This is a genomic window from Azospirillum brasilense (assembly GCF_008365405.1).
In the GTDB taxonomy this organism is placed as follows: Bacteria; Pseudomonadota; Alphaproteobacteria; order Azospirillales; family Azospirillaceae; genus Azospirillum; species Azospirillum brasilense_D.
On record NZ_QOKV01000019.1, the window covers coordinates 1 to 56,091 of the forward strand.

The following is a 56,091-nucleotide window of genomic DNA, read 5'->3' on the forward strand; positions in this document are numbered from 1 at the left end:
CGGCGATCTCGTCGAAGGGGTTCATGCTCATCTTCACGTTGGCGGTCTCAACGCCGGAACCGTCCGCCTTGACGCGGATCTTGACGTTGTAATCGACCACCCGCTTGACCGGGACGAGGACCTTCATATCCCACCCTTTTCTTGAATTATGCAGGCGCACCTTCGCCGCTGGCGCCGAATCGGGCAGCTTGTGACAGCGCTGCGACCATAGGAGTTGACGTTTTGGCTGTCAACGCCGCCTACGCCGCAGGCGCGAAGGAGGCGGAATTGCATCAACGGTTTGCGCCCGGAACCCAGAGCACGTCGGCCGCTCCGTTCGCGTTCAGTTTCCGGCTCAGCACGAACAGGTGGTCGGACAGGCGATTGGCGTATTTCACCGCCGCCGGGTTGACCGGTTCCACCTCCGCCAGTTCGGTCATCAGCCGCTCGGCGCGGCGCACCACGGTGCGGGCCAGATGCAGATGGGCCGCCGCCGGCGCGCCGCCGGGCAGGATGAAGGAGTTGAGCGGGGCGAGGTCGGCGTTCATCGCGTCGATCTCCGCCTCCAGCCGCTCCACCTGCGACTCCAGAATGCGCAGCGGCGGGTAGGCCGGGTCCTCCGCTTCCGGCGTGCAGAGGTCGGCGCCCAGGTCGAACAGGTCGTTCTGGATGCGCGACAGCATGGCGTCGGTTTCCGGCTGGTCCGCGGTGTGCAGGCGGACCAGCCCGATGACGGCGTTCGCCTCGTCCACCGTGCCGTAGGCGGTGACGCGCGGGTCGTGCTTGGGCACGCGGCGCCCATCGCCGAGCGAGGTCTGGCCGCGGTCCCCGCCGCGGGTGTAGATGCGGGTCAGCTTGACCATGATTCCTGTGGGTGTCCTCAATCAGCCGTGGGTCAGGATGGCGAGCAGGAACAGCACCAGCGCCACCCCCTGGAGCGCCACGCGCATCCGCATCGCCCGGTTCGATTTGCGCGAATCGCCCTGCCCGCCGCGCGCCATGAAAAACAGCCCGGAGAACAGCGACGCCACGACGAGGCCGAGCGCCACGATCAGCAGAAACATGACGAGTCCATTCATGGCGCCACAATACCTCACGGTCCAGGTTACGCCTACACCGGCCAAACCGGTTACACGGGCATTCCGATGCGAGGCGCCTGTTGCGCTGACGCCCGGTCTTCTTACATTGTCGCGGACGACCCGGACGGCGAGAGGAATTCGGTATGCGGCGGCGGAGTTTCCTGAAGGCGGCGGCGGCCACCGGGCTGGCGGCCTCGGCCGGGGCCTTTCTGACCACGCGCCGCGTCGCGGTGGCCCAGCCGTCGGAAGTGCTGGCCGCCTTCCCCGACCGGTTCGTCTGGGGCGCCTCGACCTCCTCCTACCAGATCGAGGGGGCGGTGACCGCGGGCGGGCGCGGCCCCAGCGTCTGGGACAGCTTCAGCCATTCCTTCGGCAAGGTGGCGAACGGCGACACCGGCGACGTCGCCTGCGATCATTACAACCGCTACGCCGAAGACGTGGACCTGATGGCGAAGGCGGGGATGAACGCCTATCGCTTCTCCGTCGCCTGGCCGCGCGTCCAGCCGACCGGCACCGGCCCGGCCAACGCCGAAGGGTTGGACTTCTACGACCGGCTGACCGACGCGCTGCTGGCCAAGGGCATCGCGCCCTGGCCCTGCCTGTACCATTGGGACCTGCCCCAAGCGCTTCAGGACCGCGGCGGCTGGACCAACCGGGACATCGCCGGCTGGTTCACCGACTACGCCCAACTCGTCGCCGCGCGGATCGGTGACCGCGCCAAGCACTGGACCATGCTGAACGAGCCGTCCGTCCACGCCATCTTCGGCCACGGGTTGGGCGGGCACGCGCCGGGATTGATCGGCAAGGGCAATTACTTCAAGGCGATCCACCACCAGAATCTCGCCCAGGGCATGGCGCTGAAGGCGCTGCGGGCGGCGGGCGGGACCAAGGGCTGGCAACTCGGCACCGTGTTGTCGCTCCAGCCGGTCTGGCCGGTCGGCGGGCTGGACGCCAATTACGCGGCCTCGCTGATGTGGGACGCGGTGTGGAACCGCGCCTGCCTCGACCCGCTGCTGCGCGGGGAGTATCCGGAACTGCTGCGCGACGGCTTCGCCCCGCTGGTCAAGGCCGGCGACCTGGAGGCGATCCGCCAGCCCATCGACTTCCTGGGCATCAACTACTACAGCCGGATGCACCAGCAGCCGGACCCGGCGGGCCTGTTCGGCACCGGCTACGGCTCCCCGCCGGAAGGCACGCCGACGACCGGGATGGGCTGGCCGGTAGAGCCCGACGGCATCGCCGAAATCCTGATCGAGCTGAAGCAGGAATACGGCAACCCGCCGGTCTATGTGATGGAGAATGGCGCCGCCTATCCCGAGCAGACCGGGCCGAAGGGCTTCGTCCAGGACAACGACCGCATCAGCTACCTGCGCCGCCACATGCTGGCCGGTCATCAGGCGCTGGAGGAGGGGGTCGACCTGCGCGGCTGGTTCGTGTGGAGCCTGCTGGACAATTTCGAGTGGGCCGAGGGCTACCAGCGCCGCTTCGGCCTGATCGAGGTGGACCGTCAGACCCTGGAGCGCCGTCCCAAGGCCAGTTACCATTGGTACGCCGATGTGATCCGGAGGAAGGGCGTTCCGACCTCGGTGTAAGAGGACGGGGCTGCGATCATGGCGCCTGTTGCCGCCGGCCAGCCGACGCGCTTCGCCATCCAGAAGGCGCGCGGCAAGGGCTGGAAGACGCTGGAGGTCGGGGAAGACCTCGACCACGCCCGCGCCCGCTTCAACCTGATGGTGCGGGTGAACCCGCGCGCCTATTTCCGCCTGATCCAGCTCGACCACAACGCCGGGGCCGGTGGCGACGGGATGGAGTTCAATTGGAAGCTCATCGAACTGCACGACCCGAACCAGGGGGGAGCGGCCGGGGCAGGCCGGCAAGCCGCTCCGGCGAGGACGGCGCCCCGTTCCGCCAAGGCCAGGACCGCGGCCAAGGGGCTGCGACGGCGGGAGAAGGTCCCGCTGCCCCTGAAATTCTACGCCGCGGTGGTGCTGGCCGGGGTGCTGATCGGCGGGGTGCTGTATCTGCGCCACGGCCTGCCAGGGCCGTGAAGACGGCTCAATCGTCCGCCGTGTAGCCCTTGCGCCGCATGCACAGGGCGAAGATTTCCTTGCGGTAGCGGAACTGCGGCGTCTCCGGCAACGGGCGGTAGGGATAGCCACGCAGGCGCATGGTGTTGTCCACCTGCTCGATGCACTCGTCGTAGGCGGCGGTCGCCGTGGTCTCCGTGGCCGTCCACTCCCGGTAGGCCGGGGTGCTGCCGCAGGCCGCCAGCAGCAGCGTTCCGCCCGCCAGGATCGCGTGTCTCAGAGTCGCCATGCCATGGCCTCCCGCAAAGCGCCCCATAAGGCGCCAGGATGGATCTATACCACGTTTTTGCGCGCGCATCGGTTAACGGATGGGGAATGAGCCGGTCCTTCCGGAGGCGCCAAGGGGGAGGGGGACCTGATGCCGCCGCAACGCAGGCGCACAAAAATCGCGCCCGGAAAACCGCCGCAATCTGGTAACACGATCGCGCATCCACGATAGTGGACGGGCGATGGTCGGTTGGTGTCTCGGACGGAGGATGGTCATGACGGGTGGTTCGCACCGCGCGCGCCGCGCGGTCGCGTTGGCTGTGGTGGTGCCGGTTCTGGCGGTGGGTCTGCTGACGGGCGCTCCGGTTCGGGCGCAATCGACGGCGGACATCCAATGGGCCCAGACCATCCTGAAGGACAAGGGCTACAACATCGGTGGGCGGGCCAACGGCCAGATGCACGCCGAGACGAAGGCTGCGCTCGGCAAGTATCAGGCCGCCCATGGACTGCCGGTGACCAACCAGCTCGACAAGGCGACCATCGCCAAGATGATGGGCGAGCGGGAGGGCAAGGCTCCCGCGACGGTCGGGAACCTCGCCCAGCAGAAGGTCGGCGGCGGCGGTCCCGGTCAGGCGCCGCGCGAGCCGCAGCGGGAGGTGGTGCCCCGCGCCGCCCCCACCCAGCGGATCGACAGCGGAACGGGCAGCGTCGGCGGCGGCGCGCAGTTCAGCGCCGGCCCGCCCGTGACCAGCAGCAGTTCCTCGTCGGGCGGAGCGTCCAGTGCCCCCGCGTCGTCGGCCCCCGCAACCTCCGCCACGGCGTCGTCACAGGGGCAGGGGCAGGGGCAGGGGCCGGTGCCGCAGGCGGCACCGCGGGCCAGCGTCACCGCGACCACCCCGTCCGGTCAGCCGGTGCCGGTGGTCGAGGCGGCGGCGGACAGCGGATCGATGCTGCCGGCCTGGGCCGCCAACGGTGCCCGCTACGGCGTGATGGGCTTGATCGGGGCGACGGTGCTCGGCATCGGCTTCGCGTGGTGGCGCAGCGGTCGGGCCAGCGCCACGCGGCCGGTGCCGCGCAACGACAGCCCGCGCGACCAGCGCCGCGAACCGAGCTTCGGCAGCGGTCGCCGAAGGGAGGAATTGACGACCGGCGCGCTGCCGCCGCTCAGCAGCGGCGGACGCGGCCGGCGGTAGGCTGCGGCCTTTTCAAGCCATCCCTGTTTCAGGCCATCCCTGTTTCAGGCCATCTGCGACATCGGGCACATGGCGTTGCCGCAGCCGGACGGGTTGCAGGCGGGCATCGGCGCCGGCGCCGGCGCCGGCTTGGACGCGCCGACGCGCGGCGCCATGATCGCCTTCGCCACCTCGGTCCCGCCGCAGGACGGGCAGGACAGCCCGTCGGCCTTGCGGGTGTCGTAATCGGCCATGTTCTTGAACCACTGCTCGAATTCGTGGCCGCAGGCGCAGCGCAGGGCGTACAGGATCATCGGCGGTCTTTCTTGGATCGTCCTTGGGCGGGGCTGTTGCCGGACAGAAGGACGGAATCCCGCGAAATGGCGCGATGATCTGCATCAAGGCCGGTGCCGCGCCAACTCATCGATGAGTCGTCACCCCCACCTGCCGGCACATGGACAGCATGGCGCAGGTGGAGCAGCGCGGGCGGTCGCCGGTGCAGATCCATTTGCCGAAGGGCACCAGCCGCTCGTTGATCTCCACCCAGTAATGGCGGGGCAACAGCTCCATCAGCGCGACCATGGTGCGCTCGGGCGTCGGGGCGGCGACGAACCCCCAGCGGTTGACGATCCGGTGCACATGCACGTCCACCGCCACGGCCGGAATGCCGAACCCGACCGCCAGGGTCAGCGCCGCGATCTTCGGGCCGACTCCATGGAAGGCCATCAGGGCGTCCGGCGTGTCGGGAACTTCGCCGCCATGCTCCGTGATGATGCGGCGGGACAGCGCCCGGATGTCGCGGGCCTTCGGCTCGGGAAAGGTCGCGCCGTCGAGCAGGCGGGTCAGCTCCTCCGGCGTCAGGGCGACCATCTGTTGCGGCGTGCGCGCCACCGCGAACAACCGCTCGCACACCACGATGGTCGTCTCGTCGCGCGTCCGCGCGGAGATCAGACTGCCGACCAATTGCTCGAAGGGACTGCCGTAGCCGCGGTCGCGCAGCGCGAACATGGCGGCCTTCGGGCGTCCGGCCACGGCCTGGCGCAGGCGCCGGAACGCCTCGTCGATGTCGAAGGGGTCCTTGTCGGCGAGTGGGGGCGCGGAGCGCAGAGGCATGATCGGTCGCTGGCGTGATGAAGGGAGCCACACCGAAACAGCGGGCAGGGCGGGGTTGCTCCCCATTCCCCTTTGCAACACAACGCTATTTCTGTACATTAGTAATATCTAAATTAGAAGGAGGCGCAAGCCATGGTGAAGGATTGGCCGCAGATGGCGAAGGACATGTCCGGCGCGGTGCGGGACCTGCGCGGCGGCGCCCCGGAGGTGATGAAGGGCTTCTCCGCCGTCGCCCGGGCGGCGCTGGAGGCCAAGGCGCTGGACACCAAGACGAAGGAGCTGATTGCGCTGGCCATCGGCGTGGCGACGCGCTGCGACGCTTGCGTCGCCTTCCACGCCCAGGCCGCCGTCCAGCAGGGCGCCAGCCGGGAGGAGGTGATGGAGACGCTGGGCATGGCGATCTACATGGGCGCCGGCCCGTCGGTGATGTACGCCGCCATGGCAATGGAGGCGTTCGACCAGTTCGCCACGGACAAAGCCGGCTGACCGGCTGCCGCTATCCGGCACTGGAGAACAGCGGGCGGCGCAGGCGGCCGGCGGCGATCTCGGCGCGCAGCGCGTTGGCGTCCATGGCCTGGATGCGCTCCAACTCCGCCTTGTTGGCGTCGATGAAGGGGTTCCGGTCGGTGGAGTTCTCGGGCCGCGCGTGCTCCAGATGATAGAGCGGCCCGGGCACCCGCTCGACCCGCAGGCCCAACCGGCGCAACCGCACCATGATCTCGTCGTCCTCATAGCCCCAGGAAACGAAGCGCTCGTTGTAGCCTCCGGCCGCCAGCAGTGCCGCCCGGTCGAAGAAGGCGCCACCGCCCGGCGAGTTCCGGTGCATCAGCGGGAAGCGCTGGCACACCGCGTTCAGCGGCGCCGCCGACAGCGTGTGGCCGAAGCGATGGACCTCCCGCCCGAGAATCCAGAAGAACAGCCCGTTGTAGGGAAAGGCCATGGCCGCCCCGCCGCGCACCGCGGCGCGGGCCAGAGCGTACTGGACGGGATCGACCACGACGTCGGTGTCGTGCAGGGCGACGATGGGAGTGTCCGCCGCCTCGACCATGCGGTTGAGCAGGTGGGCCTTGTGGGTGAAGGGCGTGTCGTTGCCGGTCAACTGAAGGTGCCGGCAGCGGGCGGCCAGTTCCGGCCCCAGCGCCTCGGCGATGTCGCTCGGCCCCGCCTTGTCCTCACCGATCAGGACCGTGGTGTCGGCGTGCTTGAGGAGGAAGGAGACGATCCAGCGCAGGTTGCGCTTGCGGTCCTCGCTGTCGGCGCGGAAGGGGACCAGGATGGTGACGTCGCGCAGGTCCAGCCGCCCGTCCGGTCCGGCCCCGTCGAGGATCGCCCGGCGGGCGCGGTAGGCCGCGGCCTGCGCCGCCAGCCGCTCCCGCGACCCTTCGTCACGCGGGTCGATGGCAAGGGCCATCTCGTAGAAGGACACGGCGGCGCCGGGGCGGCCAAGATCGGCCTCGATGTCGCCCTTCTGACGCCAGCCGGGGACGAAGTGCGGGTGACGGGCGAGCAGCGGGTCCAGAACCTCCAGCGCCTCCCCGATGCGGCCGATGGCCTGGAGGGCCTCGCTCAGGTGATACTCGGCGTCGGGAAAATCGGGGCGTAGCGTCAGAGCCCGGCGGTAGGCGGCGATCGCCTCCTCCGTCCGCAGGGAGACATGGAGCAGGGCGCCCAGGTTGAAGTGCGCGTCGGCGTCCCCGCCGTCCCGCTCCACCGAACGCGCGATCATCGCCAGCCCGCGCTCCCGGTCACCGCCCAGCGCGGCGAGCAGGCCCAGACGGTGCAGAGCCTCTGGATTGTCGGGATCGGCGTCCAGGATTCGCCCGTACAACTCCACCGCCTCGGCCCGCCGCCCGGCCTTCAGATGGTCGAGCGCGATGCCGAGCGCCTCCTCGATGGTCGCCATTCGGTGGGGTCCGTTTCGTCCGTGTGTCGCCTTCCGGTGGATTCCACTTTGACACAAAGGCAATTGCGGGGAAATCATCCGCTCCGGGACCATGCCTCAGGGAAACACCCGATAATGAACGATCACCGCATCAGCAAGAATGGGTCCATGGGAGGACTCACCCGCCGTCAGTTCGGCACCGCCGCGGCCTCGGTCGCCCTCTCGGCCGGTGCGCTGGCCGCCTTCGGCCGGGCGCCGGCCTTCGCGCAGGGCGCCGCGCTGAAGGTGGGCGTGCTGCTGCCCCGCTCCGGCCTGCTCGCCCAGGCGGGTCAGGCCTGCCAGCGCGGCGCCGAAATCGCGCCGGCCATCCTCGGCGACCTCGGCTACAAGGTCGAGATCCTGTCCGCCGACACCGAATCGAACGTCGACGTCGCCCGCTCGCGCGCCGAGAAGCTGATCAACGACGGCGCGAACGTCATCGTCGGCGCCTTCGACAGCGGCCAGACCGCCGCCGCCGCCCAGGTCTGCGAACAGCGCGGCATCCCGCTGGTGATGAACATCGCCGCCGCCGACCGTCTGACCGAGCAGGGCTACAAGACCGTCTTCCGCAACTTCCCGACCTCGACCATGCTGGTCACCAACGGTCTGGCGCTGATGAAGGATCTGTTCGCGGCCAGCGGCGTCACCCCGAAGACGGCGGTGTTCCTGCACGCCAACGACACCTTCGGCATGGCGAACAAGCAGGCGATGGACGCCCTGTTCCCGAAGCTGGACATGCCCTTCGGCATCGTCGACAGCATCTCCTACGACCCGAAGGCCCAGGACCTCGCGGTCGAGGTGGCCAAGGCCAAGGCGACGGGCGCCGAACTCGCCATCGTCACCACCCGCGCCAACGACGCCATCATGCTGGTGCGCGAGATGGTCAAGCAGCGCTGGGAGCCCAAGGGCATCGTCTCCCCCGGCTCGCCCGGCCTGTATGACGAGCAGTTCTACAAGGTGCTGGGCAAGTACGCCGACTACGCCATCACCAACCTGCCCTGGTACGACCCCAAGGCGGAGCTGACCAAGCGCGTCGAGGCGGCCTTCAAGAAGCAGTATCCGAACGACCGCTTCGAGGGCTACGCCTTCAACGTCGCCTTCACCCTGGAAGCGATCCTGGTCGCCGCCGACGCCTTCAAGCGCGCGGGCACCGCTGAGCCGGCCACCCTGCTGGAGGCGCTGCGCCAGACCAACCTGAAGGACAAGATGATGGTCGGCCCGGCCATCACCTTCGACGAGAAGGGGCAGAACACCCAGCTCGTCTCCGCCTGCCTGCAGAACCGCAATCTGCGCCCGACCGTGGTCCTACCCAAGGGCTCCGCGGAGATGGATCCGGTGTTCCCGATGCCGGGTTGGGGCAAGCGCACCTGAGCAAGCCCTTATACCAGCGGCTCTTGATCCTGACCTGTCAGGATCAAGAGCCTCGGCGGCCATCATCAATGACCGCTGGTATTGTGTTCCCCTCTTCCCCTGGGGAGAGGGTTGGGGCGATTGTCAGAACTCTGAACTTCTGATCACTTTGGCTGCGTTAGGCAATGCGCGGTCCGAGTAAGTTCTGTTCTTATAATTAACAAATTTACAACATCTTCAAGGGGACGCGATGAAATTCCTGGTAGCAGCCGTGCTGTCGGCGATTATCCTCAACAGTGCACCTGTGTATGCCGATGACTGGGATGACCTATACGGTGCTCTCAACTCTGCAATGTGGCAGAAGGACGACCGGAGCCTGATCGCTCTCCTTGAGCAAGGAGTCGATATCAACACCCAAAACAGTGACGGCTGGACTCTGCTGCACATCGCAGCCGAGCAAGGCAAGCCCGCCTTTGTGCGCCTGTTGCTTAACCGTGGGGCTGACCCTACGATCAAGACCAACTACGGCAAGACAGCATTCGACGTTACCAGTTCCGCTCAGATCAAGCGGATGCTGACCGAAACGATGGCTGTTGGCGGTGGCGGCGGATTGCCGGCATTCGATCCGGCGAAAGCCTGGACGGAAGCACGCTGGGCGATCGAGTACAACCAGCAGGATGAGTTGGCGCGGCTTCTTGACTCGGGGCTGGATATAAACGCCCGGAATAGCGATGGATGGACGCTGCTGATGGTTGCCGCTTGGAAAGGCAATCTGAAGAGCGTGCAATATCTGGCCGGGCGCGGCGCTGATCAACGAGCACGCAACAACAATGGAGAAACAGCCGCTCAGCTTACTTCCGACGCCAATGTGCGAGCGTTTCTAGGCGGTGCGAAGAAAGCTGGTCCCAAACCAGCACAAGATAACTATTGCACGCGGATGTATCACGAGGCGACGCGCCTGTGCGACACGGGTGGTGCTGGAAGTTACTGTCGCATCCGAGCGGCAAACGACGCCCAGGAGTGCGAGAAGACGGGACGCTGGCCCTAACCACCTTGGGGGTGAAGGGGAGTCCGCAAGGCGGGGGTGCCGGCGATGTGCCGACGCTCCCGCCTTTCTCCCCTTACGCCGTCTGGGCTTCCAGCCCGTAGGCCAGCAGCCGTTCCACCGACGCCCGGCGGTCTCCGGCCGCGGCGAAGCGGGCGCGGGCCTCGGCGGACTGCCGGTCGCGGAAGGCGGCGTCGCCGGCCAGGGCGGCGGCGCGCTCCAGATAGGCCGCGTCGTCGGCCACGGTGAAGGCCGGCCCGGCGACAGTCGCCACGTCGCCCGCCGCGAGCGTCACCACCGGGACACCGTCGGCCAGCGCGAAGGCCGCGCTGCCGCCGCCGCCCTGGCGGCGCGGGTTCAGGTAGGCGGTGGCGAGGCGGTGCAGCGTCCGCACATCGTCCACATCGCCCAGCGTGTGGACGCGGTCGGCGTTGCGCAGGGCGGCGATCCGCTGCGGCAGCGATTCCACGCCGCCGGCGACGGCGATGCGGGCCTCCGGCAGGCTGTCGAGCAGCGAGTCGACCAGCGCGAGGAAGTCCGGCCCTGCCTCCTGGTCCAGGCGATTGCCGACCACGAGGAAGAGCGGCCCGGCTTCGGGGATGCCGAAATCGGCCCGGCTGCGCTCCGGCCCGGCGGGCGGCAGGGTCCAGCCGAAGGAGAAGGGGCGGAAACGCTCCGCCATGTCCGCCGGCCAGCCCTGGGTGGTGTCGGCCTCGCCATAGCCCAGCACCAGCCGGGCCATCGACAGCGGCAGGCCGGAGGAGGTCGGCAGGCAGATCACCGGGCGCGCGCCGGAGAACAGGTCGGCCACCACGTTGGAGCCGCCGAAGGCGACGATGACGTCGGGGTCGAAGCCGTCCACGTAATCGACGATGGCGTTGACCTTCTCCTCGTCGAAGCGCTTCTGCGGGAAGGACATCATGCGGACCCGCGCGCCGAAGGCGGCGATGATCTGCTCCCCGTCGTACTCCTCGGTGATGTTGTAGGAATACTCGGGGACGAAGCCGTTCTCGCCGGTGATCGCCATGGCGTTGGGGTTGATGATGACCACCTCGCGCCCGAACTCGTCCTGCAGACGGCGGGCGAAGTCGAAGGCGTCCGCGGTGGGCTGGTGCCCGGCGCCGAGCATCTGGTTGGTGATCAGGGCGATCCGCTTGACCTCGTCGCGCGGCGTGGCGCGCTTCATGCGGCGGCGCAGGTGGTAGCGCAGCGCCGTCTCGTCCACCATCAGGCGGTAGTAATCGGTGAGGTTCCCGGTGTGGAAGGCGCCGGCATCGCCGCGCCGCGCCGCGCCCTGGAAGAGCTGCATCGCCATGCCCCAGAAGGCGTAATGGATCGACGGCACGGTGAAGCGCATCGGGTCTTCCAGGACGGCGTCCGTCAGAGCCTCGTAATGGGCGACGTCGCCGTCGAGCCAGAACAGCAGCGAATGGCGCCGCATCACGTCGCCCATGGCGTAGCCCGCATCGACCTCCTGGGCGGCGGCACGGCGGGTCTCGTCATCGTAGCGGCGGATCAGCCCGGCCAGCGCGCTCACGTTGCCCCAGCCTTCGCCCTCGTTGGTCAGTAGGGTCAGGGCGCGGGCGAAGCTCACCGCCGCGTCGCGGGGCTGGCCGGTGGCGTGCAGGGCGTGGCCGAGATTGGCGTGCAGCAGGGGTGAGGTCGGGTCGCCGGCCACCGCCTGTCCGATCAGGTCCACCGCTTCCGCCGGACGCCCGCCCTGCAGCCCGATGACGCCAAGCAGGTGCAGCGCATCCGGATGGCCAGGCGACGCCGCCAGCACCTCGCGGTACAGGCGTTCCGCTTCCGTGGTGCGGCCGGCGCGGTGGTGTTCGGTCGCAACGGCCAGCGTCTGTTCGATGGTGTCCATGGTCGGCGTTCCTGCTGCTTGGTCCCTGACGGCATGTTTACGCGCTTTTAGGGCGGATGCGCTGAACTTTTCCCATGCAGCGCACCGCGACATTCTTGTGGCATCTTGTCCCGACGGCAACCCTGGCGATTGCCCTCGCGCTTGTTTCGCCCGACACCCCACGCGCCCAGGACCGCGCCACCACCGCCGAAACCACCACCGAAATCCCTCTGGCACGGCGAATCGTCATCAGCCTGACGGAGCGCCGGCTCCATCTGCTGGAGGAGGGGCGTCCGCCGCGCTCCTTCCCCGTCGCCATCGGGCGGTCCGGCGTGGCGATTCCTCTGGGGGACAGCCGAGTCCTGCGCAAGCGGCGCAACCCGACTTGGCGCCCCACCGCCAACCAGCGCCGGGAAAACCCGGCACTGCCGGCGTCGGTGCCGCCGGGACCGTCCAACCCGCTGGGCAAATTCGCGCTCGACCTCGGCTGGACGGCCATCGCCATCCACGGCACCAACGAGCCGGATTCGGTGGGCCGCCGGGCCAGCGGCGGCTGCTTCCGCATGCTGCCCGCCGACATCGCCACCCTGTTCGAGATGGTGCCGGTCGGAACCCCCGTCCGAGTCGTCTCCGGGCCGGCCGTCGTCCCGGAACGGCAACCCGCCATTGCGGTCGCCGTTCCGGCGGCGCTTCCTGCTCCCGCCCCGCCCCCGACCCCGCCACCGTCCCCGCTTCCGAAGGTTGCGCCTCCGCCGCTCCCCATCGTGGCCGATCCGCGTTGCGCCACGGCCGGCGCACCGCTCCGCCGGATGATCTGCACGGTGCCGGACCTCGCCGCACTGGACGGGCGGGCGCGCGGGTTGCACCAGCGCCACCTCGCCACTCTGCCGGCGGAGCGCCGCGACGCCGCGGCCTACGCGCTGCTTCAGGAGGAGCGGCGCTTCGACGACCGCATCACCGCCCGCTGCTGGGTCCGCCGCGGCATGGAGGAGGATCCGGCGGTCGCCGCCGCCGCGCGGGCCTGCCTGAGCGATGCCCTGACCGTGCGACTGGAGGAGGCAAAGCGCCGCTGATCGCCGCCGGATCCGCACAGGAAACTTGTCACGACTACGAAGGACTGCTACGCCGCTCAGGCTTGGCCATCCGGGGCTCTCCCAAGGGCGAATCGTGCATGCCGTTTGACTATTACCTGAACATCGCCGCATCGGGCCTGCTGACCGGACTGGTCTACGGGCTCGCGGCGCTCGGCCTGTCGGTCATCTTCGGCGTCGTGCGCGTGGTCAACTTCGCGCATGGCGAGATGATGGTCGCCGGCATGTACGGCGCCGTGCTGCTGGCCAGCCTGCTCGGGCTCGATCCGATCCTGGCGGCGCCCGTCGTGGCGGCGGTTCTGTTCGCCTTCGGCTGGCTGCTCCAGCGCGGGCTGGTCAACCGCTTCGTGGAGCGGCCGGAGCACATGCAGTTCATCCTGCTGCTGGGCATCGCGACGATCATCCTGAACGCCATGCTGATGCTGTTCGGGCCGGATTCGCGCAACGTCATGGTGCCCTACAGCTTCGACACGGTGGAGATCGGACCGCTGCTGCTCGACGCGGTGCGGCTGCGCGCCGGGGCTGGGGCGATCGTGGTGACGGTGGCGCTGTTCGCCTTCTTCCGCTTCAGCCGCACCGGCAAGGCCATCCGCGCCTGCGCCGACAACCCGCTGGGCGCCCGCGTCGTCGGGCTGAACATCGACGGGCTCTATGCGCTGACCTTCGGCATCGGCGCCGGGGTGGTGGGCATCGCCGGGGCGTTGATGACGCTGCTGGTCGACTCCCGCCCGCAGTTGGCGCCGGAATACACGCTGCTGAGCTTCATCATCGTCATCGTCGGCGGGCTGGGCAGCCTGCCGGGCGCCCTGCTGGGCGGCATGCTGATCGGCTTTTCGGAGGCGATGGCCGGCTTCCTGCTGGATCCCTCGCTCAAATCCCTCTTCAGCTATGGTGTGCTGATCGTGGTGTTGCTGCTGCGCCCGCAGGGCCTGCTGGGGAAACGGTCGTGACGGGGCGCGGGATCGTCCTTCTGGCGCTGTGCGGCGCGCTGCTGCTGGCCGCGCCGATGATCGCCGACCGCTACGTCCTGTCGGTGCTGACCACGGTGCTGTGGTTCGCCTATGTCGGGCAGGCGTGGAACGTGATGATGGGCTTCTCCGGCCTGCTGTCGCTGGGCCACGCGCTCTATGTCGGGCTGGGGGCCTACGCCAGCGCGGCGCTGTTCGTGCATTTCGGGATCGGTCCCTGGGCGGGGATGTGGGTGGCGATGCTGGCGGCGACGGCGGCGGGTTGCTTCATCGGATTCCTGGGCTTCCGCTTCGGCGTGCGCGGCGTGCATTTCGCGCTGCTGACCATCGCCTTCGCCGAGGTCGCGCGCATCGGCTTCGACCATCTGCAATGGTTCGGCGGCTCGGGCGGCTTCTTCATCCCGGTGGCGGGCGATGCCGGCAACGACCTGCTGAACCTGCGCGGCTCGCCGGAGCTGTTCTACTACGTGATCCTGGCGCTGGTGCTGGTGGCGCTGGTCCTCTCGCGGGTGCTGCTGCACAGCCGCCTCGGCTACCAGTGGCTGGCCGTGCGCGAGGAGCCGGAGGCCGCGGAGGCGGTGGGCGTCGACCTGTTCCGCGCGCGCATCGCCGCGGTGGCCGTGTCCTCCGCCCTGACGGCGCTGGGCGGCGTGTTCCAGGCCTTCTACTTCAACAACCTGTTCCCCGAGCAGGTCTTCTCCATGGGCCGCTCCATCGAGATCATCCTGCCGGCCATCGTCGGCGGTATCGGCACGCTGATCGGGCCGATCCTCGGCGCCTTCATCCTGACTCCGCTGGGCGAGTTGCTGACCTTCCTGATCGAGGCGACCGGCTTCGACCTGCCGGGCCTGAAGCAGCTGTTCTACGGGGTGGCGCTGGTGGTGATCGTCGTCTACCGCCCGGACGGGGTGTGGCCGTGGCTGGCCGACCGGCTGGGGCTCGTCCGCCGCCCCGGGGAGGACGCGTGATGGCGGGGCTTCTTGAGGTCGAGGGCCTGTCCAAGCGGTTCCGCGGGCTGAAGGCCGTCTCCAACGTCGGCTTCTCCGTGCCGGAGGGCCGGATCGTCGCGCTGATCGGCCCGAACGGCGCCGGCAAGACGACCACCTTCAACCTGATCGCCGGGGTCTTCCCGCCCGACGAGGGGCGGGTGCATCTGAAGGGCGCGCCGATCACCGGGCTGAAGCCCAACCACATCTGCACGGCGGGCATCGGCCGGACCTTCCAGATCGTCAAACCCTTCGGGCAGCTGTCGGTCGAGGAGAACGTGATCGTCGGCGCGCTGGCCCGCGAACGGTCGGTGGCGACGGCGCGCGACCATGCCCGGACGGTGCTGGACCGGCTGGGGCTGGCCGACCAGGCCACCCGCCCGGCGCGCAGCCTGACCCTGCCGGACCGCAAGCGGCTGGAGGTCGCCCGCGCGCTCGCCACCCGGCCGATCCTGCTGCTGCTGGACGAGGTGCTGGCCGGCCTGCGCCCGACCGAGGTCGACCGCATGGTCGAGGTGCTGCGCGACCTGAACCGGCGCGAGGGCATGACGATCCTGATGATCGAGCATGTGATGCGCGCCGTGATGGCCCTGTCCGACCGGGTGGTCGTGCTGGACCACGGGGAGAAGATCGCCGACGGCCTGCCTGCGGAGGTTGTGGCCAACCCCAAGGTGATCGAATCGTACCTCGGCGCCGAGGATCTTTGACCAACCGTTCGCAATGGGCGGCATCGACACCGGAAACACTCCATTAATGTTTGTTGGTCCATCATTCGTTCCGCCCTCGGGATAGCGGCCGGAACCGCAACGCCCGGTCGAAAAAGAAGTGTCCGAAAAGGGTGCTGCACGGGAGGAACGAATGAAGGCACTCGGGAATCTGCGGATCGGCCAGCGGCTGACCGTCGGCTTCGCGGCGGTGATCGCGGTGCTGGTGGTGACGGTCGGCACCGGCCTGCTCCTGACCGACAGTGGGAAGACGCTGAGCCGCCTGGTGGCCGATGTCCGCATGCCGACGGCGCTGGCCGGGCAGGGCATCGTCGCGGCGGTCACCGCCACCAACGCGGCCATGCAGGGCTACCTGCTGACCAACCGCGAAGACCTGAAGCAGGAGCGCAACGTCGCCTGGGACCGCATCGACGCCCTGCGCCAGGAGCTGGACGGGCTGTCGCCGCGCTGGACCGACCCGCAGGTGCGGGCCATCTGGGATGCGGTGAAGCCGCTGCTCGACCATCTGCGCCGCGATCAGGATATGGCCGAATCGCTGGGCACCATCGGCGACCAGATGGGCGCGCTGAACTCCCTGAACGACGACGCGATCCCACGCGCCAACCAGGTGATGAGCCTGCTGGTCGGCGACGCCCGGTCGAACGATGCCAGCGGCCTGATCCCGCGCCAGCGCGCTCTTCTGCAAGCCGACACGGCGGGGATGATCCAGGGCGCCGACCGTCTGGTGATGGTGCAGGCGGTTCTGCTGACCCTGGGCTTGCTGATCGCGGCGGCGGCGGTCCTGCTGACCTCGCGCTCCATCGTGCGGCCGCTGGGCGCCATGACGGAGGCGATGCGCCGGCTGGCCGACGGCGACTCCGCGACCGATGTGCCGGCCACCGGGCGGGGCGACGAGATCGGGCAGATGGCCAAGGCCGTGCTGGTCTTCAAGGACAACATGATCGCCGCGCGGCAGGCCGCGGAGCGCGAGAACGCGGAGCAGGACCTCCGCACCCGCCGCGCCCGCGCCATCGAGGAGCTGACCGGCCGCTTCGACCGCGAGGCGGCGGCCGTGCTCGGCTCCGTCTCCGCCGCCGCGGTGCAGATGAAGGCGACGGCCAGCCAGCTCGCCGCAACGGCGGAGCAGACCTCCCGCCAGTCGGTGACCGTGGCCGGTGCGTCGGAGCAGGCCAGCGCCAATGTGCAGACCGTCGCCACCGCGACCGAGGAACTGGCCGCCTCGGTGCAGGAGATCGGGCGGCAGGTCGCCAGCAGCACCGCCATCGCCGACGAGGCGGTGCACAAGGCCGAACGCGCCGACCAGGCGATGCGCAGCCTCGCCACCGCCTCGGCGGAGATCGTCGCGGTGATCGACCTGATCACCCAGGTGGCCTCCCAGACCCGGCTGCTGGCGCTGAACGCCACCATCGAGGCGGCTCGGGCCGGCGAGATGGGCAAGGGCTTTGCCGTCGTGGCGGCGGAGGTGAAGGCGCTGGCCGACCAGACCACCCGCGCCACCGACGAGATCGCCGCGAAGATCGTGTCCGTCCGCAGCGAGACCGAGGGGGCGGTGGCCTCGATCGGCGACGTGATGGGCACCATCGGGCGAATCAGCGAGGTCGCCTCGACCATCGCCGCGGCGGTGGAGCAGCAGCAGGCGGCGACGCGGGAGATCGCCCGCAACATCCAGCAGGCGGCGGTCGGTACGCACGACGTGACGTCCAACATCGCCGACGTGAACCGGGCGGCCAGCGAGACCGGAAGCGCCGCCCGCAACGTGCTGGAGGCCGCCGGATCGCTGTCCGATCAGGCGGACGGGCTGCGCAGCAAGGTGGAGGTGTTCCTGTCGGCGGTGCGCACGGCCTGACGGTGCGGGGGCGCCTCGCCGAGCAAAAGTTCGACGCGCCGGGTCGGTTTCCAGATCAGCACTTGACCCGGACGCCCGAGCCCGTCAGCTTCTCGCCGGGCTTCCCCGTGACGCAAGCACATGAACCGACTGCAACGCTATCTCTTCCGCAATCTTCTGATCGCCCTTCTCTATTCCACGGCCGGCCTGACCTTGACGATCTGGCTGAGCCAGTCCTTGCGGCTGATCGAGATGGTGGTGGAGGCCGGGGCGCCGATGCGGGTGTTCCTGTGGCTGCTCGTCCTCACGGTGCCGACCTTCCTCGGCATCGTGCTGCCGCTGGCGCTGGTCGGGGCGGTGCTGTTCACCTACAATCGATTGGCGGCCGACAGCGAGCTGGTGGTCATGCGCGCCGCCGGCGTCGGCCCCTTCGCGTTGGCCGCTCCGGCGATGCTGCTGGCCTTCGGCGTGACGGTGGTCGTCTATGTGCTGAACCTGTGGCTGACGCCCGCCGCCCATCAGGAGCTGGTGCGCATGGAATACGCCGTGCGCAGCGACTATTCGCAGCTGTTCCTGCGCGAGGGCGTGTTCAACGAGGTGGGCGACCGCTTCAGCGTCTTCGTGGGCGAGCGCGACAGCGAGGCCAACCTGCACAACGTGATCATCCATGACGGGCGCATCCCGGAGAAGCCGGTCACCATCATCGGCGAGCGGGCGGTGATGCTGACCGGTGCGGAGGGCGCGCGCTTCGTGGTTTACAACGGCAATCGGCAGGAACTGGACCGCAAGACCAGCCGGCTGTCCCAACTCTTCTTCGAGCGTTATGCGGTGGATCTGAAGGTGCTGAGCAGCGCCAGCGGCGAACGCTATCCGGACGCGCGCGAACGCTCCACCGACGAACTGCTGCACCCGCCGCCCCAGATGGCGGGGGACCCGAAGATGATGCGGGATCTGCTGGCGGAGTTGCATCACCGCCTGTCCTCGCCGCTGCTGGCGCTGGCCTACACCATGGTGGCGCTGGCCTGCCTGCTGTCGGGCGAGTTCAACCGGCGCGGCCAGTCGGTGCGGGTGACCACCGCGGTGCTGGTGGTGATGGCCATCCAGTCGGCCGTCCTCGGCCTGTCCAGCTTCGCCGCCAAGGTGAGCATGCTGGTGCCGTTGATGTATGTGCTGCCGGTGGCGGCGCTGGCGCCGGCGGCCTGGATTCTGTCGCGCAACCTCCGGCCGCGCGTGCCGCCCGGCGGCAAAGCGGCGACGGGCTGAGGGGGCGGGCCGACTTTTGCGCATCCTGTACATCACCTCCAATCGTCTCGGCGACGCGGTCCTCTCAACCGGCCTGCTGGCCCATCTGACGGCATTGCACCCGGACGCCGCGCTGACCATCGCCTGCGGCCCGCTTCCGGCCCCGCTGTTCCGCTCCGTGCCGAGGTTGGAGCGACTGATTCCCATGCCGAAGCGGGCCTGGGCGCGGCATTGGTTCGACCTGTGGCGGGCCTGCGCCGGCACGCGTTGGGATCTGGTGGTGGACTTGCGCAACTCCGCGGTCGGCCGTCTCGTCCTGGCGAAGCGCCGTTTCTTCCACGCCCGCGCCCCGCATCTCCACAAGGTGGAGGAGATCGGGCGGGTGTTGGGCCTGTCCCCGCCGCCATCCCCCCGCCTGTGGATCGACGCGGCGGCCGAGGCCGAGGCCGACCGGTTGCTGCCCGGCGGCGCGGAGCCGTTTCTGGCGATCGGCCCGACCGCGAACTGGACCGGCAAGGAATGGCCGGCGGACCGCTTCGCCGAGCTTGCAACGCGGCTGACCGGTCCCGGTGGCCGGCTGTCCGGCCGTCGCGTCGCCGTGCTGGCCGCCGGGCCGGAGCGCGAGCGCGCCCGGCCGGTCCTGGAGGCGCTGGGGGGGCGGGCCATCGACCTGACCGGGCGCACCGATCCGATGGCCGCAGCGGCCTGCGTGCGCCGGGCGGCGCTCTACATCGGCAACGATTCGGGGCTGATGCACATCGCCGCCGCCGCCGGCACGCCGACCGTCGGGCTGTTCGGGCCGGGCTTCCCGGAGACATACGGCCCCTGGGGTGTGGCGGCGCGCACCGTCATCAGCCGGATTCCGCGGTCCGAGTTGCTGGCCCGTCAGAAGGCCGATCCGCAGGCCACCGGCCTGATGGACGGTATTTCCGTGGAGGCGGTCGAACAGGCGGCGGGTGAATTGCTCGGGCCAGCGACGCCGGGCTCCACAATGCCGGCTCCTCTAATGCCGGACTGCCGCGAAGTCGTGACAAATCCTTGCAAATCACCGGAGACAGGTCCCTAAAGTTGACAAGGATTGAAGGATCGCTGACAATCCTTTTGGTCCGGACCTGATTCAGCATTGCTCTGTCCGGCGGCCTGTCCCGAGGGTTTGGAATGAAGCCGACACCGACATACGCGAACAAGCCGACTTCCGACAATCCCCGTGATGTCGAGGCCTGGGCTTTGGCGGAGGCGTCGCGACGCCTGATCGATGCCGGGCGCAGCCCCGTGAACGAGGAGGCGCTCTGCGCCGCCCTGCAATTGAACCAGCGCCTGTGGACGATCTTCCAGGCCGCGATGACCGAAGAGGATTGCGGCCACCCGCCGGAGGTGCGGACCAACATCGCCGCCCTGTCGCTGCTGGTCGACCGCGAGACGGTTGCCCGGCTGGTCGACCTGGACGTGTCGAAGCTGGAGACGCTGATCAGCATCAACCGTTCGGTGGCCAGCGGCCTGACCGCCCGTCCCGACGCGCCCGTCCAGGGCCAACCGGCGCCGGCTCCGCAGGCGGCGCGTCCCGCGATGGCCCCGCAGATGGCCCCGCCGGTTTCCGCTCCGGACGGACAGCCGCCGCGCCAGTCGCTGCGAATCTCGATCTGAGGCCCGAGCGCTTCAAAAGAAAAACCGGCGCCCTTCGGGGCGCCGGTTTTTTGTTTGGCGGTCGTTGCCTCCCCTCGTCGAAGGGGAGGCAACCATCGCCGCTTCAGGCGATGTAGTTCAGCAGCGACAGCTTCTGGCGCTGGCCGGCGACCGTGTAGGCGGCCTCCAGCGCGTTCATGGAGGTGCGCAGGCGGGCCGCCACCTCGGTTTCGTCGATGCCTTCGATGCCGGCGATGCGCTCGACCACCGTGGCCGAGGCGGTGTTGTGGGCGGTCTTCTTCTCCTCCAGCGTTGCGAGGTCGGACGCCACTTTGGAATGGACCGACCGCACCTCGTCCTTGGCCTGGGCCATCAATTCCCGCGACTTGGTGATGTACTCCTCGTACTTGCCGGGATTGGACGCCGCGACGTGGGCCATGCGGAAGGCGGAGATCAGCTTCTGAAAGGCGCGGTCGTCGCTGGTGACGCCGTAGGTGAGCGTCTGGCCGTCGTCGATGGTGACGGCGGCCTTGTCCCACGCCTTGCTGTTCTTCCGGTTCGACATGTACTCCGAATCGTAGAAGGGCAGGTCCGGCGGGTCCACGTAGGGCACATCGGTCAGGGCGTCGGCCTGCGAGGGCAGTGTGGCGACCGAGATCGTGTTATCGATCTGGCCGTTGACCGCCCGCACCGAGGTGGTGAACTGCTGCACGCGCGACGGATGGTTCGGGTCCATCGTGGTGTCGCTGGTCAACTGGATGGTCGATCCGTTGCCGGCGGCGTCGATGGTCACCGGCGGGACCGGACTGGTCTTCGCGAACTCGCCGCGCAGCATGTCGGCCACCTTCGACACGTCGGTGACGCCGTTGTTGTAGTCCTTCTCCGTGACCGTGTAGCGGACCGTGTATTTCTGATAGGGCGGCAGGTCCTCCGGCTCGTCCGGATGTTCCGAATAGTATTTCCGGTTGAAGGGGTCGTCCGGGTCGCCGACGGTGACGTTGATTTCGTAGGTGTCGCCGATGTCGACCCCGTCGCCGGTCAGCGCGAAGCTGTCGATCTGCTTCAGCCCGGTGCCGGCGGGCGCCGGCAGGGTGGCCTGCTGGGTGGTCGTGGGCGCCGTCATCGAGTTGTCGATGCTCATCGAGTTCTGGACGCGGGCCTTCACGTCGAACGTCTGGCTCGGGTCCTCGCTGATCAGCGAAATGACGCCGTTGGCCGCGGAGGCGATGATCGGCAGCTTCGGGTTGGCCGACTGGATCAGGCTGTTGAGCGTGCTGGCGACGAAGGTGACGGTCTTCGGATCCCCCGGCTGGACCTGATAGCCGAAGGGCTTGCCGTCGATCGACACCTCGAAGTAGTCGTCGGCGTTGACCATCGACCCGTTCAGCGTCACGCGGCTGGACTGCGGCTGGGCCAGCAGGTCGCCCACCGGCTCCGTGCCGTAGCGCGAACCGGCGAACAAATAGCGGTCGCCGAACTGCTCGTTCAGAAGCTGCTGGATGTCGCGCAGCGCGCCTTCGACCCGGTCGCGCATGTCGTTGGCCTGCGGCCAGCTCACCGTAAAATTGCTGCTCGACGCCGCGGTGAGCTGGTCGAAGCTGAGATTCAGCACCGCGCCTTCGCCGGGCCCGCCATCGATCTTGAAATTGTAGCCGCCGCCGTCGCTGGGGGGGACCGTTTTCAGATTGATGGTGCGGGTGGTCTTGCCGCCCAGCCCGTCGGTCACCGTCACATCGAACGAGCCGTTGACGCCATCCTTCGAGGGGATGGAGGTCACGGTGTAGCGGGCGTTCTGGGTGAAGGTGGACTTGTCGCCGTTGACCGTCAGCTTCAGCGCGTCGGGATTGCTGTTGAAGGTCGAGGTGACGCTGGCCGGACCCGGCTGGAACGGCATCAGGTTGCTGCTCTGCCAATCCGTGGCCAGCTTTTCCAGGCTGTTCAGCACCGTGTCGGTCGCCTTGACGCGCGGCGACGCGGTGTTGATGTTCTGGACATAGGCCTCGCGCTGGGTCAGCTCCGCGCGCAGAGCCAGCAGCTTCTGCGTCTCGGCCCCGTAGGCGTTCAGGTCGGTGGACTTCTTGCCGGTGGTCAACTGCTCCGAGAGCGTGTCCACCCGGTTCTGGCCGTTCGTCAGATTGCGGACCAAGCCGAGATACTTGGCATAGCTGCTGACTTGAGTGATGGAGCTCATCGGACGATCGCCTCCAGCGCGTCAAACATCGTGTTGGCCACTTGCATGACCCGTGCCGACGCGGCGTAGGAGGTCTGAAGCTGCTGCAGATTCGCGATTTCCTCGTCGATGTTGACGCCGGTCGTCGCGTGATAGCGCTCCTCCAGGATCTGGCGGGAATCCTTGTCCAGCGAGCCTTTGTCCATCGCGGTCTTGGCAGCGGACATCCAGCCGCCGGTGATGTTGCTGGTGATGGAGCTGAAGGACGCGCCCTCCAGCTTCAGCCCGTCGGCCTGGAAGGTCCGGCCGGTGGCGCTGAGCGCGGTGACCACGTCCTTGACGGCCGCGCTCTTCAGTTTCTTCGTGTTGTTCAGCAGGTTTTCGTTCACGTGGATGGTGAAGCGGTCGTTGCCCATGAAGAACTGCGTGCCTTCCTCGCCCGGCACCGTCTTCGCCTGGTCGTAGGCGTCGCGGAAGCTGGTGGGCTCGCCCGGCTTGGTCGAACCGGTGAACATCTGCGCGTAGGCGTCGAGCTGCGAGCGCAGCTTGCGGATCACCTCGTTGGTCGGGTCGGCGCTGGCCGGCTGCGGCGGATTGGCGGTGGAGCCGTCGGCGCGCAGGTTCATCAGCGCGGCGACCTTGCCTTCCTTCAGGTGCTGGTTGACGTTGGTGACTTGATTGCCCACCGTCAGGTTGATATTGCCGCCCTCGTAGGAAAGATTTGCCGCTTGGCTGTCGACCAGCGCCAGCCCCGTGGGGGTGAAGACGGCGACGCGGCCGTCCGGGCGGGGAACCGTGCGCACGCCGACATAGGTGCTCAGCTCGCGGATCAGCCCGTCGCGCTTGTCGGCCACCTCGTTGCCGGCGGAGCCGTAGCCCTGCAGCGAGACGATGTTGTTGTTGATGCTCTCGATTTCCTTCAGCAGCCGGTTCACCTCGCCGACCGACTGGCCGAGGTCGTCCTGGATCTCGCGGTCCATGTCCTCCACGCCCTGGGACACGCGGTTGATCTCGCGCGCGAAGGTGTCGGCGGCCTGGACGAGCTGGTACTGCGCGACCTCGCTTTCCGGCGAGGTTTCCACCGCCTTCCAGGCGGTCTGGAAGGCTTCGGCGTATTCGTTGAGCTGCGGCTTGCCGCTGGTCGTGCGCAGCAGGTCGCCCAACTGCTGCATGTAGGAGGATTTGGTGGCCGAGGAGCCCTCGCGCGCGGTCAGGTCCTGCACCTGGCTGAGCAGGGCGGAATCGACCTCGCGGCGGTACTGGGAGGTGAGGACGAACCCGTTGGAATCCAGCACGTTCGACACGGTGTGCCGGGTGCGGGTGGGATCGTCGGCGCGGGCGACGTTGTCCGAGACCAGCTTCACCTGGGCCTGGACCGCACGGAGGCCGGCCGTCGCGCTGCCGAGGGCGCCAAAGAGGGACATGGCCGTTGGACCTTTCGTCTACGGGGAAAGCGGTCTGCTGTTGACCGGGCGGGCCGCGGGTCACGCGGCCGCCCGCTGGATCAGGACCGCGCTTAGCGCTTCAGCCCGAGGACTTCCTGAAGCATCTCGTCGGAGGTCGTGACGATCTTGGTGTTGGCGGAGTAGGTGCGCTGGGTGACGATCAGCTTGGTGAACTCGTCCGCGATGTCCACGTTGGAGGATTCCACGCTGTTCGCGACCACCGCGCCGGCCCCGTTGGTGTCGGGGTCGTTGAAGTTCGGCCGGCCGCCTTCGTCCGTCTCGATGTAGACGCCGCCCGCTTCGCGCTGCAGCGCGTTGGGGCTGTTGAAGGTGACCACCGGGATGCGCCCGATGGTGCGGCTGCGGCCGTTGTCGTAGTTCACGATCACGTCGCCGTTGTCGCCGTAGACCACCTCCTTGTACTGGCCGCGCGAGGCGCCGTCCTGCACCAGCTCGCGCACGTTGATCTCGCTGCCGGCGAACTGGGTGACGCCGCCCGACTTGCCGATCTGGCCGAGGTTCAGGGTGATCTGCTGCGGACCGAAGCCGTAATCCACCGTGAAGGTGACGTTGGCGTCCGCCCCCAGCGCCTGATTGGCGGAGGTCACCGCCGTGCCGGTGCCGACCTTGGCCGTGCTGACGCTGGTGATGGTGCCGACATTGTCGGGATCGGTGCCGAAATTCAGCAGGACGTGCGCCGGCGTGGTGCCCGCCTGGGCGGCGGTCTCCAGCGTGAACTGGTCGGCGGTGGCGCCGCTCGCCGACTTGGCGACGAGCTTCAGCACGCTGCCCTCGGCGCTGGCCGTCACCGGCAGGGAGGTGTTCTTGTTCACCAGATTGGCGAGGCTGGCCGCGATGGTCTCCATCGAGGTCTCCTCACCCGTCGTCCGGTAGGTGATGGGCGAGCCGTTGACGATGACCGTGTATTCGGCGTCCTTGTCGCCCGGCGTGCCGGTCAGCGTCACCGATTCCGACTGCCGCACCCCCGCCACGTTGGAGGTGGTGGTGGAGGCGGTCAGCGTGCCGGAGCTGCCGGTGGCGTTCTGGATGCTGGCCTTCGCCTCGAACTTGCCAGTGGTCGAGGTGTTGTGGGTGAGGGTCAGCCGGCCGCCGGTCGAGGTGGCGACGACGTTCAGGTTGGCGGCGTTGACGCGGTTGGCCAGTTCCTGAAGGACGCCGTTGATGTCCTGGAAGTTGCCGTAGTTGGACTTGTCCACCTTCACCGAGATCGGCGTGCCGTCGATCGACACCGAATAGACGTCGCCGATGTCGATCTGCGTCTGCGGGTAGGAGAATTCCTGACGCTGGCCGCGCGAGTCCGTCGGCGCGCTGATCGTCGGGCCGTTCACCTGGTTGTTGGAGGCCGCGCCGGAGGTGTATTCCTGGTCGATCTTGAAGGGCGTGCCGGGGTTGCGGGCGGTGACCTGAAGCTGCGAATTCACCACCGACGCGATGACCGGCGCCTGCGGACGGGCCGAGTTGATCTGGGCCGCCAGCGCGTTGGCGATGCCGCCGTAGGTCCCCATGGTCAGGATGTTGTCGGCGGTTACCGAGACCGCGTAGGGCACGCCGTCGACCCGCACGGTGTAGCTGTCGCCCACCCGCACGTTGTCGGTGGCGGTGACGTCCAGCTTGTTGCCGCTGACGCCCAGTGCGGCGCCGGGGGTACCCGTCAGGACCAGCGCGCCCGAGGCGGGGTTGCGCGCCGCGGTCACCGCCAGGCCCTGGCTGTTGATCTGCGCCACCAGATCGTCCACCACGCCGTTCATGTCCTTCAGCGTGTTGATGTTCGAGTAGGTGACCGTGGTCTTGAACTCGACGCCGAGCACCTCGACGACATACTGGTCCGGCACCTTCAGCGCCGCCGTCGACGGGAAGGCGACATGGGTGATCTCGGGCAGGGCGGGGGTGGCGGCCTGCGTGATCGTCGCCGTCGCCGTCTGATAGTCCACGGGGGTGGAGGCGCTGATGTTGTTGTCGCGGCTGTCGGCGTTGGTCACGCCGTAGGTGGCCGTGAAGGTCGGCGTGGCGACGGTGCCGTCCAGCACGAGCTGGTTGGCCGTGCCCGCCGGGACCGTGGCCGTTCCGATCAGGGCGTTGACGTTCAGCGACGGCACGGCGGTGTTGATCTGGTTGGCGAGATTGGCGACCACGCCGTTGATGTCCACCAGCGTGCCAATGTTGGCCGAGGTGACGCGCGTCTTGAACTCCGTTCCCGCCACGGTGATGCGGAACTCGTCGCCGACATCGATGGCGGCGGTGGAGAAGGTGAAGGTGCTGCGCTGGTCGCCGCTGACCGAACCGGTCAGGTTGGTCGAAGGACCGCTGACCGTGCTGAGCTGCGGCTTGGTGTTGGAGAAGGAGCCGCTGACCTCGACCGGCGTGCCGTCCAGCTTCTTCACCAGGACCTTGCGCGGGTCGCTGCTGTCGATCTCAGCGGTGTAGGGGGCCGGCACCATCGCGTTGACCGCGCTGGCCAGCGCGTTGGCCACGTCGGTGAAGTTCGAGAAGCTCGCAATGTTCGCGGCGGTCACGTTGACCGACACCGAGGAACCATTGATGTTCAGGGTGTAGGTGTCGCCGACCCGGATGTTGTCCTGCGACGTGTTGTCCGGATAGTAGTTGGTCCGGCCGCTGACCGTGACCGACGAGGACGGGAAGGAGGTCGTGCCGTTGACCAGCACTTGGCTGACCTGGGCAATCGGCGTCACACCGGACACCTGGCTGCCCGCCGCCATGCTGGCGGCACCGCCGGTGAAGGAACCGGCGACCGGTTGCGACGAGCTTCCGGGCGCGTCGATGCCCAGGCGCCACGCGTTGGCGGCGTCCTGGCGCCAGTTGAACTGGATGGTCCGGGCGTTGCCCTGGGTGTCGTAGACCTGGATGCTGGAGGACGGGATCGGCACGCCCGGCGTCGGGGTGGCCGGCAGGTTGGCGCCCAGAGTGATGCTGTTGGTCGACTGCGGCTTGTCGGTCAGGGTGTTGACCTGGAGCGGCTGCACCACGTCCTTCTTCAGCTGGCCGGTCACGTCGTCGACGATCCAGCCGTTCAGCGCGAAGCCGGCGCTGTTCACCAGATAGCGGTTCTTGTCCAGCTCGAAGTCGCCGACGCGGGTGTAATAGACGTTGTCGGCGTTCAGCGTGCCGGTCTGGGTCTGCACCGTCTCGCCCTGCTGGCCGGGGCCGGTCAGGCCGCGGCTGAGCTTGGACACGCTGAAGAAGCCCTGGCCCTGGATGGCGGCGTTGGTCGGGCTCTGCACCTGGGTCAGGTTGCCCTGGATGTTGTTCATGAAGACCGGCGCCGCCGTCACGCCGCCCGGCGCGTGCAACCGCTCGTTGGACTGGAGCACCAGCGTCTCGAAGGCCGTGTTGACCCGCTTGTAGCCGACCGTCGAGGCGTTGGCGATGTTGTCAGAGATGTGACCGAGGGCCTTCGACTGCGCGCTCAGGCCGAGGACGGCGGTGGTCATCGAACCGAAGATGCTCATGGCCAGGGATCTCCAAACGGAAGGGCAAAAATCGTTGCCATTCGGGTAAGCAAGGACGATGCCAACTTCCGGGCTTTCTCTAACGCACTGAATTTTATGGATAAGCCTCTGGGGCGACCACGCCGGCCCTCTTTTTGCCGCGCGCTGGGAAAAATTGGCCTAGCAGCCCGTGCGGGGGAGGGAAGAAAGCTCCCGTCCGAATGATATGACCTAAGGACAGGGCGTGGCCGGGCCGGGGCTGCGGTAGAAGGGGGAAGAGGAAACGGGACATACGCCGGCGGTGGGGCCGCCGGGGGAGGGCGGCTTGGACCGTGTGGAGCAATTTCTGATACCGTTGCTGGGGGCGGCCCTTCTGGGGCACGCGCTGAGCGCCGCTCCACTCCGCTTCGATCCGCCGGACCCGCGCCCCTTCGATGTGGCCGCCTTCAACGCCACCCTGCCGGCGATGGAGATGCCGGCGTTGCCGGCCGCGGTGCCTCGCCCGGCCTGGAGCGGGGACGATCCCTACGACTGCTTCTGCGGCGCCAACTGAGCGGTGGCGAAGCGCTCCAACTCCGTGGCGATGGTGCTGAGGACGCTGTCCCAGTCACCGGGGCGGGGCTGGCGGAACAGGCGCAGCGACGGGTACCAGGGGCTGTCCGCACGGTCGAGCAGCCAGCGCCAGTCCGGCGCGTAGGGCAGCAGCAGCCACGCCGGCACGCCGAGCGCCCCGGCTAGATGGATCGTCGCCGTGTCGACCGCGATGACGAGGTCGAGATTCGCCAGGATGGCCGCGCTGTCGGCGAAGTCGCGGATGCCCGTGGTCAGGTCGGGCAGGGCGGCGGGGCGGGTCACTTTGGCATCGCCGGTCTGAAGGCTGAACAGGCGGAGGCCCGGCGTGTCGAGCAGCGGGGCCAACCTATCGACGGGGATGGAGCGGTTGCGGTCGTTGCGGTGGTTCGGGTTGCCCGCCCAGACGAGGCCGACGCGCGGCCCCGCGCCCGTCCCCGTTTCGACCTCGGCGATCCGGCGGCCCCAGCGCGCCACCTCGTCCGCTTCGGCGGAGAGATAGGCGCGGGGCGCGGGGATGCTCGCCAGATCGATGCCGAAGGCGCGCGGCAGGCTCATCAGCGGGCAGTGCAGGTCGTGCGGCGCCGGGGCGGGGCCGCGCACCAGCACCTGGATCTCCGGTCCCAGCGAGCGCAGCAGACGGAATTGCAGCGGGTGCACGTCCAGGATCACCCGGCCCCCGGCGCGGGCGACCAGCGGGGCGTAACGAGCGAATTGGATGGTGTCGCCGAAGCCCTGCTCGGCGTGCAGGAGGATGCGCCGACCCTCCAGCGGTTCGCCGGCCCAGGGCGGGGCGGGCAGGCGGCGCGGGCGCCACTCGAATTCGTCCCATCCGGCGCGCAGGTCGCCCCGGACCAGCCGGCCGACGGCGCGCGCCAGATGCGCGTCGGCATGGTCGGGCGTTGCTGTCAGCAGGGCGTCCAGGCAGGCGTCGGACTCCGCGAAGCGACGCGCGTCGCGCAGCACGACGCCGCGGTTGAGCGCGGTGTCCGGATGGCCGGGGCGCAGCCGCTCCGCGCGCTCCAGCCACGCCAGCGCGGCGGAGTAGTCGGCCAGCGCGTGGCGCACCGAACCCAGGTTGGTCAGGGCGTCGGCCAGGGACGGGTCGAGCGCCAGGGCGCGGGTCAGCGCGGCGTCCGCCCGCTCCGCCGCGCCGAGCACACGCAGGGCGCCGCCGAGGTTGGCCCAGGGCGACGCCGCGTCGGGGCGGAGGCGCAGCGCGCGGGCGATCAGCGCCGCCGCCGCGGCATGGGCGCCGCGCTGGGCTTCCGCCACGCCGAGCAGATGCAGGGCGTCGGGCTGCGCCGGTTCCACCGCCAGCACGACGCGGTAGTCCTGCGCCGCCTCGGCGAGGCGCCCGGCCATGTGGTGGTTGACGGCGGCGTCGAGAACGTCCAGGAGTGTCGCCATGCCCGTTGTCTACACCGGGGCCATGCCGAAGGCGAGCCCCCGGACCTTCCCGGAACGAGGATTTCCATGGACGACCGTCTGCCGACGCACCTCTGGGTGATGGCGCACATCCGCGCCGCCGATGCCGAGGGCGTCACGATGATGGTTCTGCGCAAGGGCGATCCCAGCCGTGGCACGGTCATCCTCAAACTGAACCGGCTGGACCGGACCTTCAGCGTGCTGGTCCAGGTGCGCGACGAGGAGCGGCTGCGCTGGTCGCGCGGCACCGGCGCCGACCCGGTGGACGAGGCGACGGCGGACGCCTACATCGCCCGGCAGACCCGCTACGACCCCGACGTCTGGGTGATCGAGGTGGAGGACCGCAAGGGCCGCCACTGGTTCGAGGGCGAGGTGCGCTGACCCCCCTCTCCGGAGCGATGCCGGATCACACCAGCTCCGCCTTTCCCACTATTGTCCCCGCCGTCGGCGTGACGCGCGGGAAGCGCAGGGTGAAGCGGGTGCCTTCGCCGGGGATGCTCTGCACCGTGATGGTGCCGCGCAGGGTGCCGGTGACGAGATTGTAGACGATGTGCAGCCCCAACCCGCTGCCCCCGCTGCCGCGGCGGGTGGTGAAGAAGGGATCGAAGATCTTCGGCAGGATGTCCGACGGGATGCCCAGCCCGTTGTCGGCCACCGTCAGCTCCACCTGATCCTGCGGCAGCAGGCGGGCGGCGATGGTCAGCCGGCCCGGATGGTGCGGCGTGAAGGCGTGGGTCAGCGCGTTGAGGACGAGGTTGGTCAGGATCTGGGACAGGGCGCCGGGATAGCCGTCCAGCTCCAGCTCGTCGGGGCTGTCCAGGCCGATGTCCAGACCGGCCACGTCTTTGTAGGCCGGGCGCAGGCTGCGCAGCAGCTCCCCGATGTAGGTCTTCAGCTCGAACCGGCGGCGCTCGTCGCTCGACTGGTCCACCGCGACCATCTTGAAGCTCTGCACCAGATCGGCGGCGCGCATGCTGTTGGACAGGATCAGCCGGGCCATTTCCCCGCCGTCGGCCAGGAAGCGCTGGAACTCCGACTTCTTGATCGCCCCGGCGGCGAGTTGTCGGGTCAGCTCCTCGAACTGCACGGCGAGCTGCGACGCGCCGGTGATGGTGATGCCGATGGGTGTGTTCACCTCGTGCGCGACCCCGGCGACGAGCTGGCCGAGCGAGGCCATTTTTTCCGCCTGGATCAGGCTGGCCTGGGTCTCCTTCAGCTCGCGCAGCGCCTGTTCCGCCGCGTCGCGGGACCGGCGCAGCGCCGCCTCCGCCTCGACCTCGCGGGTCACGTCCACGACGATGGACTGGACGGCGGTCTCCCCCTTCCAGTCGATGCGGCGGCTGGTCAGCTCGATCCAGCGCTCCGACCCGTCCAGCCGGCGGGCGCGCAGGCGCCGCCGTTCGCTGGGCAGGCCGGTGGCGACGATGTGCCGGTAGTTGTCCTCGACCAGCGGCCGGCTGTCCTCCGCGATGAAGTCGAGCACCGAGCGCACCCGCAGCGCCCGGTCCAGGCTGCTGCCCATCATCTGCAGGAAGGCGTCGTTGGCGTAGAGCGGGCGGAAGTCGCGGTGGATGATGATGCCCTGGATGGAGCCCTCGACGAGGTCGCGGAAGCGCCGTTCGTTGTCGGCCAAGTCCATCTGGCGCCGGTCGATCTCGTCGATGAAGTAGCGGATGGAGGCGGCGATGTCGGTGATCTCGTCGTTGCCCTCCACCGGCACCGTCGCGTCGCTGCCCGACAGGCGGGCCAGCACGGCGCCGTTCAGCGTGACCAGCCGCGACGTCAGGAAGCGCCGGAAGAACAGATGCACCAGGATGGCCAGCAGGATGGAGGCGCCGCCCAGCACCATCACGAGGCGCGAGCGCTCCTGGATCAGCGCTGCCAGATCGCCGGTGCGGTCGGTGGATTGGTCGTGGATGGCGTCGAACAGGGCCAGGGTGAAGCGGTCAACCGTCTCGACCAGGACGCGCGACTGGCCGGACAGCGCCTGGGCGCGGTTGCGCGCCTGCAACCGTTCGGCGGAGCTGTCGAACAGTCCCTCCGGCGCCACCAGGATCGCCGCGAGGTCGGCCCGGATGCGTTCCATCGCGGAGCCCTTAGGCTCGGGCGTGGCGGCGGCCAGACGGCCCAACTCGGCCAGCGTGTGCTCGGCGTTGCGGCGCTCCACCCGCAGCCGGTTCAGATGATCCGTCTGCATCGCCCCGGCGGCTCGCGCCATCAGCGCGCCCGCCCGCACCGCCCAGGCACCCAGCATCCCGCCCCCGCCGGGCGCCGCCGTGGCCGGTCCGGTCCCGGGCTCCGCCCCCGGCAGCCGTTCCAGCGCGTCGGCGAGCTGGGCCAGCGCGCGGATCGCCTCCGCTTGGCGGGCGCCGGCCTCGATCTGCCGGCCGACCTCGGCGTTCAGGTCGGCCACCGTCGCCGCCAGGATCAGCAGGGTCGATTGGGCCTGCTCCAGAAGCCGCAACTCGTCGCTTTCGCCGTCGCCAACCGGCTCGCCTTGCTGGTGGAGGTCCCGCATGCGCTCGACCAGTTTCCTCAGGAATTCCAGCTCGCTGATCAGCTCGTCGTAGATCGCCCGGCGCTGCGGGGTGGTGGCGGCCCCGGCAAGAACGGGCAGGCGGGCGACCAGCTTCTGGAGCGAGCCGCGCAGCTCCGCGCTGGTGATGACCTTCGGCAGGGTGGTGGTGGACAGCACCGACACCTCCCCACGGAACAGTTGGAAGGAGGACAGCGACACGACGCCGACCAGCAGGACCAGCATCGTCATGATGGTCAAGCCGATGGAGATGCGCAGCACGATGCCGGCGCGCGCGCGCCGCCGACGGCGCAGGGGCGTGGCGGCGTCGGTCCGTTCAGTGGAGGGCGGCGCGGCGTCCATCCCGCGGTTACCGCTGGACCGTCAGGCGGCCGTCGAGCCGCGGTGCGAAGCTGCCCGTGCGGGCGATCCGGCTGGCCAGGATGGTCGAGACGAAATCGGCGTCGCGGTCGTCCACCAGCCGGGGGGCGGTGGACAGCATCGCATAACCGTCCCCGCCGTTGGCGAGGTAGCTGCCGGTGGCCAGCCGGAAGCGGGCCAGCGGCTCAACCGGCTTGCCGCCCACCGCCAGAGCCACAACCCGCTGACCGGGCGGGCGCGACGCGTCGACGGTGACGCGGGCGTTGGACAGGTGCGGGAAACGGCCCTGCAATTGCTCGATTCCGGAGAAGCCGAACTCCAGCGCGTCGCGCAGCTGCTGCCCGGTGACCTCGATGAGCACGGCGGTGTCGTGGAAGGGGAACTCGGTCTGGATGTCCCGGCGCGTCCACACCGTGCCCGCCGCATAGGCGCGGTCGCCGCGGAAGGAGCCGCCGTTGATCAGCGCCACATCGGCCTCCATCGCCTCGCGCAGCGAATCGGCGACGGTGTTGGCGAAGGCGTTCTCGCTGGCGCGGACCGCTTCGCGCCGCGTGTCGATGGCGGCGTCCAAACGGCCCACCTGCATGCCCAGCATGCTGTCCAGCCGCGCGCGGTAGGCCTTGGCCTGTGTGTCCAGCGCCGGCTCCGGCGCCACGGTGGCGGTGTCGATGGCGCGCACGCCGCTGCTCCACACCGTGCGCGTGACGCCGTCCTTGGTGACCTTCTCCGCGGTGACGTCCAGGGCCAGGACCCAGGCGGCCTGGGGCTCGATCGTCGCGCTCAGGGTCTTGCCGTCGTAATCCACGGCGACCACCCGCCCGCGGTCCTGGTAGAGCACGATTTCGGCGGCGCCGGAGGCGATCACCTCGCGGTGGGTGCCGCCGGAATCGCCGGTCAGCGCCACCACCAGATCGGCCCCGGCGTTGCGCAGCTCCTTCGCCTTCCGCGCCAGGACCGGCCCCGGCGGCTGGAAATCGGTGCGCGGGGAGCGGGTGATCTCCCCCGTCCGCGCCGGCGCCGCGGCCAGCACCCCGACGCGCAGCGGCCCGGCGTTGAGCATCGCCCGGTCCTCCAGCCCGTCCAGCGGCTTGCCGGTCTGGCGGTCCGCCGCGTTGGAGACGACCATGGGGAAGTTGGCTTCGAAGGCGCGGGTCATCAGCACGTCGTCGCCGTGATGGAATTCCCGGTTCAGCGCCGCCATGGCGTCGATGCCGACCCCGTTCAGCAGGTCGATGACGTGCGCCCCCTGGTCGTAGAAGGACAGGACGGAGGGGGCGAGCGCCTGCCCGCCGTGCAGGACCAGCACGGTTCCGCCCGCCGCCCGTTCCTGCCGGACCAGCGTGGCGAGCCGGGCGATGCCGCCGCGTCCCTGCACATCCTCCAGCTCGGTCGTGCTGTGGGCATAGAGGATGGTGAAGCGGGTGGGGTCCGCCCACGCGGTTCCGCAGGCCGAAATTCCGCAAGCCAGAATCCCGAGAACCAGCGCGAACACCGGGCGCAGCCAGACGCCCCTGCAGAATCCCATGCCGTCGTTCCCCATCCAGCGCCCGCGAGGCCGTCACCGCCGTGGGCCGCACCCCCGGTTTCGCGGCGGATTATGCGCGTTCGGGCGACGGTGGTGAAGCTGTACCGAGGATGACAAATCGCCCCGCTCCGCGCCGGGACGGCACCCGGACACCATAAGGGAAAGCGGAAACACCAAAAACCACACTATTCACAGGGAATTTTCGGCCTATGCGGATGCTGCACCGCACCCATTCCGCATTGGTAATACCAGTTCGAAAGGGGTGCCCCTATTCTCCGCCAGCCCATTCTCGGGGCGTTTCCTCCCAAGACTCAAGGCCGGAGCGGTTGCTCCGGCCTTTTTTTTCGTCCGCGCCGCCTCGGCGATTGTGAGGGCGCGCCGTGGATTGCGGACGGGCAAGGGTGCGCTATCCTGCGGCCCATGCCCGCCCTGCCGCCGCCGGTCCCCCTGGACATCGCCCTCAGCCGAACCGCAAAGGTTCCGTTGTCCGCGCAGATTCACGCCGCCTTGCGCGCCGCCATCCGCGATGGCCGGCTGGCCGAGGGCGCGCGATTGCCGTCCTGGCGGGATCTGGCCGCGCAACTCGGCGTATCCCGCGGGACGGTGCGCACCGCCTATGAGCGGCTGATCGACGAGCAACTCGCGGTCGGCCTGGGCGCCGCAGGAACCCGCGTGGCCGAGGGTGCCGTGGCGGGGCCGTCTTCCGATGGGCCGGTCCAGGCTCCGTCCTTCCTGGAGTTGTTCTCCAAGTTCGAGCGGACGCCGTTGCCCTTCCAGATGGGCGTGCCGGCGCAGGACGCCTTTCCCTTCACGCTGTGGTCCCGGATCGTCGGGCGGGCGGCGCGGGCCGCGGCGGCGGCTCCGGTCGGCTATCCCGATCCTCGCGGCCATCCGGAATTGCGGCGCGAGATCGCCGCCGTGCTGGCCATCGCCCGTGGCATCCGCTGCGCGCCGGAGCAGATTTTCATCACGGCGGGCTATGCCGGCGCGCTCGGTCTGGTGATCCGGGCCTTGCGGCTGGACGGCGCCACCGCCTGGATGGAGGAGCCCGGCTTTCCCCTGACCCGCCGCGCCCTTCACCTCGCCGGCATGACCGTGGTGCCCGTGCCGGTGGACGGCAGCGGGATCGACGTCGATGCGGGACTCGCACGGGCGCCGGCGGCGGGCTTGGCCGTGGTGACGCCCGGCCAGCAGGCGCCGCTCGGCGTGACGATGACCTTGCCGCGCCGCCTCGCCCTGCTGGAATGGGCGTCGCGGGCCGGGGCGTGGATCGTCGAGGACGACTATCTCAGCGAACTGCAACTGAAGGGCAGGGCCGCTCCGGCGCTGGCCTCCCTCGACCGGGATGGGCGGGTGCTGCACGCCGGCACCTTCAGCAAGACGATCACCCCGGCGCTGCGGCTCGGCTTCCTGATGGTGCCGCCGGGACTGGCCGGCCTGTTCGGCGAGGTCGCCGCCTGCCTGTGCCCGGCCCCGGCGGCGGCGATGCAGCGGGCGGTCGCCGACTTCATGGCGGGCGGGCATTACTTCCGGCATCTGCGCCGGATGAAGCGGCTCTACGCCGTCCGCCAGCAAGCGCTTCTGGTGGCCATGCGCGACGCCGCGGGAGCGGAGTCGCCAACGACGGTGGAGGCGTCGGGAAGCCTGTCGGTCCGGCTGGTCCTGCCACCGGGCAGCCGCGACATCGCCATCGCCGCGGCGGCGCAGGCGGACGGCCTCGCTCCGGTGCCGCTGTCGCCCTGGTACGCCGACGGCCCGGAGGCCGCTCGTCCCCAGGGGCTGCTGCTGGGCATCACCAATTTCCAGGATCGGCGCCTGCCCGACGATTGCCGCCGGTTGATCGACCTGGTGAAGCGGCACGGCTGACCCGGGGGACCGCGCTCAGCGGGCCGCGGCGGGAACCGTGCGGAAGCTGATGGCGAGGCGGTTGTAGAGGTTCATCAGGCCGATGGCGATCGTCAGGTCGGCCACCTCCTTCTCGGAGAACTGGGCCGACACCGCCTGGAACTCCGCATCCGGGACGGCGGTGTCGGCCACCCGCGTCACCGTCTCCGCCCAGCGCAGCGCGGCGCGCTCGCGGTCGGTGAACAGCGTTTCGGCTTCATGCCAGACCGGCACCAGCACCAGCTTATCGATGGTGACGCCGTTCTTCAGAAGGTCGCGGCTGTGCAGGTCGATGCAATAGGCGCAACCGTTGATCTGCGAGACCCGCAAGTACACGAGATCGATCAGCGTGACCGGAAGCCCGCACTGGCTGACGTAACCATGTGCGCCGGCGAGGGCCTTCATGCCTGCGGGAGCGGTGGCGTGGTAGTCGAGACGCGAGGGCATGGCGGTCGGTCCTCAAAGGAGATGCGGGAAGTTCCCGGCTGCCGCTGATCCTGCGCCTCCCGCCGGTCAGTCGTAAGGACCAAGACCTGACGGAAATCCTGTACCATCCACCGCACGGTCACTCGTCAGGCACCCGACAGCTCCCGGCGGAAGGCGCGGTCCATCATGGCGGCCACCCGCTCCAGCCTTTCCCGGTCCGCGCCGTCGCGGGCGGCGGCCGACATCCCCATCATCGCCACCACCACCAGATCGGCCAGCGCGTCGGCGCGGTCCGGCGCTTCGGTGGCGATGAAGTCGCGGACCGCGGCGCGGCCCTCCCGCTTGGCCGCATCCGCCAGGGACTGCGCCTCCGGGTCGGCGCTGTTGCGCGCACCGTCGAGCACGAGGCAGCCCGCCGTTCCGCCCTGGCCGGGATAGAGCGCCGCGGCGAGCGCCAGCGTCCGCCCGATCACCGTCGCCACGTCGCCGCCCTCCGCCAGAGCCCGCGCAAAGATGTTGGCCTCGCCCGCCGCGTAGCGCCGCAGCGCCCGCTCGAACAGCCCGGCCTTGCTGCCGAAGGCGGCGTAGAAGCTCGGCGGCTTGATGCCCAGCTCGGCCCCCAGCTCGGCCACGCCGACCGCGTCGTAACCGCGGGCGTGGAACAGACGCATGGCCGTCTCCACCGCCTCGTCCACGTCGAAGGAGCGCCGCCGTCCGCGCGGCTCCGATTTTTTTGTAGCGACCACTATAAAAAATCCTTGCGCGATGCCGTTCGCTGATTTTATATAGCGATCACTACATTAATTCAAGGAACCGATCATGAGCGACTTCGCGGGCAAGAACATCCTGGTGCTGGGCGGCAGCCGGGGCATCGGCAAGGCCATCGTCCAGCGCTTCGCGGCGGGCGGCGGGCAGGTCGCCTTCACCTACGCCGGCTCGGCGGAGGCCGCTGCGGCGCTGGCCGCCGAGACCGGGTCCGAGGCGATCCGCACCGACAGCGCCGACCGCGACGCGGTGATCGCCACGGTGGCCGGGCGGGGCGCGCTGGACGTGTTGGTCGTCAACGCCGGGGTCGCCATGATCGGCGATCCGCTGACCTTCGATCCCGACGCGGTGGACCGCATGATCGACATCAACGTGCGCGGGCCCTACCACGCCGCGGTCGAGGCGGCGCGCCACATGACCGGGCCGGGGCGCATCATCGTCATCGGGTCGGTCAACGGCGACCGCATGCCCTTCGCGGGCGGTGCCGCCTACGCGCTGACCAAGGCGGCGGTCCAGGGCATGGTGCGCGGTCTGGCGCGCGACTTCGGGGACCGCGGGATCACCGTCAACGCCATCCAGCCGGGGCCGACCGACAGCGACATGAACCCGGCCGACGGCCCGATGGCCGCCGCCATGCACGGCTTCATGGCGATCAAGCGCCACGCCCACGCCAGCGAGGTCGCCGAACTGACCGCTTTCGTCGCCGGTCCGCACGGCGCGATGATCACCGGCTCGTTCCAGACCATCGACGGCGGCTTCGGGGCCTGACGGCGGCCGGTTACGTCGTTCCGCCCCAGCGATCGCGGAAGACGAGGTCCTCCAGGGGAAGCCGGCTGCGCCAGCCGGCTTTCTCCAGTTCCGGCGACTCGTGGAAATGGGAGACGTAGCCGAGGCAGAGGTAGGCGACGGGGACGATCCGCTCCGGGATGCCCAGCGCCTCGCGCAGCCTGTCCTCGTGCAGGATGCTGACCCAGCCGACGCCCAGCCCTTCCGCCCGCGCGGCCAGCCAGAGATTTTGCACCGCGCAGACGCAGGAATAGAGGTCCATGGTCGGGATGTGCGTGCGCCCCAGCACCACCGGGCCGGAGCGCTCCCGGTCGCAGGTGATGCATAGGTTGACCGGCGCCTCGCGGATGCCTTCCAGCTTCAGGCGGCTGTAGAGCGCCTTGCGCTCTCCGGTGAAGAGGGCGGCGGCCTCCTCGTTGGCCTGGGAGAAGTCGGCGTGGATCTGCGCCTTCACCGCCGGGTCCTGCACGACGACGAAGTTCCAGGGCTGCATGAAGCCGACCGACGGCGCGTGGTGCGCGGCGGTCAGCACGCGGGTCAGCACCTCCTCCGGCACCGGGTCGGGCGCGAACTGCCCGCGTACGTCGCGGCGCGAGAAGATCGCCTTGTAGAGCGCGTCCCGCTCCTCCGGCGCGAAGGCGTGATCGTTCATGAGTCTTTCCGATCCTGGTCCGCCGCGATGACGTGGAAGAAGCTGGCGAAGACGCTGCCCCGCCGCCCGCCGAGCGGCCCGAGGTCCGACCCGTCCGCCGCGGTGGCGGTGACCAGCGGCTCGTCGGCCCCGCGGTCGAGGATCGAGGCGTAGTGGAACTCGTGCCCGCGCAGCGCGGTGCCCGCCCGGCCCAGCGGCGTGTCGCCCAGCAGAACGGCGCGCCGGTATCCCAGATGCAGCTTGCGCTTGGCGAAGGAGGTCCGCACTCCCAGCAGCCCGAGCATCGGGTGGGTGGTGCCCGCCGCGTCCTCCAGCGATTCGCCAAGCACCATGTAGCCGCCGCACTCGCCGTAGACCGGGCGTCCGGCCTGTGCGGCGCGCTGCATGCCCGCGCGGAAGCGCTCGGCGGCGGCGAGCCGTCCGGCGTGCAGTTCCGGATAGCCGCCGGGCAGATAGACGGCGTCCGCGTCGTCGGGCGGCGCCTCGTCGGCCAGGGGGGAGAAGTGCGTCACCTCGGCGCCCGCGGCGCGCCAGCCCTCCAGCAGATGCGGGTAGACGAAGGTGAAGGCGGCGTCGCGCGCGATGGCGATGCGCTGGCCCAGCGGCGGCAGGGCGGGCGCATAACGTCCTTCCGGCGCGCGGGAAGGGGTGGCGAGTGCCGCCACCCGGTCGAGGTCGACATGCTGCGCGATGAAGCGGCCCAGCGCCGCCAGACGCTCCTGAAGGTCCGCCGTCTCCTCCGCCTGGATCAGGCCGAGATGGCGTTCGGGGAGGATCACGTCTGGGGTGCGGGGCAGGGAACCCAGAACGGGGATGCCCAGCGCCTCGATGGCGCCGCCGGCCAAGGCGAGGTGGCGCGGGCTGGCGATGTTGTTCAGGATCACCCCGCCGATCCGGACGTCGTCGCGGTAGGTGGCGAAACCCTTGACCAGGGCGGCGGCGGATTGCGACTGGCCCTTGGCGTTGACCACCAGGATCACCGGCCAGCCGGTGCGCGCGGCCAGCTCCGACGTGGCCCCGGTGCCGGTCGCCCCGACGCCCGCCACCCCGTCGAACAGGCCCATCAGGGCCTCGCAGACCAGCAGGTCGGTGCCCTCCCCGGCGCGGCGGGCCAGCGAGTCCAGCAGGTCCGGCCCCATCGCCCAGTTGTCGAGGTTGACGCTCGGCCGCCCGGTCGCCGCCTGATGGAAGGCCGGGTCGATGTAGTCCGGCCCCGCCTTCACCGCGCCGACCCTCAGGCCGCGCGCCTTCAACGCCACCAGCAGCCCCAGCGTTACGGTGGTCTTGCCGGTGCCCGACGCCGGCGCCCCGACGATCAGCCCGCGCGGTGCAGCCTCAGACATGGGGGCCTCAGCCATGGGGAACCTCCTTGGGCAGCCAGTCGAGCACGGGGCGCAGCCGCACCACCTCGCCGATCACGATGATGGCCGGGGGCTCCATCCCGCTCGCCTCCAGATCGGCGACGCAGGTGCCGAGCGAGGTCACCAGCACGCGCTGCCGCTCGGTCGTCGCGTCGGTCACCACGCCGACCGGCGTGTCGGCGGACAGTCCGCCCTCCATCAGCGCCGCGGCGATGCCGGGCAGGCCCTTCCAGGCCATGTAGAGGATCAGCGGCGCGCCCGTCGCGGCCAGCGCCTTCCAGTCCGGCCCGCCGGCGCAGCTATGGCCGGTCGCCAGGATCACCGCTTGGTTGGCCGTGCGGTGGGTCGCCGGGATGCCGGCGTAGGCCGGGCCGGCGAGGCCCGCGGTGATGCCGGGGATGATGCGGAAGGGGATGCCCCGCTCGGCCAGAGCCTGCGCCTCCTCACCACCGCGCCCGAACACGAAGGGGTCGCCGCCCTTCAGCCGCAGCACGCGGTGACCCTCGCGCGCCAGCTCGATCAGGCGGTTGGTGATGTCGTCCTGGTGGGCGGAGGGCTTGCCGCCGCGTTTCCCGGCGAACTCAAGCCTTGCCGAGGGCGCCGCCAGCGCCATGATCCGTTCGCCGACCAGCGCGTCATGGACGATCACGTCGGCTTGCCTTAGACCTTGCAGGGCCAGCAGGGTCAGCAGGCCGGGATCGCCGGGACCGGCCCCCGCCAGCCACACGCTGCCGGGCCGGAAGTCGGCCAGTTCCAGAGGAAGAGAAAGGGAGTCGGGCGACGGCTCTGCGGTCATGGACGAGCACTCAGCGACGGAAAACGGTGTGGACGGCGGCGAGGGAGGCGGCGACGGCAAGGCGCTGCGGCGGGGCTGGACGACGGGCGCCTGCGCCACCGCTGCCACGCGCGCGGCCTGCGGGGCGCTGTTCTCCGGCGACTTTCCCGATCCGGTGACGGTAACCCTGCCCGGCGGCCAGACGCCAGCCTTCGCGCTCGCCTGGACGGACCGCGGCGACGGTTGGGCGGCGGCGGGGGTGGTGAAGGACGCCGGCGACGACCCGGACGTCACCCACGGCGCGCTGATCCGCGCCCGCGTCCGCCGCGCCGAACCGGGCCAGGGCGTGGTCTTCCGCGCAGGCGAGGGGGTGGGCATGGTGACCCGCCCCGGCCTGCCGGTCCCGGTCGGCGAACCGGCCATCAACCCGGTGCCCCGCGCGATGATCCGCCAAGCGGTCGCGGAGGCCGCGGCGCTGGCCGGCGAGGCTCCCGACGTCGTCGTCGAGGTCTCGGTGGAGAATGGGGAGGCGCTGGCCCGCCGCACCATGAACCCGCGGCTGGGCATCCTTGGCGGGCTGTCGATCCTGGGGACGACGGGGATCGTCGTGCCCTATTCCTGCGCGGCCTGGATCGCGTCCATCCAGCGCGGCGTCGACGTGGCGCGGGCGGCGGGGCTGGGCCACGTCGCGGCCTGCACCGGCGACACCTCGGAAAAGGCGGTGATCGCGCGCTACGGCCTGCCGGAGCACGCGCTGCTCGACATGGGCGACTTTGCCGGAGGCACGCTCAAGTACCTGCGCCGCCACCCGATCCCGCGCCTGACCCTGTGCGGCGGCTTCGCCAAGTTCGGCAAGCTGGCGCGGGGTCTGCTCGACCTGCATTCCAAGCGCGGCAGCGTCGATCTGGACTGGCTGGCTGATCGCATGGCCGAACTGGGCGCCACCCCGGAGGCCGTGGCGGAAGCCCGCGCCGCCAACACCGCCGCGCAGGTCCTGAGCATCGCCAGGGACGCCGGCCTGCCGCTGGCCGACCGCGTGGCGGCGCTGGCCCAGCGCACGGCGCTGGAGACGCTGGACGGCGCCCCCGTCGCGGTCGAGGTGCTGGTCACCGACCGCCAGGGCACCATCGTCGGCGGTTCCGGCTGGGCAGAGCCCTGAGCTTTTCACTCCCCCAGCCCCCGGTAGCGGCGCACGTGCGACCCGTCGTAGAGCGCGCTGCACCGGAAATCCTCCACCCCCAGCGCCGGGCCGACCAGGATCAGGGCGGTGCGCTCCATCGGCGACTCCGCCACCCGGGCGGCGATGTCGGCCAGCGTGCCGCGCAGCACCCGCTCCTCCGGCCAGCTCGCCCGGTAGACCACCGCCGCCGGGCAGTCGGCGCCGTAGAGCGGGGTCAGCCGCTCCACCACCCGGTCGATGACGTGGATCGACAGGTGGATGGCCAGCGTCGCGCCCGACCGCCCCAGCACCTCCAGCGTCTCGTTCGCCGGCATGGCCGAGGCCCGGCCTTCCGTGCGTGTCAAAATCAGCGTCTGGCTGACCTCCGGCAAGGTCAGCTCCCGCCCCAGCGCGGCCGAGGCCGCGGCGAAGGCCGGCACGCCCGGCGTGATGTCGTAGGGGATGCCCAGCTCGCGCAGCGCCCGCGTCTGTTCGCCGAGCGCGCTGTAGACTGACAGGTCGCCAGAATGCAGCCGGGCCACGTCCTGCCCGGCCGCATGCGCCGCCGTGAACTCGGCGACGATCTGGTCGAGCGTCAGCGGGGCGGTGTCGACGATCCGGGCGCCCGGCGGGGCGTGGGCGATGATCTCCTTCGGCACCAGCGATCCGGCGTAGAGGCAGACCGGGCAGGACGCGATCAGGTCGCGCCCACGCAGGGTCAGCAGGTCGGGCGCGCCCGGTCCGGCGCCGATGAAATGCACGGTCATGTGGGAATGCCTTCGGAAATCGCGAGCGCGCAGGTGGCGCGTGGGGTGGAACGGCGCGGCAGCAGAAGGGTGGAGCCCGGCCCGGCGGCGGCCAGCGCCGCAGCCTCCGCGACCGAGGCGACGCCCACCGCGGCCTCGACGCGGGTGGAGCGGGTCTGCACCCGACCTTGAGCCGCGGCCAACGCTGAATCGTCAATGAATTGCAGCGGCAGGGCGAGCCGGCGCGCCGCTTCGGCCACACCGGCTTCATTGCGCTTGCGCAACGGTGCCGCCAGTTGCACAGCGCGGCGCGCGCCTTTGTCCAGCGCGGCCTCCTCGAAGACGGCGTGGACCAACCCGGCGATCTCGTCACCGGGGCACCCCGCCCGGCAACCGATGCCCGCCGCGATGATTCGATGCGCCGTCACAATGGCTTCTCCGCCAGCCACAGCGTGACCGGCATCAGCGGGCGCCAGCCGGTGAAGCCGCCGATGGGCGCGGCGCGGCTGACGGCGATCTGCGACAATTGCCCGCCCAGCCGTTTGTGGGTGGCGATCAGCATGGCCTCGCTTTCCAGCGTCACGGCGTTGGCGACGATCCGCCCGCCGGGTTTCAGCGCCGACCAGCAGGCGTCCAGCACCCCGTCGTTGGTCAGCCCGCCACCGATGAACACCGCGTCCGGCGCCGGCAACCCGCCCAGCGCGTCGGGCGCCTTGCCGCGCACCAGCTCCAGCCCCGGCACGCCGAAGGCGGCGGCGTTGGCCGGGATGCGGGCGGCGCGGTCGGCCTTGTGCTCCACGGCGATGGCGCGGTTCGTCGGATCGCTCAGCATCCATTCGACGCCGATGGAGCCGGAGCCGGCACCGACGTCCCACAGCAGCTCGCCGCGGCGCGGCGCCAGCCAGGACAGAGTGACGGCGCGGATTTCCCGCTTGGTGATCTGGCCGTCATGCTCGAACCAGTCGTCGGGCAGGCCCGGCGTGCGGGGCAGGGCGCGGGCGCCGGGCGCGGCGATGCACTCCACCGCCAGCGTGTTCAGGTCGGCTACCCGCTCCGCCGACCACTCTTCCGCCGTCGCAACGATGCTGCGCTCGCGCGGGCCGCTCATGGATTCCAGGGCGGTCAGGCGCGACGGTCCGAAGCCGCGCGCCGTCAGCAGCGCCGCCAGCTTGGCAGGGGTCGTTCCGTCCCAGCACAGAACCAGCAGCCGCGCGCCCGGTTGCAGATGCGGAACGACCAGCTCCAGCGGGCGTCCGTGCACCGTCAGGGTGCCGCAATCCTGCAACGGCCAGCCCAGGCGGGCGGCGGCGAGGCTGAAGGATGATGGGGCCGGAACGATCGACAGTTCCTCAACCGGAACGAGTTTCGACAGGGTGGCGCCGATGCCGTACCAGGACGGGTCGCCGCTGGCCAGCACGCAGACCCGTCGGCCGCGCCGCTCCAGCAGGGCAGGGTAGGCGTCCGACAGCGGGGAGGGCCAAGGCAGCCGCTCCTGTCCGGCCTGCTCCGGCACCAGCGCCAGATGGCGCGTGCCGCCGGCCAGCAACTCCGCGCCCTCGACCAGCGCGCGGGCGGCGGGCGACAGACCGTCCCACCCGTCCTCGCCGATGCCGACGACGCTCAGCCAACGCCCCGGTCCTGTGCTAATCATGGCGCACCCCAAGGAGGACAAGCATGAAGGCGCTGATTCTGGGCGGCACCACCGAGGCCACGGCGCTGGCCCGCCTGCTCGACGGCCACCCGCGCATCGACGCGGCGGTGTCGCTGGCCGGGCGCACCAAGCAGCCGGTCCTGCCGCCCCTGCCGACCCGCATCGGCGGCTTCGGCGGGGTGGACGGGCTGGCCGCGCATCTCGTGGAGAACGGCATCGCGGCGGTGGTGGACGCCACGCATCCCTTCGCCGACCAGATCTCCGCCAACGCCGCGGCGGCCTGCGCGCGGGTGGGCGTGCCGCTGCTGGTGCTGACCCGCAAGCCGTGGGAGCCGGGCGAGGGCGACCGCTGGATCGGCGTGCCGGACATGGCTTCCGCCGCCGAGGCGTTGCGCCCGCTCGGCGGGAGCGTCTTCCTGACCATCGGCCGGCAGGAGGTCGCGGTGTTCGAGGCGGTGCCGGACAAGTGCTACCTGATCCGCGCCGTCGACCCGCCGGAACCGCCGCCGAAGCTGCCGGATCACCGTCTGATCCTCGACCGCGGCCCCTTCACGCTGGAGGGGGAATGCGCCCTGCTGGAGGCGCATCGGGTGGAGGTCGTTGTCAGCAAGAACAGCGGCGGCACGGCGACCGAGGCAAAGCTGCAGGCTGCGCGCCGCCGGGGCATACCCGTGGTGATGGTCGAGCGCCCGCAAGGAAACGGCGTGGCCGAAGTCCACGACGCGGCGGCGGCGTTGCGGTGGTTGGAGGCGTTCTAGAGTCGGGCCCCCCTCCCGACCTCCCCCCGCTGCGCAGGGGGAGGAGATGATTCCCTCCCCTGCATAATGGGGGAGGGTTAGGGTGGGGGCCCGTTTCGACACCGCCCTCACCCCCACACCCCATAGCTGCGCGGCGTATACACCCACGGCTGCGCGCCGTCGCGCGGCACCAGCCGGGTGTGCGAGGCGCCGATGATGACGCAGGTCCGCATGTCGGCCTGCGCCGCGTCCACCGCGCCCAGCGTCGTGACGGTCAGCGCCTCGTCGGGGCGGCCGACCGCCCGGGCGAGGATCACCGGCGTCTCGGCTGACCGCAGGTCGCGCAGCGCGTCGAAGGCGGCGCCGAGCTGCCAGGGGCGGGCGCGGCTGATCGGGTTGTAGAGCGCGATCACGAAATCCGCTTCCGCCGCCAGACGCAGGCGCTTCAGCACCACCTCCCACGGCTTCAGGTTGTCGGACAGCGAGAGGACGCAGAAATCATGGCCGAGCGGCGCGCCGGCCCGCGCCGCCGCCGCCTGCATCGCGGAAATACCGGGATCGACCGACAGCGGCACGCGGTGCCACGCCGCGGGTGCTTCCGGATCGTCCAGCGCCTCGAACACCGCGGCGGCCATGGCGAAGATGCCGGGATCGCCGCCCGACACCACCGCCACCCGGCGGCCTTCCGCCGCCAGTTGCAGGGCGTGGCGGGCACGGTCCAACTCCACCCGGTTGTCGGAGGCGTGGCGCACCTGCGGCCCCGGCGGCACACGGTCCACATAGGGGAAATAGCCGACGAGGTCGGTCGCCTCGGCCAGATCGCGCCGGGCCTCCGGCGTCAGCCAGTCCTCGGTGCCGGGGCCGAGCCCGACGACCTTCAACCATCCGGCCTGCGGATCGGCGGTCATCGCCGCAGCCCTTCGCCGGGGATGACGATCTGCGAGAAATAGGGGGCCGTCTCCGGCGCCTCGCGGAAGGGCATGACGCGCTGGTCCGCCATGCTTGCCCGCTCGATGTACCAGGCGCGGTCGGCCAGCCCGGCGGCCTCGACGGCGCGGCGGACCTTCGGCAGGTTCTGGCCCAGCTTCATGATGACCGCGGCGTCGGCGTTGCGCAGGGCGCGCAGCAGCGCCTCCTCCCCCAGCGTGCCGGGGATGACCGACAGCACGTCGTCGCGCAGGGTCAGCGGGCGCGGCAGCAGCGAGGCGCTGCACATCATCGACGTGACGCCCGGCACCACCTCCGTCGGGAAGCGCGAGGCCAGCCGCAGGAACAGGTGCATGAAGCTGCCGTAGAAGAAGGCGTCGCCCTCGTTCAGCGCGGCGATGGAGCGCCCGGCGGCGAGATGCTCGGCCAGCCGCTCGGCGGATTCGTCGAAGAAGGCCTCGATCTGGCGGCCGTAATCGGGGTGGCTGGGCGGCAGCTCGACCGTCACCGGATAGACCATCGGCAGCTCGATGTGCTCCGCCGTGATGCAGCCGTCGGCGATGCGCCGGGCTTGGCCGGAGGTGCCGCGCTTGCAGAAATAGGCAACCACCGGGCAGGCGCCGATGGTCCGCATGGCGCGCACGGTCATCAGGTCGGGGTCGCCGGGGCCGACGCTGACGCCATAGAGGGTGCCGGTGTTTTGCGGTTCGTTGCTCATTCCACGTCGCTCGCCAGGGCGTTGACCGCCGCCGCCACCATGGCGCTGCCGCCGCGCCGGCCCTTGATCGCCAGGAAGGGAAGGCCGAAGGGCGCCTCGGCCAGCGCGTCCTTGCTTTCCGCGGCCCCCACGAAGCCCACCGGGAAGCCCAGCACCGCCGCCGGCTTCGGCGCGCCGTCGCGGATCATCTCCAGCAGCTTGAACAGGGCGGTCGGCGCGTTGCCGATGGCGACAACGGAGCCGGCGAGCCGGGGCACCCACAGCTCCAGCGCGGCGGCGGAGCGGGTGTTTTCGACCTGTTTGGCCAGCTCCGGCACCGCCGGGTCGCGCAGGGTGCAGACGACGGCGTTGTCGGCCGGAAGCCGCGCCCGCGTGATGCCGTGGGCGACCATCTCGCTGTCGCAGAGGATCGCCGCGCCGCCGCGCAGAGCCGTCCGCGCCGCCGTCCCGACGTCGGGGGAGAACATCAGGTCCTTGGCCGCGTCCACCATGCCGCAGGCGTGGATGACGCGCACCGCCACGGCTTTCAGGTCGTCGGGGATGGCCGTCAGGTCGGCCTCCGCCCGGATGGTGGCGAAGGACTGGCGGTAGATGGCCGCTCCATCGCGGATGTAGTCATAAAGCGGCTCAGCGGACACGGGACAACTCCTCAACAGACAGATCGGCCCCAGACAAAGAGGCAACGGCATTTATGGCCTCGGACGGCGTCAGGCCGGACCGCCAGGGCGTGCCGCCAGGGGCGGCGTTCAGCGCGATGTCGTAGACGCCGTCCCGTGCGGTGAGCGTGACATCCGCCGCGCCGGGATGGGCGCAGCCTTTCGCGCAGCCGGAGACATGCACCATCCGCACCGCCTCCAGCAAGCCCGCCGCGCGCGCGGCGATGGCGAGGCCGTCCGCGTGGGTGTCGGTGGTGCCGACGTCGCAGCCGGTGACCCCGCTGCAGGCGGTGAGCTTCAGGCGGATGTCATGGTGGTCGAGGATGCCGCCGAGGGCGGTGGCTTTCTCGGCGGCGGCGTCCTGGGGGGCGGCCAGCAGCAGGGCGCGCCAGGGGGTAATGCGGATCTCGTGGGTGAGGGCGGCCAGCGCCTCCAGCCGGTCGACGTCGAGGCGGCCGAAGGGGAAGGCGACGCCCAGCCATGAGGGTTGGCGGCCGAGGAAGAGTCGGGTCGGCGACGTTTGCCCCCACCCTGACCCTCCCCCGCTTCGCAGGGGAGGGGATTGAAGCTCCCTCTCCTGCGAAGCGGGGGAGGGAAGGGGCCCATGCGCAGCATGGGAAGGGTGGGGGCAATTGAGCAACCACGCCCCCACCCACTCCCGCAACGCTTCCACCCCCAGCGCCTTGACCAGCCCGGCCATGCGCCGTGGCGGTTCGGCTAGGGTCTGGCGAAGCTCCAGGAAGGTCCGCGCCAACGCCGCCGCAAGCTCCACCAGATCGCCGGGGCGGCAGTGGCCCACCACCGCGGCCCCCTCGACCGTCCCGCCCAGCCCGACGCGGAACAGCGGCCCGTCCACCGCCCCTGCCACCGCGTCGAAGCGCACGTCGGTGCCGCTGTCGAACAGGGGGGCCTGACCGCCGCCGTCGACCAGCCAGCCGAATTTCGGTGGCAGCCGGTGGAGGTCCCGGTCGGCCGCCAGCCGGGCGTCGAGCGCCAGGGCGTAGGGACGCACGTCCAGCACCGCCGTCCCGTCCAGCCCCGCGGTCGGGGAGGTCAGCACGTTGCGCACCGCCTCGCTCTCCGCGTCCTCCGAGACGTAGCCGAGCGCGCGAAGCTCGGCGATCAGCGCCGCCATGTCCGCCGCGGCAACGCCGCGCAGTTGCAGGTTGCCGCGGTGGCTGAGGTCGACCAGACCGTTGCCGTAACGACGCCCCAGGTCCGCGATCCGAGCCGCCGAGGCGGCGGGAAGCACCCCCGCCGGAACGCGCACGCGGACCAGCAGCCCGTCGCCGACCTCCATGGGGGCGAGAACGCCGGGGCACATGCCGCGTCGGCGGGGTGGATTGCGGGGCAGGGCATTGCAGGGCTGGGTGATCGCGCTCATGCGGACATCTCCTTGCGGCGGCGCAGATCGTCGCCCGTCGAATTGCGGCGTGGGTGCCAGAGACCGCGCTCCAGGGCCTCGGTCAACCGGTCCAGGATATGCCGGGCGGCGGCCGGATTGGACTGCGCCAGGAAGTCCCACACCCGCTGGTCGTCCACATAGGCGTCGTACAACTGTTCGAAATGGTGGGGCCGCACGGCCGTGGTGGTCGCGGCGAAGGCGAACAGCGTGTCCACGCTCGCCGCCAGCTCCCCGGCGCCGCGGTAGCCGTGGCGCATCATGCCGTCGATCCAGCGCGGGTTGGCGGCCCGGCCGCGCAGCACGCGGGCGATCTCCTCGCCCAGCGTGCGGACGGTCAGGCTCTCCGGCTCCGAACTGTCGAGGTGGTAGAGCGCCGGGTCGTTGTCGACCAAGGCGGCGGCGGCCGAGAAGCCGCCCTCATACTGCATGAAGCCGTCGGTGGAGAGGACGTCGTGCTCCCGCTGGTCCTGGTGGTGGACGAGCGCGTCGGCCCCGCCGATGCGGCGGCGGAACAGGCTGGGCAGCGGCACGCCCTCCAGCCCCTTGCCGTAGGCGTGGCAGCTTCCCTCCAGATAGGCGGCGCCGAAATCGGCCCGCGCGCTCCAGTCGCCGCGCGCGATCAGGCCGGGCAGCGCCGTGCCGTAGGCGCCGGGGGCCGCCCCGAAGACCCGCGCGCTGGCCCAGCGCTCCGCATCCGCTGCCGGGGTGCCACCGGTTTCCAGCTCGGCGCGGTCGGTGCGGAACGCGGCGGCGACGGGGTTCACGTCGTCGGGCTCGTCCTCCGCCATCACCGCGCGGACGGCCTGGTCGAACAGGGCGATCTGCTGCGGGAAGACGTCGCGGAACAGGCCGGAAATGCGCAGCGTCACGTCCACCCGCGGGCGGCCGAGGACGGAGGCCGGCATCACCTCGAAGCCGGTGACCCGGCCGGAGCCGTTCTCCCACAGCGGGCGCACGCCGAGCAGCGCCATGGCCTGGGCCAACTCGTCGCCGCCGGTGCGCATGGCGGGGGTGCCCCAGCAATCCACCACCAGCCGCTTCGGCCAGTCGCCGTGGTCCTGAAGATAGCGGGTGATCAGCGCGTCCGCCGCTTGCCAGCCCAGTGTCCAGGCGGTCGGGGTCGGCACGCCGCGCGGGTCGAGCGCGTAGAGGTTGCGTCCGGTGGGCAGCGTGTCGGCCCGCCCCCGCGCCGGGGAGCCGCCGGGGCCGGGCCTCACGAAGCGCCCGTCCAGCCCGTCCAGCAAGGCGGCCATTTCCGCCTCGCCGCAGGCGTCCAGCGCCGGGGCGACGTCCTCCGCCGTACCGAAACGGGCGACGGCGGCGAGCAGGCGGGCGCGGCGCTCCGGCTCCGGCGTCGTGCCGAAGACGTGCAGCCCGTCGCGGATCTGCATCTCCTTGATGTCGCAGAGATGGGCGTCGAGGCGGCTGAGGATGGCGTCGGCGTCGTCGTCGGGCCGCAGGTTGCAGTCGGCGGCGACGCCGGAAGTCCAGGCCAGATCAAGGATGGTCTGCCGCAGCGTGCCCAGACGCCGCGGGTCCAGCCCGGTCGCCATGGAATATTCGTCGATCGCCGTTTCAAGCTCGGCGAGGTCGCCGTGCAGCCCGGCTTCGACCGGCGGCGGGGTCAGGTGGCCGATCAACACGGCGCCCAGACGGCGGCGCGCCTGCACGCCCTCGCCGGGGTTGTTGACGATGAAGGGATAGAGGCAGGGCAGGGGACCGGCGACGATCTCCGGCCAGCAATCGGCCGACAGGGCGACGGCCTTGCCCGGCAGCCATTCCAGCGTCCCGTGCGCCCCCACCTGGACCAGCGCGTGGGCGCCCAGGGCATGACGGAGCCAGAGGTGGAAGGCGTAATAGCCATGGCTCGGCGGGGTTTCCGGGTCGTGGTGCTGGGTGGTGGTCAGCGGGCCATGGCCGCGGCTCGGCTGCACGGCGACGGCGACGTTGCCGCAGGCCAGCACCGTGAAGCGGAAAGCCGCGCCGTCGGAACGCGGGTCGGCCTGCTCGTCGCCCCAGCATTCCGCGATGCGGGCGCGGGCCTCGGCGGGGGCGAGGCGGCGGTAGTCCTCCAGGCTCAGCGCGGCGGTGGTCCCGCAGGTCAGCGCCTCCATCAGGGCGGCGGGGCCGTCGGGAAGCCCATCCAGCGCGTAGCCCTCGGCGCGCAGCCGTTCCAGGATGCCGACGACGCTCGCCGGGGTGTCGAGGCCAACGGCGTGGCCGATGCCGCCCCCCGGTCCCGGATAGTCGGACAGCACCAGCGCCAGCTTGCGCTCAGCCCTTGGCGTGGCGCCCAGCCGCACCCAGGCGGCAGCCAGATCGGCGGCGAAGGCCACCCGGTCGGGCACCGGGCGGATCAGCGTCGGGGCGAACTCCAGGTCGGGGTCCGGCGTCCCTTCGGCCTTGAAGGCGATGGCGCGGGTCAGGACACGCCCGTCCATCTCCGGCAGCACAATGTTCATGGCGAGGTCGGACGGCCCCATGCCGCGGGCGGAGCCGCGCCAGCCCTCCTCCGGCGTGGTGGACAGCACGGCCTGGAGCACCGGCGTCCCGTTGGCCTCCAGCGGCGACCCGTCCTCGCGCGCCGCCGAGAAGCCGGTCAGGTTCAGCACGACGGCGGCGTCGCGGGCGGTCAGGGTGGCGCGCATCCAGGCGGCGCAGTCCGGCTCCTTCAGGCTCGCCACGAACAGCGGCAGCGGGGCGAGGCCGCGCGCGGCCAGCGCTTCGCACAGCGCGTGCACCGGCTCCAGATCGCCGGCCAGCAGGTGCGAGCGGTAGAAGACGACCGGCGCGCAGGGGCCAGAAGCTTGGCCGGACCAGCCCTCATAGACGCCGAAGCGGGGGACCGGCGCCGGCTCGCGCCAGGGGCGCTCCTGCCCGGCCAGAGTGGCGGCGTAGGCCAGCAGGTTGGCCATGTTGTCCGGCCCGCCCTCGGTGAAGCAACGCCACAGCCGTTGCGCGGCCTCGGCCGGAACGGTGCCGTAGCCCTCCAGGGCGGGGTTCGGCTGGGCGCAGCCGGGCAGTACGGCCAGCGCCACCCCGGACTCCCGGCAGGCGGCGGCGACATGGTCCAGCCCATAGCGCCAATAGCCCGCCCCGCCGAGCAGGCGCAGAATCACCAGCTTCGCCTTGCGGATCACGGACTCGACGTAGAGGTCCACCGACAGCGGGTGCCCCAGCCGCGCGAGATTCGCCAGCCGCAGGGTGGGCATGGTGTCGCGGTGGCGCTTCCAGCAGGCGGCGAGTGCCGTCAGGTCGCTGTCGGAGAAGGACAGGACGACGAGGTCCGCCGGGCTCTGCCCCAGATCCACGGCCTGGGGGCCGGCGTCGAGGTCTTCCTGGCGGGCGGCGAGTAGGTGCATGGGCCACAGCTTTGCAAACACTCCCTCTCCCGTCCCGGGAGAGGGTGCCCGCAAAGCGGGCGGGTGAGGGTGCGGGCGAGGATCGGTGCGGTCTCCGCGTGCGACCCTCACCCTCCCGCTCTGCGAGCGGGCCCCTCCCTCTCCCGGGACGGGAGAGGGCTTTTACGACAGCGCCGCGGTCACGGCGTCGCGGTCCAGGCCCGTCTCGCCGATCACCACGAGACGGCTGCGGCGCGGCTCGTCGGGCTTCCAGAAGCGGTCGAAATGGGTCTGGATGCGCGTCCCCACGCCCTGCACCAGAAGGCGCATCGGCTTGCCCGGCACGTCGATGAAGCCCTTCAGGCGCAGCACGCCATGGGCGGCGGCGACCCGCTCCAGCGTCTTCGCCAGCGCCGCCGGGTCGGGCTGCGGGCCGAGTTCCACGACGAAGCTGGTGAAGTCGTCGTGATCGTGGCCCTCCTCCTCGTCATGGTGGCTGGGGCGGTTGGCGAGGTCGTCCTCGGCTCCGGCGCCGACGCCGAGAAGCACCACCGGATCGACCTTGCCGTTGCTGGCGCGCAGGATCTTGGCCTCGCGCCCGGTCCCACCCTCCGCCATGGCGGCGCGGATCAGGTCCTCGACCGTCGCCAGAGCGGCGGCGTCCACCAGATTGGTCTTGTTCACCACGATCAGGTCGGCGCAGAGGAGCTGGTCCTCGAACACCTCCTCGACCGGGGTCTCGTGGTCGAGCTGCCCGGCCTCGGCGGCCTGGGCGGCCAGCGCCGCCGGATCGGGGGCGAAGCGGCCCTCCGCGGCGGCGGCGGCGTCGACCACCGCGACCACCCCGTCCACCGTCACCCGCGTCTTGATCGCCGGCCAGTGGAAGGCCTGGACGAGCGGCTTCGGCAGGGCGAGGCCGCTCGTCTCGATGATGATGTGTTCCGGCGGCTGCGGGCGGGCCAGCAGCTTCTCGATGGCCGGGACGAAGTCGTCGGCGACGGTGCAGCACAGGCAGCCGTTCGCCAGCTCGATCACGTCGTCCTCGGTGCAGGTGGGGTCGCCGCAGGCGCGCAGGATCTCGCCGTCGATGCCGACATCGCCGAATTCGTTGATGATCAGCGCCAGACGGCGCCCGCCAGCCTGCTCCAGCAGGCTGCGGATCAGCGTCGTCTTGCCGGCGCCGAGAAAGCCGGTGATGACGGTGGCCGGGGTCTTCCCGGCGGACGGACGGAGGGCAGCGCGATGCGTCATGATCTGGTTTCCCTGTCTCCGCCACACCCGGCGGATTGGATGAGTGTCGGTCCGGCGGCAGGTTTCCTGGCTCGCGGGTCGTCGCCGCGCCTCCCGCCTTCCCGGCCTGTCGGCCCGTGGCATTTCCGGAGGCGGACTCGCCGCATACAGTTGCGGGGGCAGCCGCGGCCTTGGACCCCATCCGGGTCCGCACCGCATTCCCTATTATCCCCGCGCCTTCACGGCGGAGGGGGCACCGTCGGAGGCGCAGAATTGCAGGCGGACCCCCGATTTGCAAGCGGCCATTTGGCGCCCGAAAACCGTGCCGCCGAACCCGGAACGCTCCGTCCGCCCCGCCGTTGGTGTGTCGGAAGATCGGTACAGTCTGTCTGGAAAGCTGACACTCCGGACCGCGTGCGACACCCATCGCCGCCTTTGATGAATTCAGTAATTTCAATGAATTAAATAATTTCCCCGCAATTGGCATGTTCTGTGCTTATATCAGCCTAACCAAAAACGCGGACCGGCAGACGACGCGGACGAACAGGGAGGGAAAAGCGGCACCCATGGCCGACGACATCATTCTGGAAGCGCGCGGACTCTCGAAGGAGTTCAAGGGCTTCATCGCGGTGAAGGAGGTGAACCTCCAGGTGCGCCGCGGCACGATCCACGCGCTGATTGGCCCGAACGGCGCCGGCAAGAGCACGGTCTTCAACCTGCTGACCAAGTTCCTGACGCCGACGCGTGGCCAGATCCTCTACAAGGGGCGCGACATCACCGCCATGAAGCCCGCCGACGTGGCGCTGCTCGGCATGGTGCGCTCCTTCCAGATCTCCGCCGTCTTCCCGCATCTCAGCGTGCTGGAGAATGTCCGCGTCGCGCTGCAGCGCCCGCGCGGCACCAGCTTCCATTTTTGGAAGCCGGAGGCCAGCCTGCACGACCTGCACGCCCGCGCCGAGGAACTGATCGAGGCGGTGAACCTCACCCCCTGGGCCGGCCACACCGCCGCCGAGCTGCCCTACGGCCGCAAGCGCGCGCTGGAGATCGCCACCACGCTGGCGCTCGACCCGGAGGTGATGCTGCTCGACGAGCCGCTGGCCGGCATGGGCCACGAGGACATCGAGGGCACCGCCGCGCTCATCAAGCGCGTCTCCGCCGACCGCACCATCCTGATGGTGGAGCACAACCTGTCGGTCGTCGCCCACCTGTCGGACACGATCACCGTGCTCCGCCGCGGCGAGATCCTGGCCGAGGGCGCATACGACGTCGTATCGCGCAACCCGCAGGTCATGGAAGCCTACATGGGGACGGGTGAGGTGGGCCATGCCTGACGGCGCGACCGTGAAGACCACCATGCTGGAGATCCGCGACCTCCAGGCCTTCTACGGCGAAAGCCACGTGCTGCACGGCGTCAACATCGACGTGCGCCAGGGCGAGGTGGTGACCCTGCTCGGCCGCAACGGCGCCGGCAAGACGACCACCATGCGCTCGATCATGGGCATCGTCGGCAAGCGCAACGGCTCGATCCGCTTCCAGGGACGGGAGCTGATCGGCATGGCGCAGCACAAGATCCCCCGCCTGGGCATCGGCTACGTGCCGGAGGAGCGCGGCATCTTCGCCTCGCTCAGCGTGGACGAGAACCTGATGCTGCCGCCGGTGGTGAAGTCGGGCGGCATGACCGTGCCGCAGATCTACGAGCTGTTCCCCAACCTCCAGGGCCGCGGCACCACCCAGGGCACGCGCCTGTCGGGCGGCGAACAGCAGATGCTGGCCATCGCCCGCATCCTGCGCACCGGCGCCGACCTGATCCTGCTCGACGAGCCGACCGAGGGCCTCGCCCCGGTCATTATCGAGCAGATCGGCGTGGCGGTGCGCAAGCTGAAGCAGCGCGGCTTCACCATCGTGCTGGTGGAGCAGAATTTCCGCTTCGCCGCGACCATCGCCGACCGCCATTACGTGATGGAGGAAGGCCATGTCGTGGACATGATCCCCAACGATCAGCTCGCCCAGAACATGGACAAGCTGCACACCTATCTGGGTGTCTGACCCGTTAAAACCCCCTCTGCTGAACACACTCAAAACAAAGCCAATCGAAGGGAGTTCGAAATGCTCAAGACGTTGCTTTGCGGGACCGCATTGCTGGCGCTGACCGCCGGGGCCGCGCACGCCCAGGTCTCCAACAACGTGATCAAGATCGGCGTGATGAACGACCGGTCCGGCATCTACGCCGACCTCGCCGGTGAAGGCTCGGCCATCGCCGCCCGTCTGGCGGCCGAGGAGTTCGGCGGCAAGATCGCCGGCGCCCCGATCGAGATCGTCGTCGCCGATCACCAGAACAAGGCCGACATCGCCGCCAACACGGCGCGCGAGTGGATCGACGCCGGCAACGTGGACGTCATCGCCGACGTGCCGAACTCCGCCGCCGCGCTGGCCGTCCAGGGCATCACCAAGGACAAGAAGCGCATCTTCCTGATGTCCGGTCCGGGCTCGACCGACCTCAGCGGCAAGTCCTGCAGCCCCTACGGCTTCCAGTGGACCTACGACAACTACGCCATGGCCGCCGGCACCGCCCGCGCGCTGGTCGAGCAGGGCAAGAAGAACTGGTTCTTCATCACCGCGGACTACGCCTTCGGCCACTCGCTGGAGGATGAGACCACGAAGATGGTCAAGCAGCTCGACGGCAAGGTCGCGGGCAACGTCCGCCATCCGCTGGGCACCGCCGACTTCTCGTCCTACCTGCTCCAGGCCCAGGCCTCCAAGGCCGACGTGATCGGCCTCGCCAACGCGGGCGGCGACGCCACCAACGCCGTCAAGCAGGCGTCGGAGTTCGGCATCACCCAGTCGGGCCAGAGCCTTGCCGGCCTGCTGCTGTTCATCAGCGACGTGAACGCGCTGGGCCTCCAGGCCGCCCAGGGCCTGCTGCTGACCACCGGCTTCTACTGGGACACCGACGATCAGACCCGCGAGTGGACCAAGAAGTTCGAGGCCAAGGCCGGCCGCAAGCCGACGATGGTCCAGGCCGGCGTCTACTCCGCCGTCCGCCACTATCTGAAGGCGGTCGAGGCCGTCGGTTCCGACGATGCGGACAAGGTCGCCGCCAAGATGCGTG

General features: G+C 70.1%; 50 protein-coding genes, 1 pseudogene and 1 riboswitch (1 of these 52 only partly in view). Of the genes and pseudogenes, 23 read left to right on the forward strand and 28 right to left on the reverse strand.

Annotation, left to right across the window (positions count from 1 at the left end; translation table 11 throughout):
- The 3 genes and pseudogenes from DS837_RS32840 to DS837_RS23695 form a co-directional block, all read right to left on the reverse strand.
- Positions 1–127 (reverse strand): annotated as a pseudogene (locus tag DS837_RS32840) (electron transfer flavoprotein subunit beta/FixA family protein); the annotation flags it as partial.
- 145 nt (positions 128–272) lie between these two features.
- Positions 273–842 (reverse strand): cob(I)yrinic acid a,c-diamide adenosyltransferase, encoded by a 570-nt coding sequence (locus DS837_RS23690; protein WP_149166984.1) that lies wholly within the window; start codon positions 840–842, stop codon positions 273–275.
- A gap of 21 nt (positions 843–863) precedes the next feature.
- Positions 864–1,058 carry a twin transmembrane helix small protein gene (locus tag DS837_RS23695; RefSeq protein ID WP_014197605.1) on the reverse strand — a complete coding sequence of 65 codons (195 nt, stop codon included), beginning with the start codon at positions 1,056–1,058 and terminating at the stop codon, positions 864–866.
- A gap of 143 nt (positions 1,059–1,201) precedes the next feature.
- Here DS837_RS23695 and DS837_RS23700 point away from each other — a divergent pair, with 143 nt between their 5' ends.
- Positions 1,202–2,650, forward strand: coding sequence for a GH1 family beta-glucosidase (locus DS837_RS23700; RefSeq protein WP_149166985.1), 1,449 nt, complete (start codon positions 1,202–1,204; stop codon positions 2,648–2,650).
- Positions 2,651–2,668: 18 nt separating this feature from the next.
- The gene (locus tag DS837_RS23705) at positions 2,669–3,106 is read left to right on the forward strand and encodes a hypothetical protein (protein ID WP_149166986.1); all 438 of its coding nucleotides are present in this window, start codon (positions 2,669–2,671) and stop codon (positions 3,104–3,106) included.
- A gap of 7 nt (positions 3,107–3,113) precedes the next feature.
- Here DS837_RS23705 and DS837_RS23710 read toward each other — a convergent pair whose 3' ends face one another.
- Entirely contained in the window at positions 3,114–3,374 is a 261-nt protein-coding gene (locus tag DS837_RS23710) for a hypothetical protein (RefSeq protein WP_145627474.1), read from the reverse strand.
- Positions 3,375–3,627: 253 nt separating this feature from the next.
- Here DS837_RS23710 and DS837_RS23715 point away from each other — a divergent pair, with 253 nt between their 5' ends.
- Positions 3,628–4,545 (forward strand): peptidoglycan-binding domain-containing protein, encoded by a 918-nt coding sequence (locus DS837_RS23715; protein WP_149166987.1) that lies wholly within the window; start codon positions 3,628–3,630, stop codon positions 4,543–4,545.
- A gap of 44 nt (positions 4,546–4,589) precedes the next feature.
- On the opposite strand, the gene DS837_RS23720 is transcribed toward DS837_RS23715, so the two are convergent.
- Positions 4,590–4,838: a DUF1178 family protein gene (locus tag DS837_RS23720; RefSeq protein WP_149166988.1), complete on the reverse strand. Its 249-nt coding sequence runs from the start codon at positions 4,836–4,838 to the stop codon at positions 4,590–4,592.
- Positions 4,839–4,944: 106 nt separating this feature from the next.
- On the reverse strand, positions 4,945–5,637 hold the full coding sequence (locus tag DS837_RS23725; RefSeq protein ID WP_137141360.1) for an endonuclease III domain-containing protein: 693 nt from the start codon (positions 5,635–5,637) through the stop codon (positions 4,945–4,947).
- Positions 5,638–5,769: 132 nt separating this feature from the next.
- Between DS837_RS23725 and DS837_RS23730 the strand changes: the two genes are divergently transcribed.
- Entirely contained in the window at positions 5,770–6,123 is a 354-nt protein-coding gene (locus DS837_RS23730) for a carboxymuconolactone decarboxylase family protein (RefSeq protein WP_149166989.1), read from the forward strand.
- Positions 6,124–6,133: 10 nt separating this feature from the next.
- Here DS837_RS23730 and DS837_RS23735 read toward each other — a convergent pair whose 3' ends face one another.
- The gene (locus tag DS837_RS23735; RefSeq protein ID WP_149166990.1) at positions 6,134–7,540 is read right to left on the reverse strand and encodes a tetratricopeptide repeat protein; all 1,407 of its coding nucleotides are present in this window, start codon (positions 7,538–7,540) and stop codon (positions 6,134–6,136) included.
- Between the two features lie 147 nt (positions 7,541–7,687).
- On the opposite strand from DS837_RS23735, the gene DS837_RS23740 reads away from it, so the two are divergent.
- The gene (locus tag DS837_RS23740; RefSeq protein ID WP_247890097.1) at positions 7,688–8,929 is read left to right on the forward strand and encodes an ABC transporter substrate-binding protein; all 1,242 of its coding nucleotides are present in this window, start codon (positions 7,688–7,690) and stop codon (positions 8,927–8,929) included.
- 229 nt (positions 8,930–9,158) lie between these two features.
- Positions 9,159–9,956, forward strand: a complete 798-nt coding sequence (locus DS837_RS23745) for an ankyrin repeat domain-containing protein (protein WP_149166992.1) — start codon at positions 9,159–9,161, stop codon at positions 9,954–9,956.
- Between the two features lie 73 nt (positions 9,957–10,029).
- On the opposite strand, the gene DS837_RS23750 is transcribed toward DS837_RS23745, so the two are convergent.
- Positions 10,030–11,823 (reverse strand): tetratricopeptide repeat protein, encoded by a 1,794-nt coding sequence (locus DS837_RS23750; RefSeq protein ID WP_149166993.1) that lies wholly within the window; start codon positions 11,821–11,823, stop codon positions 10,030–10,032.
- Positions 11,824–11,897: 74 nt separating this feature from the next.
- On the opposite strand from DS837_RS23750, the gene DS837_RS23755 reads away from it, so the two are divergent.
- From DS837_RS23755 to DS837_RS23790, 8 genes are all read left to right on the forward strand, one after another.
- Positions 11,898–12,875, forward strand: coding sequence for a L,D-transpeptidase (locus tag DS837_RS23755; RefSeq protein WP_149166994.1), 978 nt, complete (start codon positions 11,898–11,900; stop codon positions 12,873–12,875).
- Positions 12,876–12,973: 98 nt separating this feature from the next.
- The gene (locus tag DS837_RS23760; RefSeq protein WP_149166995.1) at positions 12,974–13,843 is read left to right on the forward strand and encodes a branched-chain amino acid ABC transporter permease; all 870 of its coding nucleotides are present in this window, start codon (positions 12,974–12,976) and stop codon (positions 13,841–13,843) included.
- The gene (locus DS837_RS23765) at positions 13,840–14,829 is read left to right on the forward strand and encodes a branched-chain amino acid ABC transporter permease (RefSeq protein ID WP_149166996.1); all 990 of its coding nucleotides are present in this window, start codon (positions 13,840–13,842) and stop codon (positions 14,827–14,829) included. Before DS837_RS23760 ends, DS837_RS23765 begins: the two co-directional genes overlap by 4 nt.
- Positions 14,829–15,554, forward strand: a complete 726-nt coding sequence (locus DS837_RS23770; protein ID WP_149166997.1) for an ABC transporter ATP-binding protein — start codon at positions 14,829–14,831, stop codon at positions 15,552–15,554. The genes DS837_RS23765 and DS837_RS23770 overlap by 1 nt, the downstream gene beginning before the upstream one ends.
- Positions 15,555–15,705: 151 nt before the next feature.
- Positions 15,706–17,418, forward strand: coding sequence for a methyl-accepting chemotaxis protein (locus tag DS837_RS23775; protein ID WP_149166998.1), 1,713 nt, complete (start codon positions 15,706–15,708; stop codon positions 17,416–17,418).
- 120 nt (positions 17,419–17,538) lie between these two features.
- The gene (gene lptF / locus DS837_RS23780; RefSeq protein ID WP_149166999.1) at positions 17,539–18,660 is read left to right on the forward strand and encodes an LPS export ABC transporter permease LptF; all 1,122 of its coding nucleotides are present in this window, start codon (positions 17,539–17,541) and stop codon (positions 18,658–18,660) included.
- A gap of 16 nt (positions 18,661–18,676) precedes the next feature.
- Entirely contained in the window at positions 18,677–19,705 is a 1,029-nt protein-coding gene (locus DS837_RS23785; protein ID WP_149167000.1) for a glycosyltransferase family 9 protein, read from the forward strand.
- Positions 19,706–19,797: 92 nt separating this feature from the next.
- Positions 19,798–20,283, forward strand: coding sequence for a flagellar biosynthesis regulator FlaF (locus tag DS837_RS23790; RefSeq protein WP_149167001.1), 486 nt, complete (start codon positions 19,798–19,800; stop codon positions 20,281–20,283).
- A gap of 103 nt (positions 20,284–20,386) precedes the next feature.
- Here the strand turns inward: DS837_RS23790 and DS837_RS23795 are convergent, their stop codons facing one another.
- The 3 genes from DS837_RS23795 to DS837_RS23805 form a co-directional block, all read right to left on the reverse strand.
- The gene (locus DS837_RS23795) at positions 20,387–22,453 is read right to left on the reverse strand and encodes a flagellin N-terminal helical domain-containing protein (RefSeq protein WP_149167002.1); all 2,067 of its coding nucleotides are present in this window, start codon (positions 22,451–22,453) and stop codon (positions 20,387–20,389) included.
- The gene (flgK, locus tag DS837_RS23800; RefSeq protein ID WP_149167003.1) at positions 22,450–23,856 is read right to left on the reverse strand and encodes a flagellar hook-associated protein FlgK; all 1,407 of its coding nucleotides are present in this window, start codon (positions 23,854–23,856) and stop codon (positions 22,450–22,452) included. Before flgK ends, DS837_RS23795 begins: the two co-directional genes overlap by 4 nt.
- A gap of 92 nt (positions 23,857–23,948) precedes the next feature.
- Positions 23,949–27,365 carry a flagellar hook-basal body complex protein gene (locus DS837_RS23805; RefSeq protein ID WP_149167004.1) on the reverse strand — a complete coding sequence of 1,139 codons (3,417 nt, stop codon included), beginning with the start codon at positions 27,363–27,365 and terminating at the stop codon, positions 23,949–23,951.
- Between the two features lie 313 nt (positions 27,366–27,678).
- On the opposite strand from DS837_RS23805, the gene DS837_RS23810 reads away from it, so the two are divergent.
- Positions 27,679–27,897, forward strand: a complete 219-nt coding sequence (locus DS837_RS23810; protein ID WP_247890105.1) for a hypothetical protein — start codon at positions 27,679–27,681, stop codon at positions 27,895–27,897.
- On the opposite strand, the gene DS837_RS23815 is transcribed toward DS837_RS23810, so the two are convergent.
- Entirely contained in the window at positions 27,870–29,324 is a 1,455-nt protein-coding gene (locus DS837_RS23815; RefSeq protein WP_149167006.1) for a tetratricopeptide repeat protein, read from the reverse strand. The two genes, DS837_RS23810 and DS837_RS23815, sit on opposite strands and share 28 nt — an antisense overlap.
- Before the next feature lie 66 nt (positions 29,325–29,390).
- On the opposite strand from DS837_RS23815, the gene DS837_RS23820 reads away from it, so the two are divergent.
- The gene (locus tag DS837_RS23820) at positions 29,391–29,723 is read left to right on the forward strand and encodes a DUF1491 family protein (RefSeq protein ID WP_145627440.1); all 333 of its coding nucleotides are present in this window, start codon (positions 29,391–29,393) and stop codon (positions 29,721–29,723) included.
- 25 nt (positions 29,724–29,748) lie between these two features.
- Here the strand turns inward: DS837_RS23820 and DS837_RS23825 are convergent, their stop codons facing one another.
- A complete protein-coding gene (locus DS837_RS23825) occupies positions 29,749–32,220 on the reverse strand; it encodes an ATP-binding protein (RefSeq protein ID WP_149167007.1) in 2,472 nt (823 codons plus the stop codon).
- Positions 32,221–32,227: 7 nt separating this feature from the next.
- Positions 32,228–33,763 (reverse strand): bifunctional metallophosphatase/5'-nucleotidase, encoded by a 1,536-nt coding sequence (locus DS837_RS23830; protein WP_149167008.1) that lies wholly within the window; start codon positions 33,761–33,763, stop codon positions 32,228–32,230.
- Between the two features lie 483 nt (positions 33,764–34,246).
- Here DS837_RS23830 and pdxR point away from each other — a divergent pair, with 483 nt between their 5' ends.
- Entirely contained in the window at positions 34,247–35,629 is a 1,383-nt protein-coding gene (gene pdxR, locus DS837_RS23835) for a MocR-like pyridoxine biosynthesis transcription factor PdxR (protein WP_247890098.1), read from the forward strand.
- Positions 35,630–35,644: 15 nt separating this feature from the next.
- Here the strand turns inward: pdxR and DS837_RS23840 are convergent, their stop codons facing one another.
- Positions 35,645–36,094 (reverse strand): carboxymuconolactone decarboxylase family protein, encoded by a 450-nt coding sequence (locus tag DS837_RS23840; RefSeq protein WP_149167010.1) that lies wholly within the window; start codon positions 36,092–36,094, stop codon positions 35,645–35,647.
- A gap of 125 nt (positions 36,095–36,219) precedes the next feature.
- Complete coding sequence (locus tag DS837_RS23845) at positions 36,220–36,819, reverse strand: TetR/AcrR family transcriptional regulator (RefSeq protein ID WP_247890099.1); 600 nt, start codon at positions 36,817–36,819, stop codon at positions 36,220–36,222.
- A gap of 73 nt (positions 36,820–36,892) precedes the next feature.
- On the opposite strand from DS837_RS23845, the gene bdcA reads away from it, so the two are divergent.
- On the forward strand, positions 36,893–37,606 hold the full coding sequence (gene bdcA / locus DS837_RS23850) for an SDR family oxidoreductase (protein WP_149167011.1): 714 nt from the start codon (positions 36,893–36,895) through the stop codon (positions 37,604–37,606).
- A 10-nt stretch (positions 37,607–37,616) separates the two neighbouring features.
- On the opposite strand, the gene bluB is transcribed toward bdcA, so the two are convergent.
- The 3 genes from bluB to cobA are packed head-to-tail and all read right to left on the reverse strand — an operon-like array spanning position 37,617 to position 40,433.
- On the reverse strand, positions 37,617–38,276 hold the full coding sequence (gene bluB / locus DS837_RS23855; RefSeq protein ID WP_149167012.1) for a 5,6-dimethylbenzimidazole synthase: 660 nt from the start codon (positions 38,274–38,276) through the stop codon (positions 37,617–37,619).
- On the reverse strand, positions 38,273–39,634 hold the full coding sequence (locus DS837_RS23860; RefSeq protein WP_211102398.1) for a cobyrinic acid a,c-diamide synthase CobB: 1,362 nt from the start codon (positions 39,632–39,634) through the stop codon (positions 38,273–38,275). The genes bluB and DS837_RS23860 overlap by 4 nt, the downstream gene beginning before the upstream one ends.
- Positions 39,627–40,433, reverse strand: coding sequence for a uroporphyrinogen-III C-methyltransferase (gene cobA / locus DS837_RS23865; protein ID WP_149167013.1), 807 nt, complete (start codon positions 40,431–40,433; stop codon positions 39,627–39,629). Before cobA ends, DS837_RS23860 begins: the two co-directional genes overlap by 8 nt.
- On the opposite strand from cobA, the gene DS837_RS23870 reads away from it, so the two are divergent.
- Positions 40,432–41,571, forward strand: a complete 1,140-nt coding sequence (locus DS837_RS23870; RefSeq protein ID WP_211102399.1) for a cobalt-precorrin-5B (C(1))-methyltransferase — start codon at positions 40,432–40,434, stop codon at positions 41,569–41,571. The two genes, cobA and DS837_RS23870, sit on opposite strands and share 2 nt — an antisense overlap.
- 5 nt (positions 41,572–41,576) lie before the next feature.
- Here DS837_RS23870 and cobM read toward each other — a convergent pair whose 3' ends face one another.
- Genes cobM through cbiE form a run of 3 tightly spaced genes read right to left on the reverse strand, consistent with a single transcriptional unit; the run spans position 41,577 to position 43,968 of the window.
- Positions 41,577–42,338 carry a precorrin-4 C(11)-methyltransferase gene (gene cobM / locus DS837_RS23875; RefSeq protein WP_149167014.1) on the reverse strand — a complete coding sequence of 254 codons (762 nt, stop codon included), beginning with the start codon at positions 42,336–42,338 and terminating at the stop codon, positions 41,577–41,579.
- A complete protein-coding gene (locus DS837_RS23880) occupies positions 42,335–42,745 on the reverse strand; it encodes a cobalamin biosynthesis protein (RefSeq protein WP_149167015.1) in 411 nt (136 codons plus the stop codon). The genes cobM and DS837_RS23880 overlap by 4 nt, the downstream gene beginning before the upstream one ends.
- A complete protein-coding gene (gene cbiE / locus DS837_RS23885) occupies positions 42,742–43,968 on the reverse strand; it encodes a precorrin-6y C5,15-methyltransferase (decarboxylating) subunit CbiE (RefSeq protein ID WP_149167016.1) in 1,227 nt (408 codons plus the stop codon). The genes DS837_RS23880 and cbiE overlap by 4 nt, the downstream gene beginning before the upstream one ends.
- Before the next feature lie 23 nt (positions 43,969–43,991).
- Between cbiE and DS837_RS23890 the strand changes: the two genes are divergently transcribed.
- A complete protein-coding gene (locus tag DS837_RS23890) occupies positions 43,992–44,726 on the forward strand; it encodes a cobalt-precorrin-6A reductase (protein WP_149167017.1) in 735 nt (244 codons plus the stop codon).
- A 107-nt stretch (positions 44,727–44,833) separates the two neighbouring features.
- Here DS837_RS23890 and cobJ read toward each other — a convergent pair whose 3' ends face one another.
- From cobJ to cobW, 6 genes are all read right to left on the reverse strand, one after another.
- Positions 44,834–45,613, reverse strand: a complete 780-nt coding sequence (cobJ, locus tag DS837_RS23895) for a precorrin-3B C(17)-methyltransferase (RefSeq protein WP_149167018.1) — start codon at positions 45,611–45,613, stop codon at positions 44,834–44,836.
- Complete coding sequence (locus tag DS837_RS23900; RefSeq protein WP_149167019.1) at positions 45,610–46,350, reverse strand: precorrin-2 C(20)-methyltransferase; 741 nt, start codon at positions 46,348–46,350, stop codon at positions 45,610–45,612. The genes cobJ and DS837_RS23900 overlap by 4 nt, the downstream gene beginning before the upstream one ends.
- On the reverse strand, positions 46,347–46,988 hold the full coding sequence (locus DS837_RS23905) for a precorrin-8X methylmutase (protein WP_149167020.1): 642 nt from the start codon (positions 46,986–46,988) through the stop codon (positions 46,347–46,349). Before DS837_RS23905 ends, DS837_RS23900 begins: the two co-directional genes overlap by 4 nt.
- Complete coding sequence (gene cobG, locus DS837_RS23910) at positions 46,978–48,390, reverse strand: precorrin-3B synthase (protein ID WP_149167021.1); 1,413 nt, start codon at positions 48,388–48,390, stop codon at positions 46,978–46,980. The genes DS837_RS23905 and cobG overlap by 11 nt, the downstream gene beginning before the upstream one ends.
- Entirely contained in the window at positions 48,387–51,773 is a 3,387-nt protein-coding gene (cobN, locus tag DS837_RS23915) for a cobaltochelatase subunit CobN (RefSeq protein ID WP_149167022.1), read from the reverse strand. Before cobN ends, cobG begins: the two co-directional genes overlap by 4 nt.
- 162 nt (positions 51,774–51,935) lie before the next feature.
- A complete protein-coding gene (gene cobW, locus DS837_RS23920) occupies positions 51,936–53,003 on the reverse strand; it encodes a cobalamin biosynthesis protein CobW (protein WP_149167023.1) in 1,068 nt (355 codons plus the stop codon).
- Between the two features lie 39 nt (positions 53,004–53,042).
- Positions 53,043–53,258, reverse strand: a riboswitch (cobalamin riboswitch).
- 290 nt (positions 53,259–53,548) lie between these two features.
- Between cobW and DS837_RS23925 the strand changes: the two genes are divergently transcribed.
- The 3 genes in view from DS837_RS23925 to DS837_RS23935 are tightly spaced (at most 60 nt apart) and all read left to right on the forward strand, a layout consistent with a single transcriptional unit that may run on beyond the window.
- Entirely contained in the window at positions 53,549–54,313 is a 765-nt protein-coding gene (locus DS837_RS23925; protein WP_149167024.1) for an ABC transporter ATP-binding protein, read from the forward strand.
- Complete coding sequence (locus tag DS837_RS23930; RefSeq protein ID WP_149167025.1) at positions 54,306–55,028, forward strand: ABC transporter ATP-binding protein; 723 nt, start codon at positions 54,306–54,308, stop codon at positions 55,026–55,028. Before DS837_RS23925 ends, DS837_RS23930 begins: the two co-directional genes overlap by 8 nt.
- Before the next feature lie 60 nt (positions 55,029–55,088).
- Positions 55,089–56,091, forward strand: partial view of an ABC transporter substrate-binding protein gene (locus DS837_RS23935; protein ID WP_149167026.1) — the 5' portion only. Its footprint extends 200 nt past the window's final position; only the first 1,003 of its 1,203 coding nucleotides appear in the window; its start codon is at positions 55,089–55,091; its stop codon lies off the right edge, out of view.

Bases quoted from the DNA above. Each gene is read 5' to 3' on its own strand.
- DS837_RS23690 (WP_149166984.1), bottom strand. From the start codon at position 842: ATGGTCAAGCTGACCCGCATCTACACCCGCGGCGGGGACCGCGGCCAG.
- DS837_RS23695 (WP_014197605.1), bottom strand. From the start codon at position 1,058: ATGAATGGACTCGTCATGTTTCTGCTGATCGTGGCGCTCGGCCTCGTC.
- DS837_RS23700 (WP_149166985.1), top strand. From the start codon at position 1,202: ATGCGGCGGCGGAGTTTCCTGAAGGCGGCGGCGGCCACCGGGCTGGCG.
- DS837_RS23705 (WP_149166986.1), top strand. From the start codon at position 2,669: ATGGCGCCTGTTGCCGCCGGCCAGCCGACGCGCTTCGCCATCCAGAAG.
- DS837_RS23710 (WP_145627474.1), bottom strand. From the start codon at position 3,374: ATGGCGACTCTGAGACACGCGATCCTGGCGGGCGGAACGCTGCTGCTG.
- DS837_RS23715 (WP_149166987.1), top strand. From the start codon at position 3,628: ATGACGGGTGGTTCGCACCGCGCGCGCCGCGCGGTCGCGTTGGCTGTG.
- DS837_RS23720 (WP_149166988.1), bottom strand. From the start codon at position 4,838: ATGATCCTGTACGCCCTGCGCTGCGCCTGCGGCCACGAATTCGAGCAG.
- DS837_RS23725 (WP_137141360.1), bottom strand. From the start codon at position 5,637: ATGCCTCTGCGCTCCGCGCCCCCACTCGCCGACAAGGACCCCTTCGAC.
- DS837_RS23730 (WP_149166989.1), top strand. From the start codon at position 5,770: ATGGTGAAGGATTGGCCGCAGATGGCGAAGGACATGTCCGGCGCGGTG.
- DS837_RS23735 (WP_149166990.1), bottom strand. From the start codon at position 7,540: ATGGCGACCATCGAGGAGGCGCTCGGCATCGCGCTCGACCATCTGAAG.
- DS837_RS23740 (WP_247890097.1), top strand. From the start codon at position 7,688: ATGGGAGGACTCACCCGCCGTCAGTTCGGCACCGCCGCGGCCTCGGTC.
- DS837_RS23745 (WP_149166992.1), top strand. From the start codon at position 9,159: ATGAAATTCCTGGTAGCAGCCGTGCTGTCGGCGATTATCCTCAACAGT.
- DS837_RS23750 (WP_149166993.1), bottom strand. From the start codon at position 11,823: ATGGACACCATCGAACAGACGCTGGCCGTTGCGACCGAACACCACCGC.
- DS837_RS23755 (WP_149166994.1), top strand. From the start codon at position 11,898: ATGCAGCGCACCGCGACATTCTTGTGGCATCTTGTCCCGACGGCAACC.
- DS837_RS23760 (WP_149166995.1), top strand. From the start codon at position 12,974: ATGCCGTTTGACTATTACCTGAACATCGCCGCATCGGGCCTGCTGACC.
- DS837_RS23770 (WP_149166997.1), top strand. From the start codon at position 14,829: ATGGCGGGGCTTCTTGAGGTCGAGGGCCTGTCCAAGCGGTTCCGCGGG.
- DS837_RS23775 (WP_149166998.1), top strand. From the start codon at position 15,706: ATGAAGGCACTCGGGAATCTGCGGATCGGCCAGCGGCTGACCGTCGGC.
- lptF (WP_149166999.1), top strand. From the start codon at position 17,539: ATGAACCGACTGCAACGCTATCTCTTCCGCAATCTTCTGATCGCCCTT.
- DS837_RS23790 (WP_149167001.1), top strand. From the start codon at position 19,798: ATGAAGCCGACACCGACATACGCGAACAAGCCGACTTCCGACAATCCC.
- DS837_RS23795 (WP_149167002.1), bottom strand. From the start codon at position 22,453: ATGAGCTCCATCACTCAAGTCAGCAGCTATGCCAAGTATCTCGGCTTG.
- flgK (WP_149167003.1), bottom strand. From the start codon at position 23,856: ATGTCCCTCTTTGGCGCCCTCGGCAGCGCGACGGCCGGCCTCCGTGCG.
- DS837_RS23805 (WP_149167004.1), bottom strand. From the start codon at position 27,365: ATGAGCATCTTCGGTTCGATGACCACCGCCGTCCTCGGCCTGAGCGCG.
- DS837_RS23815 (WP_149167006.1), bottom strand. From the start codon at position 29,324: ATGGCGACACTCCTGGACGTTCTCGACGCCGCCGTCAACCACCACATG.
- DS837_RS23820 (WP_145627440.1), top strand. From the start codon at position 29,391: ATGGACGACCGTCTGCCGACGCACCTCTGGGTGATGGCGCACATCCGC.
- DS837_RS23825 (WP_149167007.1), bottom strand. From the start codon at position 32,220: ATGGACGCCGCGCCGCCCTCCACTGAACGGACCGACGCCGCCACGCCC.
- DS837_RS23830 (WP_149167008.1), bottom strand. From the start codon at position 33,763: ATGGGATTCTGCAGGGGCGTCTGGCTGCGCCCGGTGTTCGCGCTGGTT.
- DS837_RS23840 (WP_149167010.1), bottom strand. From the start codon at position 36,094: ATGCCCTCGCGTCTCGACTACCACGCCACCGCTCCCGCAGGCATGAAG.
- bdcA (WP_149167011.1), top strand. From the start codon at position 36,893: ATGAGCGACTTCGCGGGCAAGAACATCCTGGTGCTGGGCGGCAGCCGG.
- bluB (WP_149167012.1), bottom strand. From the start codon at position 38,276: ATGAACGATCACGCCTTCGCGCCGGAGGAGCGGGACGCGCTCTACAAG.
- DS837_RS23860 (WP_211102398.1), bottom strand. From the start codon at position 39,634: ATGGCTGAGGCCCCCATGTCTGAGGCTGCACCGCGCGGGCTGATCGTC.
- DS837_RS23870 (WP_211102399.1), top strand. From the start codon at position 40,432: ATGGACGAGCACTCAGCGACGGAAAACGGTGTGGACGGCGGCGAGGGA.
- cobA (WP_149167013.1), bottom strand. From the start codon at position 40,433: ATGACCGCAGAGCCGTCGCCCGACTCCCTTTCTCTTCCTCTGGAACTG.
- cobM (WP_149167014.1), bottom strand. From the start codon at position 42,338: ATGACCGTGCATTTCATCGGCGCCGGACCGGGCGCGCCCGACCTGCTG.
- cbiE (WP_149167016.1), bottom strand. From the start codon at position 43,968: ATGATTAGCACAGGACCGGGGCGTTGGCTGAGCGTCGTCGGCATCGGC.
- DS837_RS23890 (WP_149167017.1), top strand. From the start codon at position 43,992: ATGAAGGCGCTGATTCTGGGCGGCACCACCGAGGCCACGGCGCTGGCC.
- cobJ (WP_149167018.1), bottom strand. From the start codon at position 45,613: ATGACCGCCGATCCGCAGGCCGGATGGTTGAAGGTCGTCGGGCTCGGC.
- DS837_RS23900 (WP_149167019.1), bottom strand. From the start codon at position 46,350: ATGAGCAACGAACCGCAAAACACCGGCACCCTCTATGGCGTCAGCGTC.
- cobG (WP_149167021.1), bottom strand. From the start codon at position 48,390: ATGAGCGCGATCACCCAGCCCTGCAATGCCCTGCCCCGCAATCCACCC.
- cobN (WP_149167022.1), bottom strand. From the start codon at position 51,773: ATGCACCTACTCGCCGCCCGCCAGGAAGACCTCGACGCCGGCCCCCAG.
- cobW (WP_149167023.1), bottom strand. From the start codon at position 53,003: ATGACGCATCGCGCTGCCCTCCGTCCGTCCGCCGGGAAGACCCCGGCC.
- DS837_RS23925 (WP_149167024.1), top strand. From the start codon at position 53,549: ATGGCCGACGACATCATTCTGGAAGCGCGCGGACTCTCGAAGGAGTTC.
- DS837_RS23930 (WP_149167025.1), top strand. From the start codon at position 54,306: ATGCCTGACGGCGCGACCGTGAAGACCACCATGCTGGAGATCCGCGAC.